The sequence below is a fragment of the Flavobacterium sp. LB2P53 genome (genome assembly GCF_003970305.1).
GTDB lineage: Bacteria > Bacteroidota > Bacteroidia > Flavobacteriales > Flavobacteriaceae > Flavobacterium.
This window is the reverse complement of sequence record NZ_RYDG01000003.1, coordinates 1-57,671: the sequence shown is the minus strand read 5'-3', so window position 1 is coordinate 57,671 and position 57,671 is coordinate 1. Positions and strand designations below refer to the sequence as shown.

At 34.0% G+C, this 57,671-nt stretch carries 51 protein-coding genes (1 of these 51 running past the window's edge); 24 read left to right on the top strand and 27 right to left on the bottom strand.

Annotated features, from left to right (window positions below):
* Nucleotides 1–427 carry the 5' portion of a S9 family peptidase gene (locus tag EKL95_RS04990; protein WP_126563677.1) on the bottom strand. 1,922 nt of this gene lie to the left of the window's left edge, so the window shows 427 of its 2,349 coding nt (coding positions 1–427); the start codon lies at nt 425–427; the stop codon falls past the left edge of the window.
* Between the two features lie 49 nt (nt 428–476).
* A complete protein-coding gene (locus EKL95_RS04985; RefSeq protein ID WP_126460109.1) occupies nt 477–1,289 on the bottom strand; it encodes a Cof-type HAD-IIB family hydrolase in 813 nt (270 codons plus the stop codon).
* Between the two features lie 192 nt (nt 1,290–1,481).
* Here EKL95_RS04985 and hmpA point away from each other — a divergent pair, with 192 nt between their 5' ends.
* Nucleotides 1,482–2,684: an NO-inducible flavohemoprotein gene (gene hmpA / locus EKL95_RS04980; protein WP_126563676.1), complete on the top strand. Its 1,203-nt coding sequence runs from the start codon at nt 1,482–1,484 to the stop codon at nt 2,682–2,684.
* 11 nt (nt 2,685–2,695) lie between these two features.
* A complete protein-coding gene (locus EKL95_RS04975) occupies nt 2,696–3,121 on the top strand; it encodes an Rrf2 family transcriptional regulator (protein WP_126459191.1) in 426 nt (141 codons plus the stop codon).
* A 47-nt stretch (nt 3,122–3,168) separates the two neighbouring features.
* Here the strand turns inward: EKL95_RS04975 and EKL95_RS04970 are convergent, their stop codons facing one another.
* On the bottom strand, nt 3,169–4,119 hold the full coding sequence (locus tag EKL95_RS04970; protein ID WP_126451687.1) for a PhoH family protein: 951 nt from the start codon (nt 4,117–4,119) through the stop codon (nt 3,169–3,171).
* 183 nt (nt 4,120–4,302) lie between these two features.
* On the opposite strand from EKL95_RS04970, the gene EKL95_RS04965 reads away from it, so the two are divergent.
* The 5 genes from EKL95_RS04965 (at nt 4,303) to dnaN (ending at nt 9,186) form a co-directional block, all read left to right on the top strand.
* Nucleotides 4,303–5,130 carry an S-adenosyl-l-methionine hydroxide adenosyltransferase family protein gene (locus EKL95_RS04965; RefSeq protein WP_126459188.1) on the top strand — a complete coding sequence of 276 codons (828 nt, stop codon included), beginning with the start codon at nt 4,303–4,305 and terminating at the stop codon, nt 5,128–5,130.
* Nucleotides 5,131–5,188: 58 nt separating this feature from the next.
* A complete protein-coding gene (locus EKL95_RS04960) occupies nt 5,189–5,485 on the top strand; it encodes a putative quinol monooxygenase (protein ID WP_126459184.1) in 297 nt (98 codons plus the stop codon).
* 68 nt (nt 5,486–5,553) lie between these two features.
* Nucleotides 5,554–6,279, top strand: a complete 726-nt coding sequence (gene gldF, locus EKL95_RS04955; protein WP_126459181.1) for a gliding motility-associated ABC transporter permease subunit GldF — start codon at nt 5,554–5,556, stop codon at nt 6,277–6,279.
* Nucleotides 6,279–7,964, top strand: a complete 1,686-nt coding sequence (gene gldG / locus EKL95_RS04950) for a gliding motility-associated ABC transporter substrate-binding protein GldG (RefSeq protein ID WP_126459178.1) — start codon at nt 6,279–6,281, stop codon at nt 7,962–7,964. The genes gldF and gldG overlap by 1 nt, the downstream gene beginning before the upstream one ends.
* Nucleotides 7,965–8,067: 103 nt before the next feature.
* Nucleotides 8,068–9,186: a DNA polymerase III subunit beta gene (dnaN, locus tag EKL95_RS04945; RefSeq protein ID WP_126459175.1), complete on the top strand. Its 1,119-nt coding sequence runs from the start codon at nt 8,068–8,070 to the stop codon at nt 9,184–9,186.
* A gap of 80 nt (nt 9,187–9,266) precedes the next feature.
* Here dnaN and EKL95_RS04940 read toward each other — a convergent pair whose 3' ends face one another.
* The 4 genes from EKL95_RS04940 to EKL95_RS04925 form a co-directional block, all read right to left on the bottom strand.
* Nucleotides 9,267–10,157, bottom strand: coding sequence for a hypothetical protein (locus tag EKL95_RS04940; RefSeq protein ID WP_126459171.1), 891 nt, complete (start codon nt 10,155–10,157; stop codon nt 9,267–9,269).
* A gap of 88 nt (nt 10,158–10,245) precedes the next feature.
* Nucleotides 10,246–12,018: a MutS-related protein gene (locus tag EKL95_RS04935; RefSeq protein ID WP_126563675.1), complete on the bottom strand. Its 1,773-nt coding sequence runs from the start codon at nt 12,016–12,018 to the stop codon at nt 10,246–10,248.
* Nucleotides 12,019–12,134: 116 nt separating this feature from the next.
* Nucleotides 12,135–12,968, bottom strand: coding sequence for a universal stress protein (locus tag EKL95_RS04930; RefSeq protein WP_126563674.1), 834 nt, complete (start codon nt 12,966–12,968; stop codon nt 12,135–12,137).
* Nucleotides 12,969–13,042: 74 nt separating this feature from the next.
* Entirely contained in the window at nt 13,043–13,873 is an 831-nt protein-coding gene (locus EKL95_RS04925; protein WP_126563673.1) for a universal stress protein, read from the bottom strand.
* A 177-nt stretch (nt 13,874–14,050) separates the two neighbouring features.
* On the opposite strand from EKL95_RS04925, the gene mnmE reads away from it, so the two are divergent.
* Nucleotides 14,051–15,439, top strand: a complete 1,389-nt coding sequence (gene mnmE / locus EKL95_RS04920) for a tRNA uridine-5-carboxymethylaminomethyl(34) synthesis GTPase MnmE (RefSeq protein ID WP_126459159.1) — start codon at nt 14,051–14,053, stop codon at nt 15,437–15,439.
* Between the two features lie 176 nt (nt 15,440–15,615).
* Here the strand turns inward: mnmE and EKL95_RS04915 are convergent, their stop codons facing one another.
* The 7 genes from EKL95_RS04915 to EKL95_RS04885 form a co-directional block, all read right to left on the bottom strand.
* Complete coding sequence (locus tag EKL95_RS04915) at nt 15,616–16,539, bottom strand: HipA domain-containing protein (protein WP_126562024.1); 924 nt, start codon at nt 16,537–16,539, stop codon at nt 15,616–15,618.
* Complete coding sequence (locus EKL95_RS04910; protein WP_126463299.1) at nt 16,532–16,846, bottom strand: HipA N-terminal domain-containing protein; 315 nt, start codon at nt 16,844–16,846, stop codon at nt 16,532–16,534. The genes EKL95_RS04915 and EKL95_RS04910 overlap by 8 nt, the downstream gene beginning before the upstream one ends.
* Nucleotides 16,847–16,848: 2 nt before the next feature.
* Entirely contained in the window at nt 16,849–17,058 is a 210-nt protein-coding gene (locus EKL95_RS04905) for a helix-turn-helix transcriptional regulator (RefSeq protein ID WP_126463301.1), read from the bottom strand.
* Between the two features lie 610 nt (nt 17,059–17,668).
* Nucleotides 17,669–18,538 (bottom strand): DUF2911 domain-containing protein, encoded by an 870-nt coding sequence (locus EKL95_RS04900; RefSeq protein ID WP_126563672.1) that lies wholly within the window; start codon nt 18,536–18,538, stop codon nt 17,669–17,671.
* Nucleotides 18,539–18,585: 47 nt separating this feature from the next.
* Nucleotides 18,586–19,296 (bottom strand): PepSY domain-containing protein, encoded by a 711-nt coding sequence (locus tag EKL95_RS04895; protein ID WP_126563671.1) that lies wholly within the window; start codon nt 19,294–19,296, stop codon nt 18,586–18,588.
* Nucleotides 19,297–19,642: 346 nt separating this feature from the next.
* A complete protein-coding gene (locus EKL95_RS04890; protein WP_126562025.1) occupies nt 19,643–20,497 on the bottom strand; it encodes an EamA family transporter in 855 nt (284 codons plus the stop codon).
* A gap of 150 nt (nt 20,498–20,647) precedes the next feature.
* A complete protein-coding gene (locus EKL95_RS04885) occupies nt 20,648–21,547 on the bottom strand; it encodes an MBL fold metallo-hydrolase (protein ID WP_126563670.1) in 900 nt (299 codons plus the stop codon).
* A gap of 175 nt (nt 21,548–21,722) precedes the next feature.
* Between EKL95_RS04885 and EKL95_RS04880 the strand changes: the two genes are divergently transcribed.
* Nucleotides 21,723–22,718, top strand: coding sequence for a metal-dependent hydrolase (locus EKL95_RS04880; RefSeq protein WP_126563669.1), 996 nt, complete (start codon nt 21,723–21,725; stop codon nt 22,716–22,718).
* A gap of 19 nt (nt 22,719–22,737) precedes the next feature.
* Here the strand turns inward: EKL95_RS04880 and EKL95_RS04875 are convergent, their stop codons facing one another.
* The 6 genes from EKL95_RS04875 to EKL95_RS15025 all read right to left on the bottom strand — a co-directional run bounded on the left by EKL95_RS04875 (nt 22,738) and on the right by EKL95_RS15025 (nt 27,100).
* Entirely contained in the window at nt 22,738–23,331 is a 594-nt protein-coding gene (locus EKL95_RS04875) for a 2OG-Fe(II) oxygenase (protein WP_126463313.1), read from the bottom strand.
* 210 nt (nt 23,332–23,541) lie between these two features.
* Nucleotides 23,542–25,005: a magnesium chelatase gene (locus EKL95_RS04870; protein WP_126463315.1), complete on the bottom strand. Its 1,464-nt coding sequence runs from the start codon at nt 25,003–25,005 to the stop codon at nt 23,542–23,544.
* An 84-nt stretch (nt 25,006–25,089) separates the two neighbouring features.
* A complete protein-coding gene (locus EKL95_RS04865; protein WP_126563668.1) occupies nt 25,090–26,208 on the bottom strand; it encodes a vWA domain-containing protein in 1,119 nt (372 codons plus the stop codon).
* An 89-nt stretch (nt 26,209–26,297) separates the two neighbouring features.
* Entirely contained in the window at nt 26,298–26,678 is a 381-nt protein-coding gene (locus EKL95_RS04860) for a YchJ family protein (RefSeq protein ID WP_126463319.1), read from the bottom strand.
* Nucleotides 26,679–26,695: 17 nt separating this feature from the next.
* On the bottom strand, nt 26,696–26,938 hold the full coding sequence (locus EKL95_RS04855) for a hypothetical protein (RefSeq protein WP_126463444.1): 243 nt from the start codon (nt 26,936–26,938) through the stop codon (nt 26,696–26,698).
* A gap of 12 nt (nt 26,939–26,950) precedes the next feature.
* Nucleotides 26,951–27,100, bottom strand: coding sequence for a hypothetical protein (locus EKL95_RS15025; RefSeq protein ID WP_197037251.1), 150 nt, complete (start codon nt 27,098–27,100; stop codon nt 26,951–26,953).
* A gap of 380 nt (nt 27,101–27,480) precedes the next feature.
* On the opposite strand from EKL95_RS15025, the gene EKL95_RS04850 reads away from it, so the two are divergent.
* A complete protein-coding gene (locus tag EKL95_RS04850; protein ID WP_126563667.1) occupies nt 27,481–30,306 on the top strand; it encodes a PAS domain S-box protein in 2,826 nt (941 codons plus the stop codon).
* Nucleotides 30,303–30,698 (top strand): response regulator, encoded by a 396-nt coding sequence (locus EKL95_RS04845; RefSeq protein ID WP_126563666.1) that lies wholly within the window; start codon nt 30,303–30,305, stop codon nt 30,696–30,698. Before EKL95_RS04850 ends, EKL95_RS04845 begins: the two co-directional genes overlap by 4 nt.
* A 191-nt stretch (nt 30,699–30,889) precedes the next feature.
* Here the strand turns inward: EKL95_RS04845 and EKL95_RS04840 are convergent, their stop codons facing one another.
* The gene (locus EKL95_RS04840) at nt 30,890–31,435 is read right to left on the bottom strand and encodes a hypothetical protein (RefSeq protein WP_126463326.1); all 546 of its coding nucleotides are present in this window, start codon (nt 31,433–31,435) and stop codon (nt 30,890–30,892) included.
* Between the two features lie 196 nt (nt 31,436–31,631).
* Between EKL95_RS04840 and EKL95_RS04835 the strand changes: the two genes are divergently transcribed.
* Nucleotides 31,632–33,161: a S10 family peptidase gene (locus EKL95_RS04835; protein ID WP_126563665.1), complete on the top strand. Its 1,530-nt coding sequence runs from the start codon at nt 31,632–31,634 to the stop codon at nt 33,159–33,161.
* A 130-nt stretch (nt 33,162–33,291) separates the two neighbouring features.
* On the top strand, nt 33,292–34,482 hold the full coding sequence (locus tag EKL95_RS04830) for an NAD(P)/FAD-dependent oxidoreductase (RefSeq protein WP_126563664.1): 1,191 nt from the start codon (nt 33,292–33,294) through the stop codon (nt 34,480–34,482).
* Nucleotides 34,483–34,488: 6 nt separating this feature from the next.
* On the opposite strand, the gene EKL95_RS04825 is transcribed toward EKL95_RS04830, so the two are convergent.
* Entirely contained in the window at nt 34,489–34,872 is a 384-nt protein-coding gene (locus EKL95_RS04825) for a DUF3037 domain-containing protein (protein ID WP_126562034.1), read from the bottom strand.
* Nucleotides 34,850–35,644 (bottom strand): HipA family kinase, encoded by a 795-nt coding sequence (locus EKL95_RS04820; protein ID WP_126563663.1) that lies wholly within the window; start codon nt 35,642–35,644, stop codon nt 34,850–34,852. The genes EKL95_RS04825 and EKL95_RS04820 overlap by 23 nt, the downstream gene beginning before the upstream one ends.
* A gap of 482 nt (nt 35,645–36,126) precedes the next feature.
* Between EKL95_RS04820 and EKL95_RS04815 the strand changes: the two genes are divergently transcribed.
* Nucleotides 36,127–37,476, top strand: a complete 1,350-nt coding sequence (locus EKL95_RS04815; protein WP_126563662.1) for a TlpA family protein disulfide reductase — start codon at nt 36,127–36,129, stop codon at nt 37,474–37,476.
* Between the two features lie 27 nt (nt 37,477–37,503).
* Here the strand turns inward: EKL95_RS04815 and EKL95_RS04810 are convergent, their stop codons facing one another.
* Nucleotides 37,504–38,352: an NAD(P)H-hydrate dehydratase gene (locus EKL95_RS04810; protein WP_126563661.1), complete on the bottom strand. Its 849-nt coding sequence runs from the start codon at nt 38,350–38,352 to the stop codon at nt 37,504–37,506.
* Between the two features lie 285 nt (nt 38,353–38,637).
* Between EKL95_RS04810 and gcvT the strand changes: the two genes are divergently transcribed.
* The 3 genes from gcvT (at nt 38,638) to EKL95_RS04795 (ending at nt 43,102) form a co-directional block, all read left to right on the top strand.
* On the top strand, nt 38,638–39,720 hold the full coding sequence (gene gcvT, locus EKL95_RS04805) for a glycine cleavage system aminomethyltransferase GcvT (RefSeq protein WP_126516245.1): 1,083 nt from the start codon (nt 38,638–38,640) through the stop codon (nt 39,718–39,720).
* 58 nt (nt 39,721–39,778) lie between these two features.
* Entirely contained in the window at nt 39,779–40,492 is a 714-nt protein-coding gene (locus tag EKL95_RS04800; RefSeq protein WP_126454832.1) for a YebC/PmpR family DNA-binding transcriptional regulator, read from the top strand.
* Between the two features lie 537 nt (nt 40,493–41,029).
* Nucleotides 41,030–43,102 (top strand): hypothetical protein, encoded by a 2,073-nt coding sequence (locus tag EKL95_RS04795; protein ID WP_126562037.1) that lies wholly within the window; start codon nt 41,030–41,032, stop codon nt 43,100–43,102.
* An 83-nt stretch (nt 43,103–43,185) separates the two neighbouring features.
* On the opposite strand, the gene EKL95_RS04790 is transcribed toward EKL95_RS04795, so the two are convergent.
* Together EKL95_RS04790 and EKL95_RS04785 are read right to left on the bottom strand one after the other, a co-directional pair.
* Nucleotides 43,186–44,226, bottom strand: a complete 1,041-nt coding sequence (locus tag EKL95_RS04790) for a PLP-dependent cysteine synthase family protein (RefSeq protein ID WP_126463342.1) — start codon at nt 44,224–44,226, stop codon at nt 43,186–43,188.
* 70 nt (nt 44,227–44,296) lie between these two features.
* Nucleotides 44,297–46,432: a S9 family peptidase gene (locus EKL95_RS04785; RefSeq protein ID WP_199736778.1), complete on the bottom strand. Its 2,136-nt coding sequence runs from the start codon at nt 46,430–46,432 to the stop codon at nt 44,297–44,299.
* A gap of 70 nt (nt 46,433–46,502) precedes the next feature.
* Here EKL95_RS04785 and EKL95_RS04780 point away from each other — a divergent pair, with 70 nt between their 5' ends.
* Nucleotides 46,503–46,823 carry a YbaB/EbfC family nucleoid-associated protein gene (locus EKL95_RS04780; RefSeq protein ID WP_126454841.1) on the top strand — a complete coding sequence of 107 codons (321 nt, stop codon included), beginning with the start codon at nt 46,503–46,505 and terminating at the stop codon, nt 46,821–46,823.
* Nucleotides 46,824–46,908: 85 nt separating this feature from the next.
* Here the strand turns inward: EKL95_RS04780 and EKL95_RS04775 are convergent, their stop codons facing one another.
* Nucleotides 46,909–47,931, bottom strand: a complete 1,023-nt coding sequence (locus EKL95_RS04775; protein ID WP_126563660.1) for a threonine aldolase family protein — start codon at nt 47,929–47,931, stop codon at nt 46,909–46,911.
* Between the two features lie 191 nt (nt 47,932–48,122).
* Here EKL95_RS04775 and prfB point away from each other — a divergent pair.
* From prfB to EKL95_RS04745, 6 genes are all read left to right on the top strand, one after another.
* A protein-coding gene (gene prfB / locus EKL95_RS04770) for a peptide chain release factor 2 (protein ID WP_126456165.1) occupies nt 48,123–49,221 on the top strand; the annotation gives its coding sequence in 2 pieces (ribosomal slippage) (nt 48,123–48,185 and nt 48,187–49,221; 1,098 coding nt in all).
* 665 nt (nt 49,222–49,886) lie between these two features.
* Complete coding sequence (locus EKL95_RS04765; protein WP_126563659.1) at nt 49,887–51,269, top strand: NAD-dependent succinate-semialdehyde dehydrogenase; 1,383 nt, start codon at nt 49,887–49,889, stop codon at nt 51,267–51,269.
* Between the two features lie 55 nt (nt 51,270–51,324).
* The gene (locus EKL95_RS04760) at nt 51,325–53,289 is read left to right on the top strand and encodes an aconitate hydratase (RefSeq protein ID WP_126563658.1); all 1,965 of its coding nucleotides are present in this window, start codon (nt 51,325–51,327) and stop codon (nt 53,287–53,289) included.
* Nucleotides 53,290–53,366: 77 nt separating this feature from the next.
* Nucleotides 53,367–54,365, top strand: coding sequence for an NADP-dependent oxidoreductase (locus EKL95_RS04755; protein ID WP_126463350.1), 999 nt, complete (start codon nt 53,367–53,369; stop codon nt 54,363–54,365).
* A gap of 302 nt (nt 54,366–54,667) precedes the next feature.
* Nucleotides 54,668–55,669, top strand: coding sequence for a UDP-3-O-(3-hydroxymyristoyl)glucosamine N-acyltransferase (lpxD, locus tag EKL95_RS04750; RefSeq protein WP_126463352.1), 1,002 nt, complete (start codon nt 54,668–54,670; stop codon nt 55,667–55,669).
* A 155-nt stretch (nt 55,670–55,824) separates the two neighbouring features.
* Nucleotides 55,825–57,453 (top strand): acyl-CoA carboxylase subunit beta, encoded by a 1,629-nt coding sequence (locus EKL95_RS04745; protein ID WP_126463354.1) that lies wholly within the window; start codon nt 55,825–55,827, stop codon nt 57,451–57,453.
* Nucleotides 57,454–57,671 lie beyond the last annotated feature (218 nt).

Genomic DNA, 57,671 nt, shown 5'->3' with positions numbered 1-57,671 from the left:
TTTGCCTGAAATAAAGCACTCCTGGTACAGAACCCATTTGCAAATTAGCAATCGGACTGCTTTGTTGGTACAGTTTTTTCGAGATTTTACTTTTTACAGCATACGAAAATAATCTTCCTTTATCGATGTAATAATATAAATCTGGATTAGTTGTTTTTTTAAAATCTAGTTTTGAAAAAGCAGCTTCATCTGGAGAAGCTAATTCTGGTTTTGTTAATCCATTTTTCCAAAAATAAGTACTTGTGCCTAACTCATTGTTTGGATTCCAATCAAAATACACTTTCTGACCATCTAAAGACCATCTTTCATTTTCAGGGGAAACACCAATAAAAGTGTTGCCTTTCATGATTTCTTCCAGCTTTAGCGTTTGACTTTGAATTGTTGTGAAAAACAAGATACAGATAACGAAGATTATTTTTTTGTTCATTTGGTTTTAGTTTTTTTTGAAAATGGGAAAATATGGTTAGTTAAAAACATTAATTATTCAATAATTCCTGCGCTATATATTTGGCGACTCCGTCATTATCATTAGTTAAAATTACCTCTAAATGAGACAATTTATTTTTCAAACTATCAGGTGCATTCCCCATCACTAAACCTTTACCGGAAGAATTAAGCATCTTTTCATCATTGTAGCCATCACCAAAAGATAGTGCTTGCTGAAAAACAAAATTTTCCAGTTCCAAAATTTTGGCAATCGCAACACTTTTATCTACGGATTTGTCCATAAATTCCAGGCAAAGCGGAAGACTAAAAGCATGGCTAAAAAGTCCGGTATGATTTTCTAAAATTTGATCTCTTAATTCGATTAATTTTGAATGTCGATCGTGCGTAAAAAATACTTTTATAGCACTCAAATCCTCTAAGTTTTCAAAATCAACGAGTTCTGGATGATAATTTACTTCTGGTTGAAACTCATTTAATTTTTCATTGTGCTTGTTCGTTTGCCAAACATTTTCTCTGAATAATACGGTTGTAATTTCAGGATCAATATCTAAAGACAAGACGGATTTAACGGCCTCACTTTCCATATTATAAGAAAAAATCAGCTCTTTTTCAGGAGAATGTATCCGTGCTCCATTTGAAGTGACTAAATAAACAGGAACATCCAATCCTGCTACAATAGGCATTGCATCCAGATGATGACGACCAGTTGCTATAATTATTAGGTAATTTTGATTATGGAGTTCTTGAAAAACAGTTTTGGTGTATTGGGATATTTTGTGATCTGAGTTGAGTAACGTTCCGTCTAAATCGCTTATTACGACTTTTATTTTTTCTTGTAGCATCTTTCGGTTTTCACTGTCATTTTTAATATTTCCAAATTTATTCAATTTTAAAGAGAAACGCAAAAATTTATAAAAAGTTTAGGTTAACCTTTCTTGACGATATTTTGATAAATATAGCTACTTATTTGTTGTATTTTAAATACAACAAATAGAAAATGATTGCTATCTTTGTAAAAAATAAATTTCAATACCATGAATGCAAGTCAAAAAGAATTAATAAAAGCAACTGTGCCAATTTTAAGAACAAATGGAAATGATTTGATAACCTATTTTTACCAAAGAATGCTATCCAATAATCCAGAGTTGAAAAACATTTTTAATATGGCAAATCAAGCTAGTGGAAAACAACAAAATGCTTTAAGTGGAGCTGTACTTGCTTATGCTGAAAACATAGAAAATCCTACGGTTTTGATCAATACATTAAAATCAATTGGAAATAAACATGTAAGTTTAAATATTCAACCAGAGCAATATGATATTGTTGGAAACCATTTAATCGGATCGATAAAAGAAGTCTTAGGTGATCTCGCAACAGTAGAATTAATTGAAGCCTGGACCTGTGCTTACAATGAATTGGCTCAGATAATGATTAGTATTGAAGCTGAAATGTACCAAAAAACAATTAATAAAAAAGGAGGATGGAATGGCTGGAGAAACTTCATAATCTCTAAAATTGTAAAAGAAAGCGACGAAATTAATTCATTTTACCTTAAACCGGAAGACAACAAAGAAATTGCTGATTTCTATCCGGGTCAATATATATCTGTGAGTACGTATATTCCTGAATTAGGTCATAAACAGCCTAGACAATATAGTCTGTCGTCTTATTCTAATAATGAATATTATAGAATTTCAGTAAAAAAAGAAATTAGTCAAAACACATCTCCCGATGGTATTGTTTCCAATGCTTTACATAACAAAAAGGAAGGTGACAGTATCGAAGTTAGTGCACCAGCGGGGGTGTTTTTTGCAGATCCAGACGCAAAAAATCCTTTAGTACTGGTTAGTGGCGGTGTTGGACTTACTCCTATGATGAGTATGGTTGAAACCAATAAAAATTCACTTCAAAAAAATAAAACAGTTTGGATTCACAGTTGTCGCAATGAAAATGTTCACGCGTTTAAAGATACTATCGAGGAATTAAACAACCAAAATGAGTGGTTAACTTCTTTCGTTTTTTATGAAACTTTGCCCGAATCAGAAACAAATGCTATCGAAGGAAGAATTGATTTGCAGCAAATAAAAGAAGAAATCCTTATTGAGGATGCAAAATATTATATTTGCGGACCGGCTATTTTTATAAAAGTTCAATATCAATCTTTGGTTGCACTTGGCGTAAATAGAGAAAATATTCTGTATGAAGAATTTGGCCCTCAATTATTAAGCCTTAATTAGTAAATTTTAATATGAAATTGAATCACTTTACCGATTTTAGTATGCGCGTTTTGATGTATCTAAATCAAAAAAAAGATACTCCACAAAGTTCTCTAGATGATTTAGCGACTACATTTAAAATCTCGCGAAACCATCTTATAAAAGTGGTTCAATTTTTATCGGCAAATCAATTAATTCTCACCAAAAGAGGAAAAAATGGCGGAATAGTGATTTCTGAAAAAGCAAGAGAAATTCGATTAGGCGATTTGATTCACCTATTAGAACAAGACGATACGCCCATCGTCAACTGCGATTCAAAACCTTGCATCTTTCAATCACACGATTGCAAACTAAAATCATTGTTCAATACCGCTTATCAAGCTTTTATTGAAAGTTTAAATCAGTACACACTTTCTGATATAGAATTCAAGAATTGGAGTGCCATGTTTCAGGATTAATAAAAAAAATTACAAAAGGAGGCTTTATAAAAAAGCCTCCTTTTGTTTTAATCATTATTCTCAATCATTTTGTAGGCATCAATTACTTTTTTAACTAATCGGTGTCTCACAATGTCTTTATCATCCAGATAAATGATTCCGATTCCCTCAACGTCTTTTAAAACCAATAAGGCTTCTTTGAGTCCGGATATGGTTCTTCGGGGTAAATCGACCTGACCTGGGTCACCAGTAATCATGAATTTAGCACTTTTTCCCATACGGGTTAGGAACATTTTCATTTGAGAATGCGTTGTGTTTTGGGCTTCATCCAAAATCACAAAAGCATTATCCAATGTTCTACCACGCATAAATGCCAATGGTGCTATCTGGATAATTCCCTTTAAAATATAATCTTCCAGTTTTTCGTTGGGTAACATATCGCGTAAAGCATCGTAAAGTGGTTGCATATATGGATCTAGTTTTTCCTTCATATCTCCTGGAAGAAAACCAAGGTTCTCCCCTGCCTCTACCGCTGGTCTTGTCAATATAATGCGTTTGACTTGCTTTTCTTTTAGCGCTTTCACTGCCATAGCAACTCCGGTGTACGTTTTTCCTGTACCGGCAGGTCCTACTGCAAAAACCATATCATTTTTTTCCATGGTATCCACCAACAATTGCTGATTGGGAGTCATAGGTTTGATGATTTTACCACCTACACCATGCACTAAAATTTTATCCTGTCCTTGAAATTTTTTGTCTTCCTGAACATCACCACGAATAACACGCTCGATTACATTATTATCAATGTTATTGTATCTTGAAAAGTGCACCATTAATCGTTGAAAACGTTTTTCAAAGTCGTCTAAAACTTCTTTTTCACCAAAAGCTTTTAAGGTTGTTCCCCGGGCGACAATCTTTAATTTTGGATAATATTTTTTAATTGTTTCAAGATGAGTGTCTTGAGCGCCCCAAAAGTCTGTTGGAGCGATGTCTATGAGCTCGATTATTCTTTCGTTCAAATGAGGTAGTTTTTAAATTAAATTAAGTAAATCAATAAATTTGTTATCAATGCGAATAATTGTAGTATTAATTTGAATTTGTCTTTTGTTTTTTGCTTTTTTGAATTTACTATTATTAGCTTTGCGTTTCTCAAATTTAATGAAAATTAGGTTTACAAAACACCAATAGTTATAAACAAATTTATGTCAATAATTACCCTAACTACCGATTATGGCTTGAAAGACCACTTTGTAGGTGCGCTGAAAGGGAAAATTTTGTCTGAGTATTCCGAAGCTGTAATTATTGATATTTCACATGATATTGATCCATTTAACACGTTAGAAGCTAGTTATGCAATTAGTGCCTCATATGCTAGCTTTCCAAAAGGCACGGTTCATCTCATAGGTGTGGATATAGAAGCCAATAAGGAAAACCAACATATTGTGATGCAATGGAATGATCATTATTTTATTGCTGCTGATAATGGTATTTTAAGCATGCTTTCGCAAAAAATTGTTCCGCAAAAAATGGTGGCAATCAATATTCATGATCGTTTACCGAGTGATGCGGCTGATCTTGATGTGTTTGTAAAAGTAGCCTGCCATTTAGCCAAAGGGGGTTTGATGAACGTCATTGGTAAAGAAATACACACTATTAAGCAAGTTACAAATCTGCAAGCCACTATTTCGGATGATGGGAATTCATTAAAAGGTCATGTGATTTACATTGATCATTTTGGGAATGTAATTACAAATATCACTAAAAAATATTTTATTGAAGTCGCCAAAGGAAGGGCGTATGAAATTGTTTTGAAAACTAAAAATATCAAAACAATTTTGCCCAATTATTCCGCAATTGCCAGTTCCGATAAATATCCGATTAAATCGTATGAAGGAGAAAAATTAGCCATTTTCAATGAAGCCGGTTTTCTTGAAATTGCAATTTTCAGAAGCAATCCTTCTAAAGTAGGTTCAGCGAATAGCTTATTGGGATTGAATTATAGAGATATAATAAATATAATATTCAGATAGCAGTGTTCAGTAATCAGTTTAAAAATCTAAAATCTTTAATCTAAAATCATAAATCTAAATGTTTGTACGAATAGTAAAATTGAGTTTTCACGAGGAAAATATTCCTGCTTTTTTAGAAAATTTTGAATTAATGAAAGATAAAATACGAAATGCGCCCGGTAATCGTTTCTTAGAATTGTATCAGGACAAAAACAACAAAAGCATTTTCTTTACCTATAGTTATTGGGAAACCGAAGCCGATTTAGAAAATTACCGAAATTCCGAACTTTTTTACGATGTTTGGACATTCACCAAGAAATTATTCAACGACAAACCAGAAGCGTGGAGCGTGGATAAATTAGTTACTTTGGTTTAAAGTTTTTTAGTTTAAAGTTGAGCAACGTTAAACTAAAAAAACTTTAAACTTTAAACAAAAAATAAAACATGAAATCAATAGTTTTACGAGAGATAAAATCCTTTTTCGGTTCGCCCATCGGCTACTTAGTTATTGCCATTTTTTTAATTATTAATGGATTGTTTCTTTGGGTTTTCGAAGGAGATTATAATATTTTGAATACCGGATTTGCTGATTTGACTCCGTTTTTTACCTTAGCGCCATGGATTTTGATATTCTTGATTCCTGCAGTAACCATGCGCAGTTTTTCGGATGAAAAAAAACAAGGAACAATAGAATTATTGCTGACGAAGCCATTGAGTATTTGGCAAATTGTAAACGGAAAATTTCTTGGTGCTTTACTTTTAATTGTCATGGCAATTATTCCAACCTTCATCTATGTAGCCGTTATTTCGAGTTTAGGAATGCCGGAAGGCAATATTGATATGGGAAGCACAATTGGTTCTTATTTTGGATTATTATTCTTAATTGCAGCCTATTCTGCCATTGGGATATTCACTTCAACATTGTCGGATAACCAGATTGTGGCATTTATTATTGCCGTATTTTTATGTTTTTTCTTCTATTTTGGGTTTGAAGGGTTAGCTGCTGTTGTTCCAAATGTATCTTCCATAATCGCGTCATTAGGAATGCAAGATCATTTCAAAAGCATGAGCCGAGGCGTATTAGATACCAGAGATATTCTTTATTTTACCAGTATAACCGTTGTCTTTCTTTCATTTACTGTTTATAATCTAAAATCTTTCAAATCGTAATGACTACTTCTAAGAAAAACAACCTAAAATCAGTATTGATTGTCCTTGTCCTTGTAGTTCTTGCGAATGTCATAGGAAATTCCTTTTTTCATCGTTTTGATTTAACAAAAGACAACAGATATACTCTTTCTCCTACTTCTTTGACTATCGTAAAGCAAGTCCAAAATCCGTTGTCTATAAAAGTATATATGCAAGGTGATTTACCGGCTGAATTCAAGCGTTTACAACAAGAAACAAAACAATTACTGGAAGAATTTCAGGCCTATAACTCCAATATTGTTTTTGAATTCGTAGATCCATTGGAGAATGATGACGCCAGCATGGACAATATTAAAGACTTGTATCGAAAAGGGCTTACGCCAATAAACATAACCGTTGACGATAAAGGAAAGCAATCTCAAGCGATGGTTTTCCCGTGGGCCACAGCCGTTTATGACAATAAAGAAGTTAATATCCCCTTGTTGAAAAATATTATGGGAGCTACAACTACCCAAAAAGTCATTGGATCTGTTCAGCATTTGGAATATTCTATTGCTGAAGGATTGAATAAAATTACCAAAGCCAAACAAAAGAAAATTGCTGTTATCAAAGGAAACGGTGAATTGCAAGATATCATGATGGCTAAATTTCTTTTGCAAGTGCGCGAAAGTTACCATATTGGTCCTTTTACTTTAGATTCGGTTGCCAAAAATCCGATTGGAAGTTTAGAAGCTTTAGAAAAATATGACTTGGCAGTTATCGCTAAACCAACTGAAACGTTTACCGATGCGGAGAAACAAGTTTTGGATCAATTTATCATCAACGGGGGAAAAACATTATGGTTGATTGACCAAGTTACGGCTGAAATGGACAGTTTGTACAATGCTTCAGGAGCTACTTTAGCGTATCCAAGAGATCTAAATTTAAATGATATGTTCTTTAAATACGGCATCCGAATCAATCCTGATTTAGTAAAAGACGAACAGGGAAGCCCCATAAAACTAGCCACTGGAGAACAAGGAAGTGCGACACAATTTCAGGAATTCAACTGGAAGTTTGCGCCACAAGTGTATCCAAATAGTGTACATCCGATAGTTAAAAATTTAGGTGGAATCAAATTTGATTTTGCGAATCCAATCGATACTTTGAAAAATGGAATTAAGAAAACTATTCTGTTGGAATCGTCTCAATATTCGAAAAAAATAGGAACTCCAACAGAGATCAACCTGAATAGTGTTGCCGAAGAAACTTCGCCAAATGATTACTTGAACAAAGGAAAGATTCCGCTTTCTGTTTTATTGGAAGGTTCGTTTCGTTCTATGTTTGAAAATCGAGTGTTACCATTTAAACAAAAAACATTTCAAACGACAGGAAAAGAGAACAAAATGATTGTGATTTCGGATGGAGATTTGATAAAAAACCAATTGGATAAAAACTTTCAACCCGTAGAATTGGGTTATGACCAAAGGTCTGGAAATTTGTATGATAATAAAGATTTCCTGATAAATTGCGTGAATTATTTACTCGATGATACAGGACTTATTAACATTCGAAGCAAAGATCTTGATTTACCTTTATTGGATAAAGAAAAAGTTTATGAAAACTATACCCGAACACAAATCCTAACTATCGGGCTTCCAATTCTTATTTTGGTACTTTTTGGGATCTTATTTACTTTTCTTCGAAAAAGAAAATACAGCAAATAGATGTTAATAAAAAAGTTTCGAAACTAGAATAGTTTACGATATATTTGTAAAATGTAACGTATTTCGAATTTAGAGAAATACCTTAAAAAATAAAACAAAACAGATGAAATTTATAGTATCGAGTTCGTACTTATTGAAGCAATTACAGGTTTTAGGTAACGTTATCAACAGCAGTAATACTTTGCCTATTTTAGATAATTTTTTATTTGATTTAGACCATAATGTGCTAACAGTTTCTGCTTCTGATTTAGAGACAACCATGTCTGCTACTTTAGGAATTGATTCAGAAAGTAAAGGAAGCGTTGCTGTGCCTGCAAAATTACTTTTGGAAATCCTTAAAACGTTCCCTGAACAACCCTTAACTTTTACAGTTGAAGAAAACAGTACGATAGAAATCAGTTCTAATTCTGGTAAATATGCGTTGGCTTATGCTCCTGGAAATGAATTTCCAAAATCGGTTAACTTAGACGACCCATCTGTAACGCTTGTTCCTGCTGATGTTTTGGCAACTGCTATAAGTAAAACTATATTTGCGGCCGGAAACGATGATTTACGTCCGGTAATGTCTGGTGTATTTTTTCAGTTTTCGCCACAAGGATTGACATTTGTTGCAACTGATGCACACAAATTAGTAAAATATGCGCGTACCGATGTAACCGCCTCTCAGGTGGCTGATTTCATCATGCCAAAAAAACCTTTGAATATCTTAAAAAATATTCTTGGTACTTCGGATGCTGAAGTAAAAATTGAATATAACGATTCGAATGCTACTTTTTCTTTTGATAATTATGTTTTAATGTGTCGTTTGATTGATGGAAAATATCCAAATTACGAAGCAGTAATTCCAAAAGAAAATCCGAATAAATTAATGATTGACCGTTCTCAATTTTTGAGTTCTGTACGTCGTGTTGCTATCTTTTCGAATAAAACTACACACCAGATCCGTTTGAAAATAGCAGGTGCTGAATTGAATGTTTCTGCTGAAGATATTGACTATTCAAACAAAGCCGAAGAAAGATTGACTTGTGATTATCAAGGTGATGATATGCAAATAGGGTATAATTCTCGTTTCTTAACTGAAATGTTGACTAACTTACAATCGGATATGATTATGCTTGAAATGTCATTGCCAAACAGAGCCGGAATTCTAACTCCTGTTGATGGATTAGAAGAAGGTGAAACGGTAACGATGCTTGTAATGCCAGTAATGTTGAACAGTTAATTCAATTTAAAATACGCTATTAACCAAACCATTTTTATATTTAAAAACCGTCTCGTTTAATTACGAGACGGTTTTTTTGCTTATTCACTATGAATAAAATAAAACTTTGTATTTCCTTTTTTTATTGATTCTTTCGCATCTTTATGATTTTTTTCAAATGTTTCTAAATTAGTTCCTTTACAAATTCCATAAGAATAATGATATTTTAGAATTTCAAGATCTTTCGTTCCAAATTCTTTTTTATCTGATTTACAAATTGAAAAGTAACTATTGCAATCTGAATAATCTAGTTCTTGATAAAAATAACCTAAAGATCGTATAAAATTAACTTTCAAAGTAGTTAATATCTGCTCTTCATTTAGATTTTTTTTTGCGTTAATTTTTAATGAGCAACTATAAATATTTTGTTTGTTATTCCATAAAAGATAATATCCGTCATTCCCTTTAATTCTTATATCTAAATTGACATCATTGGTATCGTCTATAGAATAAATTAAATAGTTTGATTTTTCTTTATCTTTTACCACTGTAATTTTTAGTGAATCAATTTCGTTATCAAGATAATGAATAAATTTACTAAGCTTTTTACTATTATATTGGCTAACTGATTTGTCAAAATAAATTTTTACTTCATCTTTCCAAATTTTCATTCTTGGTTTTAATCTCTCTTCTTTTTTTTGATATTTTTTATTGAAAACTAATTGTTTATAGCGTTCTAAAAATATAGAATCTTTTTCTTCATACAAAACTTTTACTCCTTTCTCATCATATCCATTAATAATGATTAATGTATCACTCTTGACAATATTAAAACCAATTGAATCTATAACTTTATTACCACTTTTTTTCAATGATTTATAATTTTTGTATTCCATGTAAATAACTTTACTATGCAAATTCAACTGATTGTGCTGAGAAAAAATTGCCGAGGTGAAGGCAAATAACAAAAATACACATATATTTTTTTTCATAAATTTTATCTTTCTTTTGAATTATGAAAGTAATAATTTAAATTAATTCATTTTATTTTTTTTAATATTTTTTTAGAAAAATGGATTTTTAAATCACTCCCATTTTCTTCATCAGGAAAGTAGCACTTCTATTTTTACAAATTCCGTCCCGAAGTTTGTAATCAAAATGGAGTTCATCATTGATAATCTCTACTTCAAAACATTTGTTGGTTAATATATTTGGATATTCATTGGTTGTCAGGCAAACTTCGATATCGTGCGTTGCAATAGCTCCAACGGCTTTCTTACTAATTACTTTTTTGACCACTTCAATTGTTCCGTTGCGTTTATCATCTGAATTGGTACCACGTAATATTTCGTCCAATAAAACAAATGCCGGTCTATTTTCCAATTCGTCCATAATCTGCTTTAAGCGTTTGATTTCGGCAAAGAAATACGATTCGCTATCGGACAACGAATCAGATAATCGCATGGAAACTAAAACGGGTAACGGATGTACACTAGCCTGACGAGCACAAACCGACGAACCTATTCCTGACAAAACCATATTGATTCCTAAACTTCTTAGAAAAGTACTTTTACCGGACATATTAGAACCTGTTAAAATCATAAACGATTCGGGATGAAAACGCACGTCATTTCCTACTCTAGTTTTTTCATTTAATAAAGGATGGCTTAAATCCTTGAAATCTATTTCGAAATTACTGTTCAATGTTGGATATACAAACTCCGGATTATTATACGAAAAATTGGCCAAACTGTTCAACATTTCGAATTCACCAATAACTTCCAACCAATTTTCTAAAGCTTGGGCATGATCTTTTTTCCATTGAATTAATGATTTTAAAACATGTAAATTAAAAAGGAACGTTCCATTGAATACGATAGCCGTAACAAAATTTGAGATACTGTCCATATTAGAAAACAAACCGGCTAACTGTTTCAAATGCACGCTGGCATTTTCTTTTTTGAACATTAATTTTTGCTGTAAATCGATTAATTTTTTCGACTGAAAAGATTCATTTTCTATTTTTTGCAACAGTAAACTATATTGATGAATGGTTTTATCTATATTCGTAGAATTAGCAATTTCTGCCTGGATACGCTTCATAAACCGACCCAAAATAATTAAATTAAATACAAATAAATACGATAAAACGGAAGCAAAAACAGTAGTCGAAGTTACTAAATAGGCAATCAAAACTCCCAGAAAAAGAAGTGGTGAAAAATAAGAAATGAAAACACTCATTTTAGCCAAGGGCGTACTATTAAATGTACACCACTTGAGCAGAGTCTCATAATTCGATTGATTGTCGTTGCTTATTTTGGCGAAAGCCAAAAATTCCTGACGCCAGTCTAATTTTTTGGTTAATTCTTTTACCGCTTGATGATTTCTAAGAATCTCTTCATTGGGCAAAATTGATAAAAGCTGGTTTGCGAATGTTTTTTTACCAATAAAAGTAGCGGTTCTATTCAAGTTTTGGAACAAAGAATGCTCGCCAAAAATATCTAAATCATAGGCATACGGATGGTGAAAATCATTGAATTCCTGTCCGTTTTCAAAAGGGATTTTATTTCTTTCCAGGTAGGAAATTTCATTTTCATTAATATCAAGTAAGGCTTGATTGACATGTTTTTCGAAAACTAATTTAGAATGAATGCGCATAAATACTACGAATAGTCCAAAAAGAAAAATGGCGGCAATTATCAAAATAATTTCGCTGTTTTTGATGTAGTAATAAATAGAAACCAAAAAAAGTACAATAGAAAGAAGTCTTAAAATACTTATACTATTGTACTTTTTATTGATTGCAGTCAATGCTGTTGAAAAGCGTATCTTTTTTGCTTTGTATATTTCCATAATTCAATTAATGAATTGCAAATATAACGAAATAGATTACTTTGAAGACTAAATTAAAAGGCAATGGCGATGCCGCACTATATAGAATTCAAGATTTCAATTGAATTAAAACTGAATCAATCAATAGGAATCGCTAAAATTGGGATATCAAAATTCGTAGCTATTTTTTTTGTTAAACTAGGTTTGAAAATCCCTTCAAAAAAACCTCTTTTATACGTAAGCATAGTCAGTACATCAATTTCTTTGTACATTATAAAATCCAGAATTGTTTCTTTGACTTCGTCACTATTGATCACAAAAAACTCAACGGGTTCATTAATAAATTCTTCCTCCCAAGCAGTTACTGTATCATTTGAAACATCGGAATCACTAGTTTTTACATACAAGCATTTTACTTTAGCTTTCGTTTTTTTAGCGATATCTAACACCATTTTCAATGCTTTTTTATCTTTAGTTCTAAAACGGGTTGTAAATCCAATAATTTCTGTTTTTTTGAATTTTGCTTCTAACGGAACACACAACATAGGAATATCTATTCCAGAAATAACAGCACCTGTATTGGTACCCATAAAAAAAGCTTCCCATCCTGTAGCTCCTGAAGTACCCATGATCACAAAATCTATTTTATCTTCTTTAATTGATTTTTTAATATTATAAAGCAAATTCCCATCCATGAGCCTATGAGACATTTTTATTTTGTCCAAATGCCGCTCATCGGCTATGGCGCGCAATTTTGGGATTTCATCTTTAAACATATCAAATTGAGCTAAGGCCAAGGAATCATAAATGACGGCGTAATTTTCGGGAAAAAACTGATTGTCATAAATGGGCAATTCAAAGGTGTGCAATAAAACGAGTTCGCCCTGAACTATTTTTGCAAATTCTAAAGCATGTACAAAAGCATTAGTAGCCACTTCAGAAAAGTCGGTTGGAAATAGAATTTTTTTCATTTTATCTTTTATTAAAATAATTGATTTACTAAAATAAATTATTGGTGTCTTTACGTAGTCAAATCAGAATATTTTTATTCATGAATAGCAAGAATGGGTACATTGATATGAAATGCTAATTTTTTTGAAAGACTAATTTCGAAAAGTTTCTCAAAGAAATTTCTGTGATACACATGCATTGCAATCAAATTAATTTTATGCAAATCGATAAAATTTAAAATAATTCCTTCTACATCTTCTCCTTTAATGGAGTAAAATGTAACTCCATTATTTTCTACTAATACCTTCCAATCTTCTCTACTGTCCTCTTTAACTTCATGATGCGGAGACTCGACACGCAGGCAATCAATATGTGATTGAAATATTTTGGACAAAGACAGAACTCTTACAAAAGACCCTGTGTCCTCCAATTTATATTGCGTAATGAACAGTATTTTTTCAATAGGATGATATGTACAATGCTCCGGTATTGCCAAAACTAATGCTTTGACATCATTCATTACTTTTGTGGCTATCGTACCGAAAAAAGTTTCCTTTATACCAGTGGCGCCTTTAGTACCCATAACTACGAAATCAAAATTTTCATTCTCGGTTATTTTTTTAATTTCGGGAACCAAATTTCCCAAAATCAAAACATGGCTTATTTTGATATGACCTAAATTATTTGCTTCCGCAATTTTTCTTAAAAGTGGCACTTCATCTTTATAATTTTCAAAATTACTGAGTTCTGTAACCTCATAAATTTCATGTAAATACTTAGAAACATTAACATAATTGGCTTGTGAAAATTGGTACACATGCATTGTAACTATTTCAGCATTAATAGATTCTGCCAATTTTAATGCATAGATAAACGCATTTTTAGACACTTCCGAAAAGTCGGTAGGAAATAAGATTTTCTTCATACTATAGTTAATTTATTGCAAATTAATTATTTATATAAATTTACAAAACAAAAAACAAAATAGTATGATAATTATCACTTTGGCTAATTTTTAACAAAAAATAACCTTAATGGTTTAGTACAAGAGACTTGTAGCCATGTCAAATTTACTTACTTTTACACCAAATTGACTTTAAATATGATACCTCACGATTCCATAGTGGCACTGGCAACTCCTTCGGGAGCGGGTGCTATAGCCGTAATTCGGATTTCCGGACAAGATGCCATTGCTATTGGAAATTCTGTTTTTAAATCCATCAAAAACAAAGAATTAACAACCCAAAAAACGCATACGTTACATTTAGGGCATATAATGGATGGTTCCAAAACTTTGGATGAAGTCCTGGTCTCCATTTTTAAAGGACCAAATTCCTATACTGGCGAAAACACGATCGAAATTTCCTGTCACGGTTCTACTTATATACAACAACAAATTATTCAATTATTGCTTCGAAAAGGCTGTCGAATGGCAGATCCTGGCGAATTTACGTTGAGAGCATTTCTAAACGGAAAACTGGATTTGTCCCAAGCAGAAGCTGTTGCCGATTTAATTTCATCAGATAATGAAGCTTCACACCAAATTGCAATGCAGCAAATGCGTGGCGGTTTCTCTAATGAAATAGCAAAATTAAGAGAAGAACTCTTGAATTTTGCATCACTAATCGAACTCGAATTGGACTTTGCCGAAGAAGATGTAGAATTTGCTGACCGAACCCAATTTCATGAATTACTGAACCGAATCGAATTTGTCCTAAAACGATTAATCGATTCATTTGCCGTAGGAAATGTGATTAAAAACGGAATTCCTGTAGCTATTGTGGGCGAACCCAATGTAGGTAAATCGACACTTTTGAATGCTTTATTGAATGAAGAGCGCGCCATTGTTTCGGAAATTGCGGGAACGACACGTGATACCATTGAAGATGAGTTAGTGATTGGCGGCATTGGTTTTCGATTCATTGATACGGCTGGAATTCGGGAAACGGAAGATGTGGTAGAAAGCATCGGGATTCGTAAGACTTTTGAAAAAATTGAACAAGCGCAAGTTGTCGTTTTTCTATTTGACAGTTCCGAGTTTAAAGTTTCTGGTTTAAAGTTAAAAGTGGAACTGGAAAAAATTAAAAACCAGTTTCCGTTGAAACCTCTTGTAATCATTGGTAACAAAGCCGATAAATTAGAAGAAAGTGAAATAGGAAATTTGAAATCAGAAATTCCTGAAATCTTACTGATTTCTGCAAAAGAGAAACTAGGCGTTGAGGATTTAAAAAATCAATTACTTTCATTTGTCAATACCGGAGCATTACGAAATAATGAAACAATTGTAACGAATACCAGACATTACGATTCCTTATTAAAAGCGTTAGATGAAATACAAAAAGTAAAATTTGGTCTTGAAACGAACTTGTCCTCCGATTTGATGGCATTAGATATTAAGGAAGCTTTGTACCAATTTGGAATGATTACGGGACAAGTAACTAATGACGAATTGTTAGGGAATATTTTTGCTAATTTCTGTATCGGGAAATAAAAGCACTTTCTTTAACTTTGCTTTCTATTAGTTGACTCCCATTGATTTAGCAGTATTTTAGTTTTCTTCTATTAAGTTTAATTCATACATTTGTTACACTTCAAAAACTACCTGTTAATCAAATTTAATGAATGCGGTGAATAAGTTGCTTATTCACCGCATTTTTGCGGAGATTACTAAAACATCCCTACCCTACTTTCCAACAACTCCAAATACTTCTCTTTCATTCTATCAGTAAGAAAAGAAATTTCAAGCAGCTCCTTCCATTCAGGAGTTGCTTTTTTCATTTGTTCGAGAATACTTGCTATAATTTTTTCGTTGAGTTGTAATCTTTCCTTGCCGTAGTAATCTATAAAATCAGTTGCTCTTAAATTACTTTTTTTTCCTTTCAAAGTTAGAGCAATTTCTTCGTCAGGATTTTTAATCGCTATTGTAGAATTTAGAAAATCATAAATAGGTGTCAGTGTTGTTTTTCCATTTTTGGTAATTAGCGAAAAATTTTTCAAATGCATGTCTTCATTTCCGGTCAGATAGCAAAAAAGAATTCTTTTAAAAAAATCAGCTTTTTCAATTGCGGGAAATGAACAATATTCATCAAGTACAGGAATCAATTTTTCCATCGTAAAACGATACTTTGTGTCTCTTGTATTCCCAGTCAATTGAGCAAAATCTTCTGTTGCGAACTTATTTCCTTTACCGTAGCGGTCAAAACGTTTAATGAAATAAGACAAACTACCATCTTTGCCATATAGCATCCCGTGAAATGGCACTTCTAAACCAAACACTTTCGCCATTCGCATAGTTACATCTTCATTTTCCGGTAATTGTGGAAATAAATCATTTTGTGGCTTAATAATGTACGTTCCAAATTGGTCCACAATTTTAAATTCTTGATCCACTATTGAAATAGCCGCACTAAGCTTTGGTTGCACTCCCTGAATGGATAGCTTTTTAGCTCTATTTGCGGCTTCCTGACGAAGTTCAACAGCTGTATAAGGTAAATCATTTAAATAAGCCAGCTTAGGAGCTATCATGCGTAATCCTTTTTCACTGTACTTATCTGTACCACACAAGTCATACGTAATAGGACATCTATTCATCTTCCATCAATTTAACCGTTACTGCTCCCACTAAATCATTTCCCGTTGCTATCAGTTGAGAGAAGTAATCTTTTTTGTCAATTTTGACAATACGTAGTAATCCCTCTAACATTACACCTTCAGGTAATAGCCCTTCAAAAAACGGTGGAAAAAATGTATAGCTATATTTTTTCTGAGTTGTAGGCATAGTCAATGAAACCGCTTCGCCATCATAATTTTCATCGTACTCAAAATGATAGTCGTTAGCAGCAATTTCCGTTAAAATTCCAGCTCTTTTTCCGTGTGCAAATACAATTGCTCTTCTCATAATTATTTATTTAAAGGACTTTTGAATTCTACTTTAATATTTAGCACTCGGAGTACTGCAAAAAGATTATTCAAACGAACTGTCTCTTTATTTTTTTCAATATCAAAAACAGTGGTCTTGCCTACTCCAGCTAAGTCGGCTAGTTCAAGCTGTGTAAGTCCTGCTTTTTTTCGATGGTCTTTAATTAAAGCACCTAAATCAAAATCATTCATTATATACTGTTTTAGCGGTAAAAATATACAATTTAATAACACGCACGGCTTAAATCATTAAAAAAATTATCATTTTACTGTTATAGCAGTAAAATTATTATTAGGACGTGACATAGCATCTAATTAAAGAAACAAAAGGACGAATTACTGTTAAGGCGGTAAAATTAACTAAAATATAAATGATAAATTTGTATCAGTGTTAGACTTGAATGAAAAGCAACTTAGCTTTGTATATAACAAAATTGAAGAAAAGTTGTCAAAAGCTAAGCGATTCATTTCAATATTTTTTCCATCACAGAAAGAACGTTTTTTATCATAAAAACAAAGTATAGAACTCAGCAGTTTTTGAATGAATAAAAAATACAAATTGTTTTTACTAACACTAAAGATAGTTACTTGATCAAAATCAGTACTCCTTTTGTACACCTCTACCCTTCTAACCCCTTATAAATATAGATAAAATATCTACCATTGAATACATTAGTATGTACATAGCTATAAATGACACCACTATCATAATCGTCAATTTTTTGTACATAGTTAAACTTGATTCTTGTGTATGCTCTTCTGTTGTGTGTTTCATTTTCATAATTTTTGATTTAAAATTAATTTATTTGTTCAATAGTAACTCCATCTCTAAAATTTGTTTTTTGAGTGATTCTACACTTTTCATTTTTTTAAATTCTGCTATAGATAAAGCTTTTTTACCTGCTTCAATTGCACTTGGATAGTCTTTTAATTCCGTTGCTATTTTTTGTCTCAAATTAGGATAATAAAAATTATCTGGATCCAATTTCGCGGCTTCTAAAAGCCAAGCCACTGCTTGTTTGTAATCTCTGTTTGTACTGTAATAATAGTTTGCTGCTTGAAATAATAAATTAGCATCAAGGGTTTTTTCTTTAATGATGTTTTTATCTATTACTGTTAAAATAGCTTCATCTGCTTTACTTTTTATTGGAATTTTAATCATCGAATTTTCCCATATTATTTTTAGAAACCCCTCTCCTTTGCTGTTAATATCATTTATTTCGATTGTAAATGTTTCATAGAAATTAGATATGCTTTCTACAGGAACTGTTAAACGAAAAACATCTTTTTTGGCATCATATCCAGTTTCGCCGTGTAATGTTGTATCTGCATTTACAATTATTGTCCACTCCTTTTTAGAAGGTATTGTGAATATTGAGTAGCTACCCATTTTTAAAGTAGTATTTCCAAATACAATATCTTCGTTAGTAGTTATTAAAGTGCAATCACTAGCGCCAGTTCGCCAAAGTTTTTCAAAAGGCACTAATTCACCAAATATTTTTCTGCCTCTTGCTAGTGGTCTGCTGTAAGAAACTTTAATCATTGTGCTACCCAATTCTTGTTCAAATGATGCAGATGGACTTGCCGAAGTTAGTTTTATTTGAACTTTTTCTTGTGCCGAAATTACTAATGCTTGTAAAACAAAGAAATGTATTAGAATTATTTTTCTCATAGTTTTTGATTTTAAATTGATTTTATGGTTTGTTTTATTATGTTAAATTATTTTTTTATTTTTCTCCAGATTATTCTAACGGTAGGCGAAGAGATATACCAAAGTAAAAAACCACTTAAAACAGTTATTAACCCTAACAATGAAAATAGTCGCAAAACAAAATTATTCATATTATCTCGACCTTCATAATCCATGGTATGGGTCATCCATAAAAAGTCAAACCATCGCCAATTTCTATGTCTAATCGTCTGAAAACCTCCATCATTTACTGAAATATAAGCTTTTAAATTATCTGGTTCTTGGTATGAAATAACATAGGCAGGTAGTAAATGCTCTCTATATTCATGGTGTTTCCCTACTTCTTTAATGAGTTGTATTTCTTTTACTTTTAAACCCGATATAATGTATTTATCTGCAATTGACAATGCTTCTTTTTTAGAGATCCCATTTTTTAATTTTCCAGTTTTCGCATTATAAAGCATCTTCTCATTCACCCAATAAAAAGGTTGATTATTTATTTTCCTTAATTCGATAGATTGAATTGCTATCGAAGGATGAAGAAGTGAAGGACTAATTAAACCTGAAAACGACTCAGCAACAATTCCTTTTTTATGAAATTGCATTCCATGAATGTCATCAATGTTTGACCAACTAAAATATAGTCCACTAATAGTCCACATTAAGAATTGAAGACCCAAAAATATCCCTAAATATCGGTGAGACTTCCTAATCCATTTTGCTTTTTTTCCTTTAATCATTTATCTTGTTATTTTTTTTTTGAAATTGTTAAATAAACTGAACCAACCTTGAAAATCGCATTAAACTTGCAATTATATAAAACAACATATATTTGAATATTTAGTGCTTAATTTTCTATTCCATTACACCAGTTTCGGACCAATAATTTATTGTATACGGTAAATTATAAAAAAAACAATGATTCTGTAAAATTAAATGCAAAAAATATCACTTTTTTATGCAACCTTGTTTTACGGAATTTTGATTCGACTGTAGATCCGCTTTTAGATCGGATACTTTTGCTTTAAATGCAATCAAAAAAAACAAAAATTGTATATGAAAACTCTTTTAGTTGCAACTTATTCTTTAAATGATCTGCGAGATTACGATTAAAACAATCGCTATTAAAGCTAGAAAAAGTCCAGCAAAATTCATTTTAGTTAGTTTTTCCTTAAAAATAAAAATCCCAACAAGACTTCCCATTACTATTACACCCATGTTCATACCGGCAAAAACCGTTGAAGGATTTTCAGCGAAAGCCTTATGCGCTTTTAGATAGAAGAGTATGTTTCCAAAGTTGAAAATACCTACCATACCACCAAAAATAATATTTTTGAAGTTTAATGAGACTTTAGTTATCATCACGTTATAAATAACAGCGCCAATCATAATAAACAACGCAATTCCAAAAACTACAAATAATGACGTTGTATATGGTAAAGTGGTGTGAAGGGCAATTTGCTTGAAAAGGATGTCTATAATTCCAAATCCTAATAGCACCACCGCAGGATAGATCCATTTATTTTTTGTGTTTTCAGAAGGTTTAGCAAGGATTAGCAACAGCGCTGGAAATGCTGCCAAAAGCGCCGCTATTTTTAGGATAGTAAAATCCTCTTTGAAGACCAGCCAAGCCGCTAAAATAGGAATAAACAAAGATAGCCTTTGAGCAGCATCCGTTTTTACAATCCCTACTTGTTTGATTGAAGCCGCCAAAAAAAGGAAGATTGCTGGCAACAAAACCCCAAGAGAAACATAAATTCCCCAAGGTGCTAAAGTGCCAATATTGGTAAGATTTGGACTGAAGAAAAAATAACAAAGAATAAGCGCAAATACATAATTCCAAGCAACAATTTGAATAGGACTGACTTCATATCCGCGAACCATTTTAAACAACACTCCCACAGTGACACTGCAAATAATACTTAAAACAAGAAATAGCATAGCGAATTTTTAGAGGGTAAAACTACCATTTATTGTCTTTCCTTTTGCTTTTTTATGAAAGTATTGAAAGTAATATTTCCAGAACAAGAATAGTACGCATCCGGTATCAGTAGTACAAAAGGAGAATTTAGCCATCAAATTATGGCAATCTTAAATTCTTCCTTGTTCTTTGAGTTTCCAATACCGCAATAAACCATTTACAGACATCCAGCTTGGATTAGCAAACTCATAGGTTTGAATTTCTTCCGCATCGAGTCCTTTGTCCAAAAACTGCTTTCGGGTGTATTCCATAAATTGAGGAACTATACTTTCTGGCGGAGTTTGATTGTCATAAAAAGGTTTGATAAAACTAGCCCAATCATCCAGAACTATTTCTAATCCTGATAGTAATTCATCCGGATTTTTTTGAAAATCAAAATGTGTTAAATACAAGGCTCTGGGCTTTAAATCTTTTAATTTTCTAAGGGATTGTTTCCATAATTCAATATTAATATCCGGGGGAGGACAAGGAGGAACAACGGGACCATCTCCTATTTTTACTCCGGCCACATCCCCAGTAAATATCACATCCTCAATTTGATACGCATTATGATGCACGGCATGACCCGGTGTATACCATACTTTTATTTGAATATCTCCCAGGTCTACAACATCACCGTCCGTAACCCCAATCAATTGTTGCTCAGGTATAGATTCCATTGTCCCCCAAAGAAGCTCCATCTTATCGGTATAGATCATTTTGGCCGAATTCCATAATTTCTCCGGATTAGCTAAATGTGGAATTCCAATGGGGTGTACGTATATTTTAGCGCCATTTTGTGCCAATTTCCATGCTGCTCCGGCATGGTCAAAATGAATGTGCGTCAGGAATACATGCTGAATATCTTTGATCTCATACCCTATCTTCTGGATTCCTTTTTCAAGATACTCCCAAGTAGATTCCGGTCCGGTTTCGATAAGTATCGGACCTTTTTCGGTTTCAATTAAAAAAGCACCAATAGAATGTTTTTCGGATTGAAAGTGTAAATCAATAGTATGAATTTTATACATAGCTTGGTTTATTTATTATGGGACAAGATAGCACATATTTATTTTAAAATCTCTACTGATCAGTATAGTTTTATTTTAAGATACTTTTTCAAGTACAATAAAAAAAAGTGTAATTCACACCAAACATTTACTACTGGTCATCAAGATATCTATTGATTTCAGCTACTTTTACAGAATGGATTCTTTTACTCAAATTGCTTTAGGAATTGCCATTGCCGAAGTATGCGCAGGCAAAAAGCTCAAAAATAAAACAATTTTATATGGTTCAATTCTGGGCACAATTCCCGATTTAGATATTGTAGTGGGATTGTTTTTAAATCCTGTAGATGCCATCCTGATTCACCGCGGCATCAGTCATTCTCTTTTTCTTTTTCTATTTTTATCGCCTGTTTTGGGTTGGATTATTTCAAAAATAGAAAGAGATAAAATCAACTTTTTTCAGGCAACTCGTATGGCGTTTTGGTGTTTGTTTACCCATGTGTTATTGGACATGTTCACTTCTTGGGGTACACAAATTTTATGGCCTTTAGACTATAGATTTGCGTTAAAAACCATTTTTGTAATTGACCCGTTGTACACCATTCCACTAATTATTACATTGATTGTGACTTGGAAAACAAAAAACGCAGTACTTCGCAAAAAATATATAATTAGAGGATTATCCATCAGTAGTGCGTATCTCCTTTTGTCCTGTTTTATAAAAGTATATGCCTTGAACCAATTTGAAAAAGCATTAACAAAACAAAAAATTCAGTATTCTGAAATCATCGTAAAACCCACCGCTTTCAACCTCATTTTGTGGAATGCTAACGTAGCCACAGCAAACAATTACGCATTAGGCGACTACTCTCTTTTTGACACGCAACCCATTTTATTTACTGCTTATAGCAAAAATAAATTTCTAGAATCGCAGCTAAAAGGAAATTCAGATTTTGAAAAACTAAAAAAAGCGAGCGAAGGCTGGTATATTATTTCTAAAAAAAATCAATCTTTATATTTCAATGATTTGCGCTTTGGACTGTTAAATGACGATTCAAAAAACCCTCAATTTGCTTTCAGCTATCAATTTATTGCAAGCAAAACGGAACTAAAAGCGGTTGAAGTTCCTAAAGACAAAAGGGACGGAAAGCGATTACTTCAAAAAATAGTTACGCGGATAAAGGGAAACTGAGTATTTTTTTTTAGAAATATTAATCACTCTTCAACCATCCCGTAATACTCATTCTGGTATTTTGGGTGACCAAAACTTCATGAACTAATTCGTCACTCTTAAAGAAAACTGTTTTACCTTGAGTTGGGGCTATCTTTTGATTGTTATTAGCTTGATGAATCAGCAACTCACCACCGTCACTTTCTTGCCAATTGCTGTTCAGATAACTGATCATAGAGTATTTTCGGCTGGGATTATTCTTGAATTGATCCAAATGTTTGAGATAAAAATCGCCCGATTCATACAACGAATAATGAAATTCATATCCCGTTATTCCAGCATAACAACTTTCATTCAAATAAATAATAAAAGCTTCTATTTGAGCAAAAAACTCATTTTCGAATGCGTTGTTGTGTTTTTTATCCAACCAATAAATGGAATCGCTTCGTATTGCACCATCATAAGAAACCTTTTCTGCGTTACCAATTCCTGCTTCCGTCAACAGACTATTTTGGTTTAAAACAATCAAATTTTGTTTTAGATTATTAGCTAAATCGGTACTCAAAAAATGTTCGGATATGCCTACCTTATTTTCAATATAAGTAGCAATCAAGGCTTCAAAGCTATTTTCCATGTCTTTCTTTTTGACTGCTTAGACGGTCAATGAGGCAAGGTAGACTAATAAAAATCAGTAACGCCGATAAAGAAATAAATAAATGGGACGCTTACTTTATTCTCTAGAAAAAACGCCAAAAATACATCAATTTTTAAACAAAAAAGTCATTTAAGGAACTACACAATAGTGATTCCTTAAATGACTTATAGTGTAAAAAACGTATGTTATTTACAATTTACTAATAAAGCTTCCGTAAATATCCTTGAACTGATACCCTTTAGAAAAACGGTCTTTGCTTAGTTTTTTATATTCAACCAATCCCCAAAGAATAAATTCCTTCATGAAAAATTTATCTTCTTTTTCCAGTTGCGGTTGGTATTTTTTGATTAAAATTTCAAGAGGAACAATACTTCCTAATATTCTTTCGTATTCTTCATCAGAACAATCGTCTGATAATTCGAAACCACTTTCGGCAAAAAACCATTCGATGATATCCGTGTAGGCATTTTTGACACCTTCTTTCTCTAATTTTTCGATTTTTGGAAAATATGCAGGGAAAAAAGTATGGATCGCATCGCCCAATAAATGTTGTGCTACGGCGGCAGCTCCCTCCTGCTCTCCTTCGTAAACCAATTCGACTTTTCCGGTAATAGCAGGAATAATTCCCATAAAATCAGACAATCGCAACGTTGTTTTATCTACTCCGGATTTCAAAGCCCTTCTTTCTGCAGTACTTAATAAGTTCTCAAAAGCGGTAATACTCAATCTGGCACTCACCCCACTTTTGTTATCAATATATTCGCTTTCTCTTGCTTCAAAACTGATTTGTTCTAATAAATCTCTCGCTAACGAAGGCACGTAAACCATATTATTTTGCGTGGCGTCCAGCTTTGCTTCCTGTTCTGTAATGGTTCTGGCAATTTTAATGGTTTCCGGGTAATGTGTCAGGATTTGAGAACCTATCCTGTCTTTTAATGGGGTTACAATACTCCCTCGATTCGTGTAATCTTCTGGATTTGCTGTAAATACAAATTGCAGATCAAGGGGCATTCTCAATTTGAATCCACGAATCTGGATATCGCCTTCCTGCAAAATATTAAATAGTGCTACTTGGATTCTCGCCTGTAAATCCGGTAATTCGTTGATAACGAATATACAACGATTCGCTCTTGGAATCATCCCAAAATGGATCACACGATCATCCGCATAGGACAGTTTTAAATTTGCTGCTTTAATTGGATCGACATCTCCAATCAAATCTGCAACGGTTACATCCGGCGTAGCTAATTTTTCGAAAAAACGGTCGCTTCGGTGTAGCCAGGAAATGGGAGTTGCATCGCCTTTAGTTTCAATAATATCTTTGGCAAAACGAGAAATGGGCTGCAACGGATCGTCATTAATCTCGGAACCTGTCACAAACGGAATGTATTCGTCCAACAATTCGATCATTTTGCGCGCCAATCGGGTTTTGGCTTGACCACGAAGCCCTAATAAATTGATGTTGTGACGCGACAAAATAGCACGTTCTAGTTCCGGAATTACGGTATCTTCAAAACCGTGAACACCTTCAAAAGTTGGTTGTCCTGATTTAATTTTATTTCTTAAGTTCGTACGCAACTCATCTTTGATGTTTATACTTTTGTAACCTGATTTTTTTAATTCTCCGAGAGTTTTTATATTTTCTATTTTCATATTGCTTTTAAAATTGTTATTATTGTTAACTGTCAATTTGTTCTCGACTGTGCTCGAACTGACAACTGAGACTGTGACTAATTACTATTTTATTCTCTTTTTACGATTGGTTTCATAATCCTCAAAAATCATTTCACCCAGTCCTTTTAATCCGGTATAAAATGCTTTTCCTTGATTTGATTCGGTGAATTTATTGACGAATTTTTGCAAATACGGATCATTCGCAATCATAAATGTGGTGATTGGAATGTGTAGTTTTCGGGCTTGCTGCGCCTGATTGTAGCATTTATCCACAATATATTCGTCGAGTCCGTTACTGTTCATATAATAGGAACCGTCTTTTTCGCGGATACAACTTGGCTTCCCATCGGTAATCATGAAAATTTGCTTGTTGGTGTTTCGTTTCCTGCGCAGAATATCCATGGCTAGTTGTAAACCGGCAACTGTATTGGTGTGGTAAGGACCCACTTTTAAATACGGTAGATCCCGAATTGCAATGGTCCAAGCGTCGTTTCCAAAGACCAGAATATCTAAAGTATCTTTTGGATAACGTGTCGTAATCAATTCAGCAAGAGCCATTGCTACTTTCTTGGCGGGAGTAATTCTATCTTCACCGTACAAAATCATACTGTGGCTGATGTCGATCATCAAAACAGTACTCATCTGTGATTTATATTGCGTTTCTTCGACAACTAAATCATTTTCGGTCAACATAAAATCTGCTACTCCGTTATTGATTTGGGCATTGCGTAAACTTTCGGTCAAGGAAATTCGTTCGAGTCCGTCACCAAAATGAAATTCCCGAAATTCCCCGGTATGTTCGTCACCGTTTCCGGAATGTTTAGTCTTGTGATTGCCGCTTCCGGAGCGTTTCAGATTACCAAAAATATTGTCCAAGGCTTGTTGCCGAATGGCACGCTCCGTCTTGGCAGTAATACCAATTCCAGCAGTTCCATCCTCTTTAAGTTCATCGCGGATGTATCCTTTTTTCTTTAAATCTTCAATAAAATCATCAATACTGTAGTGTTCATCAGTGAGTTTATATTCTTTGTCCAATTCCCGTAACCAGTCGATTGCTTCATCAAAATCTCCTGAAGTATGTGTAATTAATTCTTTGAAAATACCAAAGAGCTTATCAAACGGAGACTGAAAGGGGGCTTCGTATTGCTTGAAATAAAAACCTTTTTTAGTGTCATTTTTCATAGCCAATAAAATTACACCAATAAAAAATGTATGCTATACAAACATTTATTAATTTTTAGTTAAAAACGATAAAATCCAAAAAAAGCTACCTAAAAAAATTGTCCGTCCACATAAAACCAACATCCATTTTCAAGTTTGAAAGTAGAAAATTCATGATGAATTTGTTTATGAAGTTTGGTGTCTAAAAAATGAGCTTTGAATTCTACCGTGTTCTCTGTGGATTCTATAATTTCCAATTGCTGCCATTTATTTGAGGTGGCCCAATTTAGAATTTCAGATTTTGAATGCTGCTTTCTCACCGTAATATGGGTCGTGGCTAACAAATAATCTACTTGATGCGTTGCATAAGCTGAATATCTGGAACGCATTAAAGACTCCGCAGTAGTCGCTTTTTTTACTCCATTAATAATGGGTTCACAACAATCCTGGAAATTTTTATCAAAACCGCAATAACATTTATTTTTGATCATTCTTTGATAAAATTCGTCTAAATGGATTCGGTTGCCTGTCCATTTAACCCTACTATTTTTTGATGCAACTGGTTCAACAAGACTTGATAGCGGCTTATCTCCATTAGGTCTTCATCCTCTTCGGCAAAATCCAGGAGTTCATCTAATTGCTCGCTAACTTCTGCTAATTTAGTATTGGCTTCCCGGGCATTTTTTTTAGCAATAAAATCTATTATTTGCTGAACGCCACTTTTTACTTCGCTAAATTTATTTTTTTCCATGATGTAGTTACATTATTTTTCTGAAGCCTTATCTTCATTAAATTTTTTAGTGATTTGCTTTAGTTTTTCCTTGCGCAGCATTTCAGCTTGTTTTAATTTATCCTGCGCTTTGTGCAACTTATCGTTGTGTTTTTTAATATTTCTTTCGTTATTTCTACTCATGCTCTTGCGCTCTAAATTATCAAATGTTGAATCAATTTTTCGATTCAAAAACTACTGCAAAGTTCGGTTTAATTATTGAAATTAAAATTGTTTTTAGTTTGATAGTGCTTCTTTTAATTGTCAACAGGCTACTTTACGCTTTAAATTTTCAAATGGGCTTTGAAATATCTTCTCCGTAGTGTACTTTTTTTTTGCGAAAATCATTTTTTTTTGATATCAAAGATTATGAGGCAAATACTGTAAATACACTAAAAAATATATAAAACACAAAAATTGATACTGCAACTAAATCAAAAAAAAAAATATACTTTAATCTTTATTTTTTATATATTTATTTTTTTAATGATATTGCCTCAAAAACCTACTAAAAATACTACATAATGTCTAAAAAAAAACATAATAAATTCATCCGATGGTTTATAGACAAGCCCAGGACAATGGGCTTCATGACATTTCTCATTTTAAGTTGTCTCACTGGTTTCATCGTTTGGCAGCAATACCAACTAATAAAAGAAGATGAACAACGCGAAATGAATACTATTCTTCATTTTGTTCGTCAAAACATTCATCAATCGCTTAAAAACTGTTACACTTCAACGTTAACATTAGCACTGACCATCAATGACAAAGGTGTTCCTGAAAATTTTGATTCCGTAAGTAAAAAACTGATTGAAACAAATACCGACATCAGTGCAATTCTGCTGATTCCTAATGGAATAATTAAGTACATCTATCCTTTAAAAGGCAATGAAGCATCCTTAGAATTAAATGTTTTAACAGCACCACATCAAAAAAAGGAATCTTTAAAATCTATAAAAACCCGAAAAATGTATTTTGACGGGCCTTTGAAATTAAAACAAGGCGGAATGGGAATTATAGGACGGTTTCCAGTATTTGAAAACAATAAATTTTGGGGATTTTCAGCCATTATCATTACATTAGAAACTTTTTTAGAAACTTCAGGGATAACAGATATTGATGATTCTAAATATTACTTCCAGTTTTCAAAATTTGATAATGAAAAAGAAATTTTCTATTTGCCCATTAGAACTGAATTTTCAAAAAATTATACTATTTCAACTTCTATTCCGGATGGCAACTGGAAATTATATCTGATATCAAAACACGAGAATTACCTCTATCCTCAAATTTTAATTCCTGGAATTATTGGTGTATTTTTTGCTGCGCTTTTTGGTGTTTTACTATTTATAGTACTGAAAATACCAAAAGAATTGCAGTCTCTTGTAAATACTCAGGCCACAAAATTATTGAATTCTGAAATAAAATTTGAAGCCATATTTGATCAGGCACCTGTAGGAATAGCGCACATAAATTCCTTAACCGGTAATTTTATTGAAATCAATAACCAATATTGCCAATTATTAGGATATTCTGAAAAGGAAATGAAACACTTAAATTTCCAATCAGTAACGCACCCCGATGATTTAGAACAAGATTTAATAAAACTTGAAAAACTCCGGAATGGTGAAATTACTGAGTATTCAGTGGAAAAACGGTATTTTACAAAAACTGGTACTATTCTTTGGGTCAATCTTACGGTATCAGCACTCTATAAAAAAGCATCCACTAATATCGCTATTATAGAGGATATTTCAATAAAAAAAGAAGCGGAGCAATTAATCAAAAAAAGTGAAGACCGGTTCAAAAGCCTTTTTCTGGACTCTCCATTACCTCTTAGAGAAGAGGATTTTTTAGATGTTAAAAAATATCTGGAGGAATTAAATTTGTTTGGGGAAAACAAAGAAAAGGTAACAGAATATTTCAACAATAATCCCGCAGTTGTTGACAAATGTCATTCTTTAATTAAAATTATCAATGTTAACAAAGCTAACTTGTTGCTTTATAAGGTTTCCTCATTAGAGGAATTAATAAGTATTAAAGGAGAATTGTTTAATATGAAGTCCAGAGAAGATTTCATAAAAAATTTGGTCTCAATTACTCAATATAACAAACAATTTATTATTGAAACCGTAATAAAAGATTCAGAAGGCAAATTACGGGACATTAACTTAAGATGGAATGTTATTCGTGGTTATGAAAAAACATTTGAACGAATCATTGTTTCCACATTAGACATTACTGATCGAAAATACTCTGAAAAAATAATTATAGATTCACAACAAAGAATTGAATCCTTGATAAATACCGTTGATGGAATTGTATGGGAGTGTAATGCTACTGATTTTTCTTTTAATTTCATTAGTCAGAAAGTTGAAAACATATTAGGTTATACCCCTGAGGAATGGCTTAAAAGCCCTACTTTTTGGAGTGACCATCTCTATTCAGAAGATAGTGAATGGGTTCAGAATTATTGCACTATACTAACAAATGACAAGGCAGACCATGATTTTGAGTATCGGATGGTAGCCAAAAATGGGGATGTAGTTTGGCTGCGTGACATCGCAAATGTTGTCATTGAAAATGGTAAAGCAGCAAGATTACGAGGCATTATGATTGATATTACTAAAACAAAAGAAGCTGAAAAAGAGTTAAAATCATCCTTTACTCTTGTTACGGAACAAAATAAAAAATTGCTGAATTTTTCCTATATCGTTTCTCATAACTTAAGATCACATACTAGCAATATTACTTCAATTATAGGATTAATCACCTCCTCAGAATCCGAAGAAGAAAGAGCGGAAATGATGGAACTTTTAAAAACAGTCTCTAGTTCGCTGAACGAAACCATGTTACACCTGAATGAAGTCGTAAACATAAGCACAAATATTGGTTTAGTATCCGAACCTTTGAACCTAAAACAGTACATTCAGATAACACAAAATGTACTTTCGGAACAAATTATGGCCCATGAAGTCACTATTATTTCAGCCATTTCAGATCAAATAATGATAAATTATAATCCGGCTTATCTGGAAAGCATACTTTATAATATTATTTCAAATTCTATTCGTTACAGACATCCCTTGCGAAAACCCATCATAAAAATTACTTTGATTATAGAAAACGAGATGAAAGTCCTTCAAATTTCGGATAACGGCATTGGGATTGATTTGGTTAAAAATGCCGATAAAATTTTTGGAATGTACAAGACCTTTACCCCTAATTCTGATTCAAAAGGAATTGGATTGTTTATTACTAAAAATAAAATTGATGCTATGGGAGGAAATATCACCGTGGAAAGTGAACCCGATATTGGAACAACATTTAAAATCTATATTCAATGACAAAAAAAGCAATCTGGATAGTCGATGATGATGCCATTTACCAAATTATCGTAAATAAAATAATTCAAAGGTCCGAAATATTTTCGAGGGTTTCATCATTCAAAAATGGAAAAGAAGCAATTGACCATCTTCATATTGCTGTAGAAAATAACGCTGCCCTTCCGGATATCATTTTATTGGATATTAATATGCCAATAATGGACGGCTGGGAATTTATGGAAGAAATGGGACTTATAAAATCTTTATTTGATAAACAAATCATTGTGTATATCGTGAGTTCCTCCATTGCAGTTGAAGATAAAAACAAATCTAAATCATATAAAAATATTCTGGGATACCTGTCTAAACCTATCACTACTAATGATTTATTATTGATTTCTTTATGTGATTAAAAACACGAAGCAGTCTATTAAGTAAGTCGAAAGTTTAAAAGTCGTAAAGTCAAAAGAATTAACTTTAAGTAAAACGAGTTTAAATCAGATTGTTACATAATTTTATCCTGATTTTAAAACACGACATTATACCATGGTTATTACTTAAAAGGCGAAAAATCAATATTTTTCAGATGATTCCGTGGCTGGCATCAAATGAATTCTTTTTTTATTTCCTCTAACGTTTTAGTGGTAAAAATTAATTGATTGATAATTTTCTCTCTCAAAAGATCAATATCGTCGCAATCAAAATAGTTAGCCCACGAAGTCAGATTGAATAAATTTCGGATCTGCTTGATGCGTTTAGTGGTTTCAAAACTGGTTCTCAAGATCGCTTTTTTATCATACTTTGGATTATTTCTGTGTTGGTAATTGACTGTTTTCTTTAGATAATTTGCTTCTAAATAATAGAGTTCTTCTATAGCATTATCTGGATAAAAACGATCCCAAGAAGCATAACCCAATTTAATTTTAGAAATTGTTTCTGGTTCTAAAGGTTCTAATCGCCATTTGCTATTAGCTAATCGTCCCCAATGATTGGACAACCGATACATTCCCGTTTTAGTATAATAATATTTACTGCCCGATTTGCTGTCATACTGAATTTTCAATCCATTTATAGCATCAATAGAAATTTCATCAAATACGCAGAAAGTATTTTTGAAAGAATTAGGGTTGGGACGAAAAATTTTATCCATGATGCAAAGGTAATCAGAAAATCAGGGCAAACACAACTGTTATTTGATTCCTATTCCAGGTGCTTAAATGACAGGTCAAACGCATTAAAATCATAATTCTGCATTCTTTTATAGATGCTCCAATAAAAAACAATACATTAGTGAAATTAAATTTTATCAAAAATTGTTGTTAAAAACACCTCAAACCGATCTCTTTATGAAAAAAACAGTACTATCGTTGCTCTTAGTTGGATTTTTTACGACAATGCATGCCCAACCATCAAAAACACCAGCAGCTACTCCTGCTCCAAAAGAAGAATATTCAGCTGCAAATCTTATTTTCAATCCGGATTCGCAGGTCATAACAGAACACAGCACAACTATCAAAGGTCAAAAAGTGCCTTACAAAGCCACCACTGGGACGATGCCGGTTTGGGATGAGGATGGAAAAGCAATTGCCGGATTATTTTACACGTATTATGAGCGTTCTGATGTAAAAGATCGTGCTGCCCGCCCTTTAGTCATCTCCTTTAATGGCGGTCCAGGTTCCGCTTCGGTTTGGATGCAGATTGCCTATACGGGTCCCACTTTAATTAATATTGATGATGAAGGCTATCCGTTACAGCCTTATGGAATCAAGGAAAATCCATATTCAATATTGGATGTTGCCGATATTGTTTTTGTAAATCCTGTTAATACCGCCTATTCAAGAGCGACAAGTAAAGAAATACCAACCACTAAATTCTTTGGTGTAAATGCCGACATTAAATACCTTGCTGATTGGATTAATGGATTTGTATCCCGAACCAATCGTTGGGCTTCACCCAAATATCTCATTGGTGAAAGTTATGGTACTACGCGTGTTTCCGGATTGGCACTAGAATTACAAAATAGTGAATGGATGTATTTGAACGGCGTTATTTTAGTATCGCCAACTGAATTGGGAATCACTCGTGGAGTCGCTTCTGAAGCTGCGCTGAAACTGCCTTATTTTGCTGCTACGGCTTGGTTCCACAAAAAATTACCTGCTGATTTACAGAACAAAGATTTAACGGATATGCTGCCTGAAGTAGAAGAATTTACCATAAATGAACTGCTTCCCGCAATGAGCAAAGGAGGCGCATTGGACGATCAAAAAAGAAAAGAAATCGCGTCCAAAATTGCGCGCTATTCCGGACTTTCGGAAAAAGTGGTTTTACAAAATAATTTAGATGTTCCCTATGATTATTTCTGGAAAGAATTGTTGCGCGATCAAGGATTTACCGTAGGAAGATTAGATTCTCGTTACAAAGGAATTGACCGTAAAACCGCTGGTGACAGTCCTGATTTTAATGCCGAACTTACTTCTTGGCTCCACTCCTTTACTCCTGCCATCAATATGTACTTGCGCAATAATTTGAATTACAAAACCGATTTCAAATACAATATGTTTGGTTCTGTGCGGCCTTGGGATGATTCCAATGATAAAACTGGAGAAAACCTGAGACAAGCCATGGCTCAAAATCCGTATTTGCATGTAATGGTTCAGTCCGGCTATTATGACGGGGCTTGTGATTATTTCAATTCAAAATACAACATGTGGCAAATGGATCCAAGCGGAAGACTAAATGACAGAATGTCCTGGAAAGGTTACAGAAGCGGTCACATGATGTATTTGAGAAAAGTAGATTTAGAAACTGCCAACGAGGATATCAGACAATTTATAAAACAATCCTTGCCGAAAGCCGGAGAGTCGGCAAAATATTAGTGGATAAAAAATTTCTAAAAAGGCTGTTCAAAATTATTTTGAACAGCCTTTTTTATTTTTTACATATACATTGGCTAATATAAAAATACGTAACGGCATTTACGGGAAAAACAAAACCTATTTTTGTGACGTGAAAAAATCAGTTTCAATTATTGGAGGAGGACCCGCAGCACTTATACTGGCTGCATTATTGGATTGTGAGAAATTCAAGGTTACAGTCTACGAAAAAAACAAAACACTGGGAAGGAAATTTTTGGTGGCCGGAAAAGGGGGATTTAACCTCACCCATTCGGAACCCATTGCTGAATTGATTGCACGCTATACACCACCTCATTTTTTGGAAAAAGCATTGCTTAATTTTGATAATGAAGACTTTAGACAGTGGATAGATACCATCGGTATCCCAACCTATATTGGCAGTAGCAAACGAGTATATCCTGAAAGTGGCATCAAACCCATAACAGTACTCAACGCAATTCTGGATGTTTTGACTAAGCAAGGTGTCGCTATTCAATACCAACACACCTGGACGGGCTGGAGGAACAAAGATGACATCGTTTTCAATACAGATACAGCAATAAAATCCGACTATACCATTTTTGCCCTGGGCGGTGGTAGCTGGAAGATCACCGGTTCTGATGGTACCTGGCTAGATTTATTTGAAAGAGAAAATATTCCTATCGTTGCTTTTCAATCTTCGAATTGTGCGTATCGGGTGAACTGGCCGGAAGATTTCATCTTGGAACATGAAGGCAGTCCGCTTAAAAATATTGCGATTAGCTGTTTGAATAAAAGACAAAAAGGCGAAGCGGTTATCACACGTTTCGGTTTAGAAGGAAATGCTATTTATGCACTTAGTCCATACATTCGGGAAGAATTGGAAAGCCAACAAAAAGCTACAATTTTCCTAGATCTCAAACCAACCTTATGTCATGAAGATTTGCTTGACAAAATTAGAAAATCAACTTTTAAAAAGACGAGCGAAACATTACAGAAAGAAGTAAAATTGAGTCCCGCGCAAATTGGACTTTTGAAAAAATACCTTTCGAAAGAAATCTACTTGAATCCAGAATTATTGGCTCAAAATATTAAAAAATTAAGCCTCGAAATTACCGGTGCTGCGTTATTGAACGATGCGATATCAACAACAGGCGGTATCCAACTGAATGCTGTGGACGAAAATTTTCAACTAAAAGATAAAAAAAGTAATTATTGCATTGGTGAAATGCTCGACTGGGATGCACCTACCGGAGGCTATCTCTTGCAAGCTTGTTTTAGTATGGGAATGCACCTCGCGCGCCACTTAAACAGTCTTTCTTAGATTTTATTACAACACCATTTCTTCAAACAAGCGTTGTGTTGTTTGTTCCAAATCATCACACAATCCTGGATGTGGTCTTGAGGTTTGAATGGCGGAACTGCGAAGTGCTGTCAACCAACGGAAACGCGATGGAATATCAAATTGTCCTATTGGTCCTCCTGATTTTTCGCCATGCGCTACTTTGGCAAATGCCAGTATATTTAAATGCAATTGTTCTATATCCAAATCGTCCGAAAAAACTTGGAGTTTGGATTCATTTACTGCATACAAAACCTTGATGAATTTTGCTTTTTTACAAAACAGAATAATACCCACATTGAGGAATTCTTCGCGTTCTACCCTAGGCACAACCCGGATTACGGCATACTCATATAAGTGCTTTTCTTGCATTTTGTGCTTCGTTTATAAAAATTTCGGAATGGTTCAAACGCGTTATTAAAAACTGAAAATAGACTTCCCGAATTGCATCCGGAGTTTCATCGGTATCTTCCCAATGGAGCCATACTTCCGGAATCAGATTCACGATATTTTGCAATACATCGTCAGTCATTATTTTTTTAAATGCTACATCAGTTTCTATTAATAAAGAAGCCTGAGGCAACAAAACATGGTCTTTAATCAGTGCAAAAGGACTTTGTGCTTGCTTTTCCCAATTGGTCCACGAATGATGAAAATAAAGACTTGCGCCGTGATCAATAAGCCATAATTCTTTATGCCAGATCAACATATTGGTGTTTCTAAAGGTTCGGTCCACATTGGTGATAAAAGCATCTAACCAAACAATTTGGGAAGCTAGTTTTGGCTCTACTAAAGTGACAACAGGATCAAAATTTATGGCTCCCGATAAATAATGCAATGCCAAGTTAAGTCCTTGACTGCCTTGAAGCAAGTCCTGAATTTCTTCATCGCCTTCGGAACGTCCAAAAGCTTCGTCGAGATTTGCAAAAACGAGTTCCGGCATTTTTAAGTTTAATACACGAGCAATTTCTCCACCGATTAATTCGGCAATTAAGGCTTTTACGCCATGTCCGGCACCTTTGAATTTCAGTACATATTTAAAATCGTCATCGGCTTCAGCGAGCGCGGGCAAAGAGCCACCTTCCCGCAAAGGAGCGATGTATCGTGTAACATTTACGGTTCTAAGATGTGGTATTTTTTCCATAATCAAATTGGATAAAGCAATTTTGCTTGGATACAAACTTACAAATAAGTGAGAAGAATTTCGTGTCTATTTTGCAAAATGATTGCTAACAATCTGTCAATCTGACGAAAAATTAACCTTATCAAGAATATTTTTTATTGCTAAATTGTATCAATAATAAGTTGAATAAATTAGCTATTCATAAAAAAATTACCGGAAACTACAATGATATTCCTCCCTCGTCGGAATGACAAAAGGAAAAGAAATAAAATGAAATGGTAAAAGACAAAATACTACTCCAAGTTTTCTATACTCAAAAAAGCTTTCCCAATATTCGCAATCACATCTGAAGCGATAAAAGATTGATAGCCGTTTATGTTAATACACTATTCGTGTCTAAATTTAAAAAAGCAAACAATCCCTTTTTATTTAATTATCAAAGAATTAAGTACTAATTTTTAAGAAATAGTTTATATTTGAGTTATTATTAAAAATAAATCTCAATGAAAAAAGTTATTTATCTATTGCTAATTTTAGTTTTAGCCTCATTTACAACTTCAAAAGAGCTAATACCAATTTCCGGGAAAATAACCAATACCGCGAACGGGACTATCAGTATAAAAGGAGAATTATTTGAGAAAAAAATCAAATTAAAAGCTGATGATAGTTTTTCAGAAAACATAAATATTCCATATGATGGAATATATACCCTTGAAACTGGTAAAAACAGTATACCAATTTATTTATCAAAAGAGACTAATCTAATGCTACTCGCTGATGATAACATTTTTAACACAAGTTTAAAATATAAAGGCAAAGGTAGTATCGAGAATCAATATATAATTGAAAAATTAAAGATAACCTCTCAAATTTCAGATGAAGAATTGTATAAATTGGATGAAATGGAGTTTCTGAATAAAGTGAATGAAATCAAAACTACTATTTCGGCCTTGTACAATACTATTAAATTTTCTAACGCCTATTTCAAAGAAAAAGAAGTTGCTAACATTAATTATTTAGAGCAAAAACACATACTATTTTATAAGAATTACCATCAACTTCATGCCCATTTAAAAGGGTTTCAAGTTTCAGATGTATTCCCGAAATTTGATAAAAAAATAGATTTAGATAATGATGCAGATTTTTTATTTTCCCATGAATACCAAAAATTAGCTACGTTAAAATTCTTTAATAATATAAAATTTAACGGAACTAATATTGATTTCATCATAGCTAAAATCATTAATATTAAAGTTCTTAAAAGTCAAAACCTTAAGAATTTCATAATTCATAATTCCATTTATGACATAAATATTGATAATGCCAATTATGAAAAAATATACCAAGAATATCTTTTCATTACAAATAATCCAAAATTAAAAGAGAGTCTTAGTGCTATTTATAATACCATAATAGCGACACAGCCTCACAAAGCATCACCACAATTTCATTACGAAAACCAAAAAGGAGGAAAAACATCTTTAGAAAGTCTAAAAGGAAAATATGTTTACATTGATGTTTGGGCAACGTGGTGTGGGCCTTGTCTTAAAGAAGTACCATCCTTGAAAAAAGTGGAAGAAGAGTATCAAGGTAAAAATATTCAGTTTGTTAGCATTTCTGTTGACAATATTAAAGACCGACAAAAATGGAGCAATCTTGTAAATCAAAAAAAATTAGGAGGAATTCAATTATTAGCAGATCTGGACTTCAGTTCTGAATTTATTAAAGCTTACGAAATAAAGGAAATTCCCAGATTTATTCTTATTGGCCCAGATGGCAATATTGTAAATTCAAATGCTCCAAAACCATCAGAAACCAAACTGATTGATTTGTTTAACGAATTGAAAATATAATTTTTTTTGAAACCTTTTTAAGAAATTTTATTCTGTAATACTCAAAAAAGCTTTCCCAATATTCGCAATTACATCTGAAGCGATAAAAGATTGATAACCCGTTTCTGGCAAGGCAATATCCGCGGTTAATCCGTGAAGATACACGCCAAGAATTGCGGCACTAATGGGTTCATAGGCTTGTGCCAAGAGACTTGTAATCATTCCCGTCAAAACATCACCCGTTCCAGCGGTTGCAAGCGCAGCATTTCCGGTGGTATTTTCGTAGAAAGTTTTACCATCAATGATTTGGGTGGGTGCACCTTTCATAACGATTATAATTTCGTGTTGTTTGGAGAAAGAGATTGCTTTATTCATTTTTTCTTCTTCGAAATGCCATTTTCCAATTAATCGTTCCAGTTCTTTGGGATGTGGCGTTAAGATTGTTTTGGGCGGTACTAAAGAAAACCATTCTTTGTTTTGGGATAAAATATTCAGTGCATCGGCATCAATCACTAAAGGCGTTTTATTTGTTTTTAAAAACTGATGCAGCGCATTTTGGGTTTCTACGGCCTGACCCAATCCAGGACCAATTCCGATGGCTTGTGGTGTAATGTCGAAAGTAATATTGGAAATTGATTTCTCCTGATTGTCAGTTAAAACCATGACTTCTGGGATTGAGATTTGTAAAATATCGTACCCACATTTCGGAATGAAAACGGTAACTAATCCGCAGCCGGTTTTCAAAGCTGCTTTAGAGGATAAGCTCACTGCTCCTATTTTGCCGTAACTTCCGCCAATGATTAAAGCGTGTCCTTGAATACCTTTGTGGGTATGTTTGTCTGGTTGTTTGAGGCGTTTTAGAATTTCTTTTTGGTCAATATAAATAGGATTCGTCATGGAAATTTATTTGTTTAAAATTACGAATTTAATAGGAAACAAATTCGTTATTTGAACCGAAATTCCCTAGCCCTGATTATAACGGAAATCCTTATTATACGCCTTTTTGGCGAATAATAAGATTGCAGTGAAAAGCAGGAAATAGCTCCTAAAAATACTTATTACAAATCCTACAGTACAGATTGTTCCGAAAACGTTTGAAACTTTAAACTTTGCTTCGCTCCGCCTTTGTCACCCGAAATAAAATCAATAAATTAGCAAAATTAAATTTTATAGAAAAACACAATGAAAAATACTGCGCTTACGCACATACACGAGAGTTTGGGAGCAAAAATGCTACCGTTTGCCGGATACAATATGCCCATTTTATATGAAGGAGTGAATGCGGAACATGAAACGGTGCGCAATGCCGTGGGTGTTTTTGACGTTTCTCACATGGGTGAATTCCTGCTTACGGGTCCAAATGCATTGGCTTTGATTCAGAAAGTGACTACAAATGACGCTTCGACTTTGACTATCGGAAAAGCGCAATATTCTTGTTTGCCAAATAATGATGGTGGAATTGTAGATGATTTGCTTGTTTATAAAATGAAAGATGAGCAGTATTTATTAGTAGTAAATGCGTCGAATATTGAGAAAGATTGGGATTGGATTTCGGCTCAAAATGATTTGGGTGTGGAGATGAAAAACCTTTCGGATGATTATTCATTATTGGCAATTCAAGGGCCAAAAGCGGTTGAAGCAATGCAATCGTTGACTTCAAAAGATTTATCTGCGATTCCGTATTACCATTTTGAAGTGGGTGAATTTGCGGGTATCAAAGATGTAATTATTTCGGCTACAGGATATACTGGTTCTGGAGGTTTTGAAATTTATTGCAAAAATTCAGAAGTAGAACAAATTTGGACTAAAGTTTTTGAAGCAGGTGCGGCATTTGGAATCAAGCCAATTGGTCTTGCAGCTCGTGACACGTTGCGATTGGAAATGGGTTTCTGTTTGTACGGAAATGACATTAATGACACGACTTCGCCACTGGAAGCTGGTTTGGGATGGATTACAAAGTTCACAAAAGAATTCACGAATTCAGAAAATCTGAAAAAACAAAAAGAAGCGGGTGTTTCTAAAAAACTGGTTGCTTTTGAAATGCAGGAACGTGCGGTGCCAAGACACGATTACGAAATTGTAGATGCAACAGGAAATGTGATCGGAATTGTAACTTCGGGAACGATGTCACCTTCAATGAATAAAGGAATAGGAATGGGGTATGTAACTTCAGAAAATAGTGCTTTGGAAAGCGATATCTTTATCCGAATCCGTAAAAATGACGTCCCTGCCAAAGTGGTAAAATTACCTTTTTACAAGAAATAAAATCATTGGATAAAGTTTAGAATAACTGTATTTTTGCAGTTCAAAATAAGAAATAGAAATGGGAAGAGCGTTTGAGTTTAGAAAAGGAAGAAAAATGAAACGTTGGTCAGCAATGGCCAAAGCATTTACCAGAATAGGAAAAGATATTGTAATGGCCGTAAAAGAAGGCGGACCAAATCCTGATGCCAATTCCAGATTACGAGCCGTGATCCAGAACTCTAAGGCAGTGAATATGCCAAAAGAAAATGTGGAACGCGCCATTAAAAAAGCAACCGATAAAGACACGGCCAATTATAAAGAAGTTTTATTTGAAGGATATGCACCCCATGGTATTGCCATTCTGGTTGAAACTGCTACTGATAATAATAACAGAACGGTGGCTAATGTTAGGAGTTATTTTAACAAATGCAATGGCACATTGGGAACACAAGGTTCAGTTGAATTTATGTTTGATCACACCTGTAATTTTAGAATCCCGGCAAACGGAATTGATCCTGAAGAACTAGAGTTAGAGTTAATCGATTTTGGTGCTGAAGAAGTTTTTGAAGACGAAGATGGTATTTTAATATATGCGCCCTTTGGAAGTTTTGGAACCATTCAAAAAGAATTAGAAAACAGAGGACTGGAAATTCTTTCTTCCGGATTTGAAAGAATCCCCCAAATTACTAAAAAACTATCGGAAGCTGAAATGGCCGATGTAGAAAAATTAATTGAAAAAATGGAAGAAGACGATGATGTCATGAACGTGTATCATACTATGGAAGAAGCATAAACTTAATTTCTACAATAACTAAAACTCTAGCTTCGGCTGGAGTTTTTTTGCCTGAAAATGTATGACTTTAAAATTAAGCCTCGGTCATTTATTGTTTTAAATATTCTCTGGAGTGTCCCATATCCTTTTTTATCAGGTGCTCAAGTAATAAATCAAAAATAAAAAAATACAATATTTAATTAAAAAATACAAGTTCCATTATTTAGTGAATATAAGTTTAATTCACGGTCTACAATTAACACGAAGAGATTTAGCAAACGAGTATTTTTAATATATTTTTTCCTGATATCAAGTTTCTTATATTTGCCTACTTTTTGATAAATGCGACGCCCAAAAAACAAGCGAAACAGCCAGCAAGTGAGAGCATAATTATTTAAAAATAGAGCACCATCATTGAATATTAAGAATAAAAGGGAAAATTATTTTTTGTGACAATTTTCAGCAGAATGTAGTCCCTGATTGAATGCGTGTAGTGAATTAACTAAATATTCCTAATACAGAATATCGTTCTAAGGAACGTTTTAAATTATAACATATATGACAAACAACATTCTAATTGAAAATCAATATAAAAGAACCAGTTTATTTGAAAAAGAAAATGTAAACTATTTAGTGCGTATTTTAAAAAGGTTTAATACTGTACCAAAGATAAATAACATCAATATAATCACCTCAACTAGTGAGCCTACTATTTTCAAAATTATACCCAATAAATCGATTATAATTGGCTCGTCCTTTTTGAACAAACCTATTTTAGCTCTAGTTTATTTAAGATATGGTATTGAATGGCAGTTATGGTACAAAGCGTTGAATAACGAAAAAAAAGAGGCTGTTTTATGCGATATCGCTGCACTTGAAGTGATTCGAATATTTTATAATTTACTACCTAAAGATGATAAAGAAAAATTAGAAGATCTTGATTATGTTTTAATTAATTTAATCAAAAATGATACCTATTTAAATACAGAATCTTCATTAATAAACGAAGAGCTACAATCTTTCCATGGTTTAAAAAATTTAAATACTGAACTCAAAGAATCTTGGAAACCTATTATTGAAAATCTAGCAAAACCCACCGAATACTTATTAATGTCTGGAGGAGATCTTAGATTGAATATCGACGAAATTCATTTGCTAAACAAATACGGATGTCGCCCATTCCCAAGACCTGATGCATTTACTTTTGCCTCATCTACGGCGTCCAGCGTTTCAAATTTTGCTTTTGATAAAACCGATAAAGTGAGAAGTATATTAATTAGAAACAGCTTGAAAAACAGTTTTAAAAATACTACTACCGAGTTTTCTGAATTACTAAAAAATAACCTTAGAAAAATATTTAAATTAAATGAGGAATGTGAAATAATTTTTTCTCCATCAGGTACCGATTCGTCGCTGCAAATAGCAGCTATAACACAAATTATTTCCGACAAAGAAATTACACACATTTTGGTAGCCTCTGATGAAACTGGTAGTGGCGTTGCTGCCGCATTAAAGGGATGCCACTTTGAAAACACTACTGCACTAAATTATCCAATTAAAAAAGATACTAAAATTGAAGGCTTTAGAGAGGTTGATTTAATTAAAATCCCTTTTCGAGATGAAAATGGCGCATCAAAATCTTCTGCTCAATTAGATAAGGAAGTATTTGATGCCGTTATCAAGACCAAAAATCAAGGCAGGCACATCGTGTTACATACTATGGACCAATCAAAATTAGGGTATCAATCTCCCAGTGACGAATTTATAAAAAAACTAAATACACTTGAAAATTTATCAATTCAGATTATTGTAGATGGCTCACAGCTTAGATTAGATCCAAAAGACATACAAAATTATTTAAACAAAGGGTATATTGTTACTATAACAGGAAGTAAATTTTTCACGGGCCCTCCATACTGCGGTGCATTAATTTTACCTAAAAGTGTCAACAAATTAATACATTCTGTAAAAAACACATTACCCAAAGGTTTAACCCAATATTACAATCATTCTGATTGGCCGGCTTCTTGTTTTTGTTCCAATGAATTATCCGATGGGTATAACTATGGTTCCTATATGCGCTGGAATGCGGCCGTAGTTGAAATGGACAGATACTACAAAACACCTGTTTTATATCGAAATATGGGTATTGAGATGTTTTGCAATTTTGTTGATGATTCCATAAAAGAAGCCACTTTTTTACAGCCTATTTATGGTGATGAAACAAAAACGAAGAGTTACAGTAGTAAAGAATTTGGAATACGAAATATCCGTACCATTTTTCCTTTCTTTATTTTTAAAGATAATGAAGTTTTATCTGTTGATAACGTAAAAAAATTATATACGTTATTAAATACTGATTTATCGGATCAGTTTGAAGGTTCTTCATTAGAAATCATTCGGCTTGCTGCCCAAAAATGCCATATTGGTCAAGCAGTTAATGTAAAATATACTACTGAAATTGAAAGTGCTATTTTAAGAATTAGTTTGGGAGCAAGAGTTATTTCTGAAAGTTGGGTCAACAGAGATATTAGTCTCTTTTTTAGAAACATAGAATTACAAATGAGCCAGATCACGATCACTATTAAAAAAATCGAATTAATACTTAGTACTCCTGAATTATTGGATTAACCAAAAAAGTATTCTTCTTTATATGATCAATAAAAAAGTCCCATTTGCAAAAGCTAATGGGACTTTTTATTTATAATTTCAACTTATTTTATCATTTCTATTTTTTGAACTTCTTCTTGGTTTATACTGTCAAAGAAACCTTGTTCATGCATCCAATCATCACTAAATACTTTACTCATATAACGAGAACCGTGATCTGGAAATATGGCAATAACAACACTGTTAACATCAAACTCTCCTTCATCAGCATATTGCTTGATGGCTTGCAAAACAGCTCCTGAAGTATATCCTACAAATAAACCTTCTTTCCTTGTGATTTCTCGAGCCGCATGAGCACTTTCTTCGTCAGTTACTTTCATGAATTTATCAATAATATCAAAATCCGTTGCTGATGGAATTAAGTTCTTCCCTAAACCTTCTATTCGGTACGGATAAATTTCATCATTATCGAATTCTCCAGTTTCATGGTACTTTTTTAATACGGATCCAAAAGCATCGACTCCAAGAATTCTAATGTTTGGATTTTGTTCTTTTAAGTATTTTGCAGTACCGGAAATAGTTCCTCCTGTTCCACTACAAGCAATTAAGTGTGTGATTGCTCCATTTGTTTGCTTCCAAATTTCCGGACCGGTAGACTTATAATGCGCATCAACATTCAACTGATTGAAATATTGGTTGATATACACCGAGCCTTTCGTTTCTTCATGCAAACGTTTGGCAACATTATAATACGAACGTTTATCATCAGCAGAAACATGCGCCGGACAAACATACACTTTAGCGCCTAAGCTGCGAAGCATGTCTATTTTGTCTTTAGATGATTTAGAACTAACAGCCAGAATACAGCTATATCCTTTTATAATACTCACCATTGCTAAACTAAAACCCGTATTGCCGGATGTTGTTTCAATTATAGTATCACCAGGAGATAAAACACCTCTCTTTTCAGCTTCTTCAATTATGTGCAATGCTATTCTGTCTTTGGAGGAATGTCCCGGATTAAAAGCTTCTACTTTTGCATAAAAAGCACCTTCTAACTCTTCAGTGACTTTATTTAACTTAATAAGAGGAGTATTACCTATAAGTTCTAAGACATTATTGTAAGCGTTTACTTTTTTTTTCATAAAAAAATAGTTAGTTGCAGCAATTTCTAATTACACCTCGAAAGTTACAAATTTAACAAAAAAAAGCTGTTTAGTTTTTAATTTTTTCTAAATCTAATAAAAAACTATATTCCTTTGCTAATTCCTTTAAGGCTTCAAACCGACCTGAAGCACCGCCGTGACCCGCATCCATATTCGTATTAAGATATAAAACGGTATCATTTGTTTTTTGAGTACGGAGCTTTGCAACCCACTTGGCAGGCTCCCAATATTGTACTTGTGAATCATGAAGTCCGGTAGAAACGAACATATTAGGATAGTTTTGAGCTTTTACGTTGTCATAAGGAGAGTAGGATGCCATATAATCATAATATTTTTTCTCGTTTGGATTGCCCCATTCATCATATTCTCCTGTTGTAAGCGGAATCGTGTCATCAAGCATCGTGGTGATAACATCTACAAAAGGAACCTGCGCAATTACTCCGTTGTACAATTCCGGCGCCATATTGACAACTGCTCCCATTAATAATCCACCTGCTGAACCGCCCTCGGCATATAAATGTTTTGGTGAAGTATATTTTTCCTGAATCAAAAACTTAGAACAATCAATAAAATCAGTGAAGGTGTTTTTCTTTTTCAATAATTTTCCGTCCTCATACCATTGTCTTCCTAAATCTTCACCACCGCGAATGTGTGCTATGGCAAATACAAATCCTCGATCCAAAATTGACAAACGCGTAGATGAAAAATAAGCATCCATGGTAACGCCGTATGAACCGTAGGCATAAAGCAATACCGGATTATTCCAATCTTTTTTCAACCCCTTTTTGTACACCATAGAAATGGGTACTTTGGTACCATCTGTTGCTGTGGCCCAAACACGCTCTTCGATATAATTATTTTTATCAAATTTACCCCCAAGAACCTGTTGCTCTTTCTTGATTTCTTTCTCTTTGGTTTTCATATTAAAGTCAATAACTGAAGATGGCGTTGCCAATGATTGGTAACTGTAACGCAAAATATCAGTATCAAAATCCACATTTGTCGTCGTATATGCGCTATACGTTTCGCTTCCAAAAGGCAAATAATATTCTCCTTCTCCACTCCAAGGCATAATACGAATGTGGTTCAAACCATTGGAACGTTCTTCTACAACTAAATAGTTTCTAAAAATTTCGATATCTTCCAGTAAAACGTCTTTTCGATGCGCAATGACATCTTTCCAATTTTCTTTTGCAGTAGCGTTTTCAGGGGTTTTCATCAACTTGAAGTTAGTTGCTTTGTCCTTATTGGTCATGATATAAAAAGAATCTCCAAAATGAGAAATACTGTATTCTAAGCCGCGAACCCTTGGTTGAAAAACCACAAACTCTCCATCTGGAGTATCTGAATTTAAAATTCTGTACTCGGTTGTTAAGGTACTTCCGGAGCCTATTACAATATATTTTTTTGATTTTTCTTTGCCTACAGAAACATTGAACGTATCGTCTTTTTCATTAAAAACTAATATATCAGTAGCTGAATCTGTGGCTAATTTATGTTTAAAAACTTTATCAGACCGCAAGGTAACTTTATCTTGTCTGGTGTAAAATATCGTTTTATTATCATTGGCCCAAACAGAACTTCCAGTAGCATTTTCAATCTTATCCGAAAGAATTTCTTCCGTCTCTAAGTTTTTGATTTGTATCGTATAAATACGTCTTCCAACGGTATCAATACCAAAACTCGCAAATTTATTGTCCGGACTCACGCTCAAACCACCCAATTGAAAGTAAGAATGGTCTTTAGCTAAGTCATTACAGTTGAATAAAATTTCCTCAGTAGCGGTAAGACTTCCTTTTTTTCTGGAATAAATGGGATAATCCTTTCCGGTTTCAAAACGCGTGATATAATAGTAACCATTGTATAAGTAAGGAACCGATTGATCGTCTTCCTTGATGCGGGCTTTCATTTCTTCGTATAATTCTTTCTGAAACCCTTTTGTATCCACAGTCATGGCTTCATAATACGTATTTTCTTGATTCAAATAATCAATCACTTCCAGGTTCTCTCTCTCGTTTAACCAGAAATAATTATCTACCCGTTTTTGGTTGTGTTTTTCTAAAGTTTTTGGAATTATTTTAGCTACGGGAGAAGGAATATTTTTTGACATTTGTTGCGCTTTTATATTAGTAATTGATGGTGCAAAAATAACACAAAGACAACTTAAGACGAGTTTATTTTTCATGAATATTTTATTGATTATAACTATGCAATATAGTAATTTTGTAAATCAAATTAATTTAAAAAATTAAAACATGGATTTAATGGGAATGATGGGCAAACTTAAAGAGACCCAACAAAAGATAGAAGACACAAAAAAACGTTTAGATACTGTTCTTATAGACGAACAAAGCACTGATGGTTTATTGAAAGTTACTTTGACTGCCAACAGAACCCTAAAATCAATTATTATTGACGACACTCTATTAGCAGATAAAGAGCAACTGGAAGATTATTTGATTTTAGTATTGAATAAAGCAATCGAAAAAGCGACAAATGTCAATCAGAGCGAACTGGATGTCGTTACTAAAATGGATATGCCAATGATTCCCGGAATGGAAGATTTGTTTAAATAAAAAAGTTTAAAGTTTAAGGTTTAACGTTTTTTGATCACGATAAAAACTTTAAACCTTAAACTTTAAACAAATTCTCCAAGAAGAACTATACTAACTTCTGCAAGGTTTCCAATACATAGGTATGCATAACTTCCTTATAATCAAGATGCGTGACTATTCGCAGTTTTCCATGCCCCATGGAACTGATTAAAATATTTTTTTGCTTTAACAATTCAATTAAATTCTTTTCGATACAATTTGGAACCAACGAGAAAATCAAAATATTAGTTTCAACCGGCTCTACTGATGCAACCCAGCTTACCTTTTTCAAAACTTCGGCAATTTCTTTCGCTCGCCTATGATCTTCAGCAAGGCGTTCTATATTATTGTCCAAGGCATATATTCCTGCTGCTGCCAAATAGCCTACCTGACGCATTCCGCCACCTAATATTTTTCGAATTCGCAATGCTCTGTGAATCGTGGCTTTGTCCGCTAACAACGCCGAACCAATTGGTGCTCCCAAACCTTTAGACAAACAAACCGAAATGGTATCAAATAATTCACCAAATGCTTTTGGATCTTGATTTTTGGCTACCAAAGCATTCCAGATTCGGGCGCCATCCAGGTGAAATTTCAAATTATTAGCATCACAAACCTTTTTTATTTTTTGCAAATCTTCCAGTTCATAGCAAGCGCCGCCACCTTTATTAGTGGTGTTTTCTACACAAACTAAACTTGTTAAAGGACTGTGGTAAAACTCCGGATCATTGATGGCTCCAGCCACTTGCTCTGCAGTTATCATTCCGCGGTTTCCGTCTAATAAGCAACAAGAAACGCCACTATTGAAGGAAACACCGCCGCCTTCATAATGGTATACATGTGCATATTTGTCAGCAATTAATTGTTCTCCGGGTTGGGTATGCAATTTTATCGCTGTTTGATTGGCCATCGTTCCTGAGGGAAAAAAAAGACCCGCTTCCATACCAAACATCTCAGCAACTCTGGCTTCTAGGGCTATAACTGTAGGATCTTGTTTGTAAACATCATCGCCTACTTCAGCATTTAACATATGAACCAGCATTTCACGTGAAGGTTTCGTGATTGTGTCGCTAACTAAATTTATTTCCATATTTATTTTTATTTTCAGTACGGACAATTCGCGAATTGTCTCTTCGTAAAATTTTTCTATTTTTGTGCCACAAATTTACACAATACCGTTTATTAATTCCAACTAGTTCCGTTAAAACTACACTAATTGTAGTACACGGCAGCAATTTTGATAAATTATTGAAAACAGACCAACCAAATTAATATAATTTTATGACAACTACCGAACAAATTAAAGGTATTGTAGAGCGCCTTGGTGCGTTGAGGAGGTATCTTTGACGTTGATGCCAAGCTAATTGAGATCTCAAACGAAGAAGAAAAAACCTTTGCCCCTGATTTTTGGAACAATCCAAAAGAAGCTGAGATCATTGTAAAAAATCTGCGAAATAAGAAAAAGTGGATTGAAGATTACAATAAAGCAGTCGAAATGACGGATGAATTGCAACTTGCCTATGATTTTTACAAAGAAGGTGAACTTACCGGAGAAGAATTAGACGAACATTACTACGCCACTCAAGCGCATATTGAAGCCATTGAATTCAAGAACATGCTCTCGGACGAAGGGGATACTTTGAGTGCTGTGGTACAAATTACTGCTGGTGCCGGTGGAACCGAAAGTTGTGATTGGGCCGAAATGCTCATGCGCATGTACATGATGTGGGGCGAAAAATACGGTTACAAAATCAAAGAACTGAATTTCCAGAAAGGAGAAGCTGCCGGTATCAAGACCGTAACACTCGAATTTGAAGGCGATTATTCTTTTGGATATTTAAAAGGCGAAAACGGCGTGCATCGACTGGTACGAATTTCTCCTTTTGACAGCAATGCCAAACGTCATACCTCATTTGCATCCGTTTACGTGTATCCACTGGTAGATGATAGCATCGAAATTGACATCAATCCTGCTGACATTGAGATCACGACTTCGCGATCCAGCGGAGCTGGTGGACAAAATGTAAATAAGGTGGAAACTAAAGTACAATTGTTTCATAAACCTACCGGAATTCAAATACAATGTTCCGAAACGCGATCGCAGCAAGACAACAGACAGCGTGCCATGCAGATGTTACGCTCTCAATTGTACGAAATTGAGTTAAAAAAGAAACAGGCACAACGCGCTGATATTGAAGCTGGTAAAATGAAAATAGAATGGGGTTCCCAAATCAGAAATTATGTCATGCAACCTTATAAGTTAGTCAAAGATGTTCGCACCGGTTATGAAACCAGCAACGTTGACGGCGTTATGAATGGAGAAATTGATGAGTTCCTGAAAGCTTATCTAATGATGATGGGACAAAAGGAAGAGGAATAAAATACCATTTAGTTAAAATAAAACAGATCCTACCGGCTTTAAAGTCGGTGGGATTTTTTTTATAGATAAACCCCTTTTTTAACGGCAACATTTTATCATGTTACTTAAGGCATCATACTACTCTTTACCTTTTTTTCTAAAGCCATTAGAAAACGGTATTATTTTCTGCTTAGTAATTATTCACGACCCACAATTGCATCCCATTTTCAATGCTAATTTTTTTCTGTTTTGAAAGTAACACTATTATGAAGAAAAATTAATTTAAAAAATATCCTATTGTATTAATCTAAACCGCTATAGTTACTGTTTCTTGTCTTGTTTTAATTAAAAAAAGTAAAAATTAGCACCATCCATCCAAATGTAAAAAAAGGAAGACGAAAAGAAACAACATCTAAAAAGAAGGCTTTTAGATGTGTTTACTTTACGCATAAAAAAAAGTTAATGTGGGAATTATGTAAGTCTTATTCCTCATAATATTTTTATCTTTGTTATTCAATAATTGTTATTACAAACTAGAACAATTTTATTTTTTTCAAAAAAACCAATCTACTTCGTAAAAATTTCCTAACCAATTATTGAATTATACATGCTAAAACCATCTGTTTTTACATTATAAATTATTTTTGGCAGAAGCCAAAAATTAATCTTCTTTAAATATTAGAATTATGGCCATACAAACAACGAATCCCGCAACAAACAAAATTTTGAAATCATTTGATGAAATGACCGACAAGCAAGTAGATGATGTCATTGTACAAGCTGCCAATACCTTCCAAGATTGGAAAAAAACATCATATTCTGAAAGAGCGGCTGTTTTAAACAAAGTAGCTTCTTTAATGAGAGAGAAAAAAACAGCTTTGGCTACTTTGATTACACTCGAAATGGGAAAAATATTTTCACAGGCAGAAGGTGAAATTGAATTAAGTGCTAATATATTAGATTATTATGCTCAAAATGGCGAAGCATTTTTAGCCGATAAAAAATTAGAACCTGAACTTGGCGAGGCTATTATCAGATCAAGCCCAATAGGCGTTTTACTGGGTGTTCAACCGTGGAATTTCCCTTTTTATCAGGTAGCTCGTTTCATTGCGCCAAACATCATGGTAGGAAATACTATCTTAGTAAAACACGCTTCTATGGTTCCTCAATGTGCAATTGCAATTCAAGATTTATTTAAAGAAGCGCAAGCGCCAATTGGATTATACACTAATTTGTTAATCTCAGGAAAGAGAGCTTCAGCCATTGTTTCTGACAAAAGAATCAAAGGCGTTTCACTTACCGGTAGTGAAGCCGCTGGTGCAAGTTTAGCTACAGAAGCTGGTAAAAACCTTAAGAAATCAGTTTTAGAATTAGGAGGTAATGATGCCTTAATCGTTTTAGAAGATGCCGATATTGATAAAACTGTAGAATGGGCCGTAGTAGGTAGAATGAACAATAATGGACAAAGCTGTATTGCTTCCAAAAGAATTATTGCTATAGAAGCTATTGCTGATGAATTTATCGAAAAGTACACAGCCAAACTAGCTAAATTAAAAGTAGGAGATCCAATGGATTCAAATACAGAATTAGGTCCATTGAGTAGTGAAGAAGCTTTATTACACTTAGTAGATCAAGTGGAAAGATCAGTTGCTGCCGGAGCTACCGTTTTACTTGGAGGAAAAAGAGTTGATGGTCCGGGAGCCTTTATGGAACCTACCATTCTAACGGATCTAAATCCTGAAATTCCAGCATATCACGAAGAATTATTTGGACCAGTTTCCTCTTTTTACAGAGTAAAAGACGAAGCTGCTGCAATTGCCTTGGCGAATGATTCTGATTTTGGTTTAGGAGGATCCATATTTACTAAAGATATCGAACGTGGAAAACGACTTGCAGATCAAATTGATTCTGGAATGGTATTTATCAATCACCCAACTTGGACACAAGCCGATTTACCTTTTGGAGGAACCAAAGGTTCTGGTTACGGTAGAGAACTCTCTGAAATTGGAATTCATGAATTTGTAAATAAAAAATTAATCCGTATCAGTGGATTATCTGATCCTTTCTAGAATAAGACAATATCTCGATTTTTACATTCAAGAAAAGCATCTAAAAGTACAAAATATGTCAAAATTAAACGTTAGTCAAAAATTAATCCAATCGCATCTTTTACATGGTGAAATGATTGCGGGTCAGGAAATTGGAATCCGGATAGATCAGGCATTATTACAAGATGCAACTGGAACATTGGTCCAATTAGAATTAGAAGCCATGGGTCTAAAAAAAGCCAAAACAGAAGTTGCGGTTCAATATGTGGATCACAATCTTTTACAAACGGATTCTAAAAATGCCGATGACCATTTATTTTTACTTTCGGCGGCACAAAGATTTGGTCTTTGGTACAGTCGTCCCGGAAATGGCGTAAGTCATCCGGTGCACATGGAACGTTTTGGCAAACCCGGAAAAACACTCGTTGGGTCCGATAGTCATTCTTGTGCTGCAGGGTCTTTGGGCATGCTGGCCATTGGAACCGGTGGTTTAGATGTTGCAGCTGCAATTGCAGGTCAACCTTATTTTGTCAAAATGCCAAAAGTAATGGGTGTAGAACTCAGCGGTAAACTACCCGATTGGGTTAGTGCCAAAGATATCATTCTAGAAATGCTAAGACGCTATGATGTAAAAGGCGGAGTGGGAAAAATTATAGAATATTATGGTGAAGGATTGAAAAATCTGAGTGTGATGGACCGTCATGTTATTGCCAATATGGGTGCTGAATTAGGTGCTACAACAACTGTATTCCCCAGTGATGATGAAACCAAACGGTTTTTAATTTCCCAAAATCGGGAATCTGACTGGACGGAATTAATTGCCGATTCAGGAGCAACTTATGATGAATATGCAGAAATTAATTTAAACGATTTGGTTCCTTTAATTGCACTGCCCACAAGTCCTGGAAATGTAGTTCCCGTGAGTGAAGTTGCCGGAAAAACAATTGGTCAGGTCGTTATAGGCTCTTCGGCAAATCCTGGATTACGAGATTTTTGGATTGCCGGAGCCATTGTAAAGGATAAAACCATTAACAGTGCAGTTTCATTTGATGTCAATCCTACATCCAGACAGACAATTCAAAACATGCTAAAGAATTTTACTTTTGCAAATTTGATTACTGCTGGTGCTCGTTTTCATCAATCAGGTTGTATGGGTTGTATAGGAATGGGGCAAGCTCCCGCTACCGGAACAATCAGTTTAAGAACCATGCCTCGAAATTTCCCAAGTCGTTCTGGAACAGAAGATGATCAGGTTTATTTGTGTAGTCCCGAAACGGCTGCTGCATCTGCCCTGACAGGAAAAATCACAGATCCTAGAGATATGGAAAAAATCTATGGCATGAAATATCCTAAATTTGAGAATCCTGAAGTAGAAATTATCAATACTGATATGCTCGTGGCTCCCCTAAAAGATGGATCAGGAGTTGAATTACATAAAGGTCCAAATATCAAATCGATTCCTGAAATTGAAGCTTTACAACAAGACTATCGAATTCCTATTTTATTAAAAATGGGCGATAATGTATCTACAGATGAAATTTTGAAAGCTGGAGCCGATGTACTTCCCTTAAGAAGTAATATTCCTGAAATCAGTAAATATGCTTTTAGTGTGATCGATCCTAGTTTTTATGACCGAGCCATGAAATCTAAAAAAGAATTTGGTGGACATATCGTTATTGCAAAAGAAAATTATGCCCAAGGTTCCAGTCGGGAACATGCCGCTCTTGCTCCTAAATATTTGGGACAAGTGGCTGTTATTGCCCAAAGTTATGCCCGTATTGCTTGGCAAAATTTAGTCAATTTTGGAATTGTGCCTTTAGAATTTATAAACGTTTCTGATTATGACAAAATGGAACAGGGAGATTTGATCCGTTTTAAAAACCTCCGTGAAGATGTTGTCAATAGAAATAATATAAAAGTAGTGATCGAAAAAGGGGACGGAAGCACTTTAGAATTTGAAACCAAACACAGTTTAAGTGATCGTCAAATTAACGTACTTGCAAAAGGGGGAATCATAAATGATTTCAGAACCAAACTATAAATTAGTTTTAAAAAAGAAAACAGGAAACAAAACTTCATTAGCTAATGGCTAATAGAGTTTTTATTAAACAAAAAAAAATGAAAACGAAACAAATCGTATTAGCATCAAGACCTAATGGAATTCCAACATTGAATGATTTTAGATCTGAAAATATAGAATTAAACGATCTAAAAAAAGGAGAAGTCCTTTTAAAAGGATTGTATTATTCCGTAGATCCCTATATGCGCGGTCGAATGAATGAAGGAAAATCGTATGTACCTCAATTTGAATTAGACCAACCTATAGAGGGCGGAGTTTTGGCTACTGTAGTAGAATCAAAATCCGATCTTTTCAAAACAGGAGATACTGTTCTGGGCGCTTTGCCTTGGAGCGAACAAATGATTGCCTCTGAAAAAGGCCTGCAAAAAATTGAATCAACAGTAGAATCCCTAACATATTATTTAGGAATACTGGGAATGACAGGACTTACCGCTTATTTTGGTCTAATGCAAATTGGAAAACCAAAAGCGGGAGAAACCGTTGTGGTATCAGGAGCCGCAGGAGCCGTTGGGATAGTAGTAGGCCAACTTGCAAAAATCCAAGGTGCTCGTGTAATAGGAATTGCCGGTTCTGATGAAAAAGTAAAAATGCTAAAAGAAGAATTTGGCTATGACGAAGTCGTCAATTACAAAACAAATACCAATATGAAATCCACAATTGCTAAATTATGTCCAAACGGTGTGGATGTTTATTTTGACAATGTAGGTGGCAGTATTTCTGATGCGGTTATCGAAAACCTGAATTTTCATTCCAGAATTGCTTTGTGTGGACAAATTTCCCTATACAACAGCACCGAAATACCAATGGGACCCCGAATCCAACCCATGTTATTAACCCGAAGTGTATTAATGCAGGGTTTTATTATCAATAATTTTCAAAAAGACTTTCCAGAAGGAATTGCACACTTATCAAAATGGGTCAATGAAGGAAAATTGAAGTTTACAGAAACTATAGTAGAAGGTTTTGATCAATTACCTACAGCGCTACTTGGTTTATTTAAAGGAGAAAACAATGGAAAAATGATTGTGAAAAGATAATTTATCCGAGTCAAATAAATAGAAAATAGCCGGTACTTATAATTAAGTACCGGCTATTTGTTTTATAATTAACCCCAACCATTGAATCAACAAAGTCTCTACCGCTAACTGTTGTTTGCTATTTATTGTAATCAATCAGCATTTCCTCATGTCCAAAGGATAAGGAACAATTACAATATTGTATTCACAATTTATATAACCACTCCATTAATTCCTGTTAAAGAAATTAGTAAGATTAGGAATTTCAACGCTAAATTCTTTTATTTGAAAAATATTAAACAACCAAATCCAATCTACACGGAATGAAATCTTATACAATCCAAGAAATTAATGCGATTCTTAATGGCGTAATTATAGGGAATACTACCCAAAACATTACTGCTCCTGAACAATTAGAAATGGCTACCGCTTCCGAAATTTCATTCATTGGAAACAAAAAATACGAAAAATTATGGTTTACTTCCAATGCTTGTGCGGCAGTTGTCAATGAAGATATTGCTATAGAACCCGGAGAAAATAGAGCTTTCATAAAAGTTAAAAATGCTGATTTAGCGATGTCTCAGGTACTAGAACTATTTGCTCCACCAACACCAGTATTTACTATTGACATTCATCCCAGTGCTGTGATTGATCCAACTGCCTCTATTTGCACTGGTGCCCGAATTGGTGCTGGCTGTTATATAGGACCTAATGTCATAATTGGAGACAACTCCACTGTATATCCTAATGTGACCATTCTAGATGAATGTACGATTGGTAAAAACACAGTAATCTGGTCAGGAACGGTTATCAGAGAACGATGCCACATTGGCAATGATTGTATTTTACATCCTAATGCGACAATAGGTGCGGATGGTTTTGGTTTTCGACCTGACCCACAAAGAGGTTTGGTCAAAATTCCGCAAATTGGAAATGTAATTATTGGTAATAGTGTCGAAATTGGCGCTAATACCTGTGTGGACAGAGGCAAATTCAGTTCAACCATTTTAGGTGACGGCTGTAAAATTGATAATCTAGTCCAAATTGGGCATAACAGCAAACTAGGTAAGTTTTGTATTATGGCTGGAAACAGTGGATTAGCAGGCTCTGTAACATTAGGAAATGGCGTAATCATTGGCGGAAGCGCTTCTATAAAGGATCATACCACCATAGGCGATGGTGCGATTGTAGGTGCCGGTTCCGGTGTAACAGGAGATATTCCTGCAGGAAAAACCATGCTAGGGTATCCGGCCGTTGAAGCTCGTGATGCACTCAAACAATGGGCAATTTTAAAAAGACTTGTAAATGAATCCAAACATAAATAACCTTTTTTTTTATTAAATTCATAAAAAAGCAGGAGGTAACTTCTGTTTTTTTGTTTTTAAATCAAAAAAATATTCCGTTTTCTTTCTAAACCAATAAAATTTATTTAGTTGAATTTTGTATTTTAGCCCAAAATTATTTTTAACATTCTTTCATCATGGATTTAAACTTCAACAAAAACGAAGACCACAATAAACTTTTACTTTCCGCATTGCGACAAAAATTAAGCATAGTTAAATTAGGCGGCGGTGAAAAACGCATTCAAAAATTACATGGTGAAGGCAAAATGACCGCTCGTGAACGTATTGATTATTTATTGGATCCAAAAGCGAAATGCATTGAAATTGGAGCATTTGTTGGTGAAGGAATGTATGCAGAACACGGTGGATGCCCATCAGGTGGTGTCGTGGTAAAAATAGGGTACATCAGAGGCAAACAATGTATTGTTGTAGCCAATGATGCTACCGTAAAAGCGGGAGCCTGGTTTCCTATAACGGCCAAGAAAAACTTACGGGCACAGGAAATTGCTATGGAAAACCGACTGCCAATTATTTATTTAGTAGATAGCGCCGGAGTATATTTGCCTTTGCAAGATGAAATTTTCCCGGACAAAGAACATTTTGGACGTATTTTTAGAAATAATGCCCAAATGAGCAGCATGGGAATTACCCAAATTGCTGCTGTAATGGGAAGTTGCGTCGCCGGTGGAGCTTATTTACCCATCATGAGTGACGAAGCTTTGATTGTCGAAAAAACAGGAAGTATTTTCTTGGCAGGAAGTTATCTTGTCAAAGCTGCTATTGGCGAAAGTATTGATAATGAAACTCTGGGCGGAGCAACTACCCATTGTGAAATTTCCGGTGTGACCGACTATAAAGCCAAAGACGATAAAGATGCATTGGATAAAATAAAAAATATAGTTGATAAAATAGGTGATTTTGATAAAGCTGGTTTCAGCCGAATTAAATCCCAAAAACCAGCATTAGACGAAAAAGAAATCTACGGTGTTTTGCCAAAAGCCAGAAATGAGCAGTATGACATGATGGAAATCATCAATCGTTTAGTAGACAATTCAGAATTTGAAGCTTATAAAGACGGCTATGGCCAAACTATTATCACTGGTTATGCCAGAATAGATGGTTGGGCAGTGGGAATTGTTGCCAACCAACGAAAAGTGGTAAAAACTAAAAATGGTGAAATGCAGTTTGGTGGCGTAATCTACTCCGATAGTGCAGATAAAGCCACCCGTTTTATTGCCAATTGCAACCAGAAAAAAATCCCATTGATCTTTGTTCAAGATGTTACTGGATTTATGGTAGGATCTAAATCAGAACATGGAGGAATTATAAAAGACGGTGCCAAAATGGTAAATGCGGTATCCAATTCCGTTGTACCAAAATTCACTGTAATTGTAGGAAATTCATATGGTGCTGGAAATTATGCCATGTGCGGAAAAGCGTATGATCCAAGATTAATATTCGCCTGGCCAAGTGCGGAATTAGCCGTTATGGGCGGAACCCAAGCTGCAAAAGTGCTGGCTCAAATTGAAGCCTCTTCGCTTAAAGCAAAAGGAGAACTCGTAGATGAAATAAAAGAAAAAGAATTATTTGATAAAATAAAAGCCAGATATGACGAGCAAGTTTCGCCTTATTATGCCGCATCACGATTATGGACAGATGCTATTATTGATCCCTTAGACACCCGAACTTGGATCTCTATGGGAATAGAAGCGGCTAACCACTCGCCTATTGATAAAAAATTTAACTTAGGAATTATTCAAGTTTAACTCCTAATTTACTGGCACTTATATTTATTATTTTGTACACATATAATTGCCTTTATTCAAAGTATTGGTAGTTATAGCATTAGCCCCTTTGCGATATAACGTGCTGAAAATCTAAACCAAATTCATTTTAATTATTTAATAGTGGATATGCAAATAAAAACTGCACATTAAGTTAAGCTACATTTTTGTAATTAATTTGATTGTTAAATTCTTCAATA

Excerpts from the sequence above, each read along its gene's own strand:
- EKL95_RS04985 (WP_126460109.1), bottom strand. The coding sequence starts at position 1,289 with ATGCTACAAGAAAAAATAAAAGTCGTAATAAGCGATTTAGACGGAACG.
- hmpA (WP_126563676.1), top strand. The coding sequence starts at position 1,482 with ATGAATGCAAGTCAAAAAGAATTAATAAAAGCAACTGTGCCAATTTTA.
- EKL95_RS04975 (WP_126459191.1), top strand. The coding sequence starts at position 2,696 with ATGAAATTGAATCACTTTACCGATTTTAGTATGCGCGTTTTGATGTAT.
- EKL95_RS04965 (WP_126459188.1), top strand. The coding sequence starts at position 4,303 with ATGTCAATAATTACCCTAACTACCGATTATGGCTTGAAAGACCACTTT.
- EKL95_RS04960 (WP_126459184.1), top strand. The coding sequence starts at position 5,189 with ATGTTTGTACGAATAGTAAAATTGAGTTTTCACGAGGAAAATATTCCT.
- gldF (WP_126459181.1), top strand. The coding sequence starts at position 5,554 with ATGAAATCAATAGTTTTACGAGAGATAAAATCCTTTTTCGGTTCGCCC.
- gldG (WP_126459178.1), top strand. The coding sequence starts at position 6,279 with ATGACTACTTCTAAGAAAAACAACCTAAAATCAGTATTGATTGTCCTT.
- dnaN (WP_126459175.1), top strand. The coding sequence starts at position 8,068 with ATGAAATTTATAGTATCGAGTTCGTACTTATTGAAGCAATTACAGGTT.
- EKL95_RS04940 (WP_126459171.1), bottom strand. The coding sequence starts at position 10,157 with ATGAAAAAAAATATATGTGTATTTTTGTTATTTGCCTTCACCTCGGCA.
- EKL95_RS04935 (WP_126563675.1), bottom strand. The coding sequence starts at position 12,018 with ATGGAAATATACAAAGCAAAAAAGATACGCTTTTCAACAGCATTGACT.
- EKL95_RS04930 (WP_126563674.1), bottom strand. The coding sequence starts at position 12,968 with ATGAAAAAAATTCTATTTCCAACCGACTTTTCTGAAGTGGCTACTAAT.
- EKL95_RS04925 (WP_126563673.1), bottom strand. The coding sequence starts at position 13,873 with ATGAAGAAAATCTTATTTCCTACCGACTTTTCGGAAGTGTCTAAAAAT.
- mnmE (WP_126459159.1), top strand. The coding sequence starts at position 14,051 with ATGATACCTCACGATTCCATAGTGGCACTGGCAACTCCTTCGGGAGCG.
- EKL95_RS04915 (WP_126562024.1), bottom strand. The coding sequence starts at position 16,539 with ATGAATAGATGTCCTATTACGTATGACTTGTGTGGTACAGATAAGTAC.
- EKL95_RS04910 (WP_126463299.1), bottom strand. The coding sequence starts at position 16,846 with ATGAGAAGAGCAATTGTATTTGCACACGGAAAAAGAGCTGGAATTTTA.
- EKL95_RS04905 (WP_126463301.1), bottom strand. The coding sequence starts at position 17,058 with ATGAATGATTTTGATTTAGGTGCTTTAATTAAAGACCATCGAAAAAAA.
- EKL95_RS04900 (WP_126563672.1), bottom strand. The coding sequence starts at position 18,538 with ATGAGAAAAATAATTCTAATACATTTCTTTGTTTTACAAGCATTAGTA.
- EKL95_RS04895 (WP_126563671.1), bottom strand. The coding sequence starts at position 19,296 with ATGATTAAAGGAAAAAAAGCAAAATGGATTAGGAAGTCTCACCGATAT.
- EKL95_RS04890 (WP_126562025.1), bottom strand. The coding sequence starts at position 20,497 with ATGCTATTTCTTGTTTTAAGTATTATTTGCAGTGTCACTGTGGGAGTG.
- EKL95_RS04885 (WP_126563670.1), bottom strand. The coding sequence starts at position 21,547 with ATGTATAAAATTCATACTATTGATTTACACTTTCAATCCGAAAAACAT.
- EKL95_RS04880 (WP_126563669.1), top strand. The coding sequence starts at position 21,723 with ATGGATTCTTTTACTCAAATTGCTTTAGGAATTGCCATTGCCGAAGTA.
- EKL95_RS04875 (WP_126463313.1), bottom strand. The coding sequence starts at position 23,331 with ATGGAAAATAGCTTTGAAGCCTTGATTGCTACTTATATTGAAAATAAG.
- EKL95_RS04870 (WP_126463315.1), bottom strand. The coding sequence starts at position 25,005 with ATGAAAATAGAAAATATAAAAACTCTCGGAGAATTAAAAAAATCAGGT.
- EKL95_RS04865 (WP_126563668.1), bottom strand. The coding sequence starts at position 26,208 with ATGAAAAATGACACTAAAAAAGGTTTTTATTTCAAGCAATACGAAGCC.
- EKL95_RS04860 (WP_126463319.1), bottom strand. The coding sequence starts at position 26,678 with ATGATCAAAAATAAATGTTATTGCGGTTTTGATAAAAATTTCCAGGAT.
- EKL95_RS04855 (WP_126463444.1), bottom strand. The coding sequence starts at position 26,938 with ATGGAAAAAAATAAATTTAGCGAAGTAAAAAGTGGCGTTCAGCAAATA.
- EKL95_RS15025 (WP_197037251.1), bottom strand. The coding sequence starts at position 27,100 with ATGAGTAGAAATAACGAAAGAAATATTAAAAAACACAACGATAAGTTG.
- EKL95_RS04850 (WP_126563667.1), top strand. The coding sequence starts at position 27,481 with ATGTCTAAAAAAAAACATAATAAATTCATCCGATGGTTTATAGACAAG.
- EKL95_RS04845 (WP_126563666.1), top strand. The coding sequence starts at position 30,303 with ATGACAAAAAAAGCAATCTGGATAGTCGATGATGATGCCATTTACCAA.
- EKL95_RS04840 (WP_126463326.1), bottom strand. The coding sequence starts at position 31,435 with ATGGATAAAATTTTTCGTCCCAACCCTAATTCTTTCAAAAATACTTTC.
- EKL95_RS04835 (WP_126563665.1), top strand. The coding sequence starts at position 31,632 with ATGAAAAAAACAGTACTATCGTTGCTCTTAGTTGGATTTTTTACGACA.
- EKL95_RS04825 (WP_126562034.1), bottom strand. The coding sequence starts at position 34,872 with ATGCAAGAAAAGCACTTATATGAGTATGCCGTAATCCGGGTTGTGCCT.
- EKL95_RS04820 (WP_126563663.1), bottom strand. The coding sequence starts at position 35,644 with ATGGAAAAAATACCACATCTTAGAACCGTAAATGTTACACGATACATC.
- EKL95_RS04815 (WP_126563662.1), top strand. The coding sequence starts at position 36,127 with ATGAAAAAAGTTATTTATCTATTGCTAATTTTAGTTTTAGCCTCATTT.
- EKL95_RS04810 (WP_126563661.1), bottom strand. The coding sequence starts at position 38,352 with ATGACGAATCCTATTTATATTGACCAAAAAGAAATTCTAAAACGCCTC.
- gcvT (WP_126516245.1), top strand. The coding sequence starts at position 38,638 with ATGAAAAATACTGCGCTTACGCACATACACGAGAGTTTGGGAGCAAAA.
- EKL95_RS04800 (WP_126454832.1), top strand. The coding sequence starts at position 39,779 with ATGGGAAGAGCGTTTGAGTTTAGAAAAGGAAGAAAAATGAAACGTTGG.
- EKL95_RS04795 (WP_126562037.1), top strand. The coding sequence starts at position 41,030 with ATGACAAACAACATTCTAATTGAAAATCAATATAAAAGAACCAGTTTA.
- EKL95_RS04790 (WP_126463342.1), bottom strand. The coding sequence starts at position 44,226 with ATGAAAAAAAAAGTAAACGCTTACAATAATGTCTTAGAACTTATAGGT.
- EKL95_RS04785 (WP_199736778.1), bottom strand. The coding sequence starts at position 46,432 with ATGAAAAATAAACTCGTCTTAAGTTGTCTTTGTGTTATTTTTGCACCA.
- EKL95_RS04780 (WP_126454841.1), top strand. The coding sequence starts at position 46,503 with ATGGATTTAATGGGAATGATGGGCAAACTTAAAGAGACCCAACAAAAG.
- EKL95_RS04775 (WP_126563660.1), bottom strand. The coding sequence starts at position 47,931 with ATGGAAATAAATTTAGTTAGCGACACAATCACGAAACCTTCACGTGAA.
- EKL95_RS04765 (WP_126563659.1), top strand. The coding sequence starts at position 49,887 with ATGGCCATACAAACAACGAATCCCGCAACAAACAAAATTTTGAAATCA.
- EKL95_RS04760 (WP_126563658.1), top strand. The coding sequence starts at position 51,325 with ATGTCAAAATTAAACGTTAGTCAAAAATTAATCCAATCGCATCTTTTA.
- EKL95_RS04755 (WP_126463350.1), top strand. The coding sequence starts at position 53,367 with ATGAAAACGAAACAAATCGTATTAGCATCAAGACCTAATGGAATTCCA.
- lpxD (WP_126463352.1), top strand. The coding sequence starts at position 54,668 with ATGAAATCTTATACAATCCAAGAAATTAATGCGATTCTTAATGGCGTA.
- EKL95_RS04745 (WP_126463354.1), top strand. The coding sequence starts at position 55,825 with ATGGATTTAAACTTCAACAAAAACGAAGACCACAATAAACTTTTACTT.